54 protein-coding genes and 1 pseudogene (1 of these 55 only partly in view) are annotated in these 57,069 nt (G+C 71.6%); 14 read left to right on the forward strand and 41 right to left on the reverse strand.

Annotated features, from left to right (window positions below; translation table 11 throughout):
* From K1T34_RS00005 to K1T34_RS00015, 3 genes are all read right to left on the reverse strand, one after another.
* On the reverse strand, nt 1–408 hold a 408-nt coding region (locus tag K1T34_RS00005), incomplete at its 3' end, for a hypothetical protein (protein ID WP_220242254.1).
* A gap of 83 nt (nt 409–491) precedes the next feature.
* Nucleotides 492–767, reverse strand: a complete 276-nt coding sequence (locus tag K1T34_RS00010; RefSeq protein ID WP_220242255.1) for a hypothetical protein — start codon at nt 765–767, stop codon at nt 492–494.
* Nucleotides 764–1,093: a helix-turn-helix transcriptional regulator gene (locus K1T34_RS00015; RefSeq protein WP_220242256.1), complete on the reverse strand. Its 330-nt coding sequence runs from the start codon at nt 1,091–1,093 to the stop codon at nt 764–766. Before K1T34_RS00015 ends, K1T34_RS00010 begins: the two co-directional genes overlap by 4 nt.
* A gap of 175 nt (nt 1,094–1,268) precedes the next feature.
* On the opposite strand from K1T34_RS00015, the gene K1T34_RS00020 reads away from it, so the two are divergent.
* On the forward strand, nt 1,269–1,673 hold the full coding sequence (locus K1T34_RS00020; RefSeq protein ID WP_220242257.1) for a helix-turn-helix domain-containing protein: 405 nt from the start codon (nt 1,269–1,271) through the stop codon (nt 1,671–1,673).
* Nucleotides 1,674–2,470: 797 nt separating this feature from the next.
* On the opposite strand, the gene K1T34_RS00025 is transcribed toward K1T34_RS00020, so the two are convergent.
* Entirely contained in the window at nt 2,471–4,003 is a 1,533-nt protein-coding gene (locus K1T34_RS00025) for a recombinase family protein (RefSeq protein WP_255638868.1), read from the reverse strand.
* 39 nt (nt 4,004–4,042) lie between these two features.
* Between K1T34_RS00025 and K1T34_RS00030 the strand changes: the two are divergent.
* From K1T34_RS00030 to K1T34_RS00040, 3 genes and pseudogenes are all read left to right on the forward strand, one after another.
* A pseudogene (locus K1T34_RS00030) lies at nt 4,043–4,357 on the forward strand (DNA glycosylase); the annotation flags it as partial.
* A 551-nt stretch (nt 4,358–4,908) separates the two neighbouring features.
* Nucleotides 4,909–5,475: a GNAT family N-acetyltransferase gene (locus K1T34_RS00035; RefSeq protein WP_220242259.1), complete on the forward strand. Its 567-nt coding sequence runs from the start codon at nt 4,909–4,911 to the stop codon at nt 5,473–5,475.
* A 94-nt stretch (nt 5,476–5,569) separates the two neighbouring features.
* Nucleotides 5,570–6,601, forward strand: coding sequence for a quinone-dependent dihydroorotate dehydrogenase (locus K1T34_RS00040; protein WP_220242260.1), 1,032 nt, complete (start codon nt 5,570–5,572; stop codon nt 6,599–6,601).
* Here the strand turns inward: K1T34_RS00040 and atzF are convergent.
* From atzF to K1T34_RS00085, 9 genes are all read right to left on the reverse strand, one after another.
* Nucleotides 6,570–8,315 carry an allophanate hydrolase gene (atzF, locus tag K1T34_RS00045; protein ID WP_220242261.1) on the reverse strand — a complete coding sequence of 582 codons (1,746 nt, stop codon included), beginning with the start codon at nt 8,313–8,315 and terminating at the stop codon, nt 6,570–6,572. The genes K1T34_RS00040 and atzF overlap by 32 nt on opposite strands.
* A gap of 347 nt (nt 8,316–8,662) precedes the next feature.
* The gene (locus tag K1T34_RS00050; protein WP_220242262.1) at nt 8,663–9,646 is read right to left on the reverse strand and encodes a hypothetical protein; all 984 of its coding nucleotides are present in this window, start codon (nt 9,644–9,646) and stop codon (nt 8,663–8,665) included.
* A 35-nt stretch (nt 9,647–9,681) separates the two neighbouring features.
* A complete protein-coding gene (locus K1T34_RS00055; RefSeq protein WP_220242263.1) occupies nt 9,682–10,527 on the reverse strand; it encodes a PspA/IM30 family protein in 846 nt (281 codons plus the stop codon).
* 239 nt (nt 10,528–10,766) lie between these two features.
* A complete protein-coding gene (locus K1T34_RS00060) occupies nt 10,767–11,237 on the reverse strand; it encodes a helix-turn-helix domain-containing protein (protein ID WP_220242264.1) in 471 nt (156 codons plus the stop codon).
* Between the two features lie 99 nt (nt 11,238–11,336).
* Entirely contained in the window at nt 11,337–11,813 is a 477-nt protein-coding gene (locus tag K1T34_RS00065; RefSeq protein WP_220242265.1) for a CinA family protein, read from the reverse strand.
* The gene (gene pgsA, locus K1T34_RS00070; protein WP_370643596.1) at nt 11,813–12,523 is read right to left on the reverse strand and encodes a CDP-diacylglycerol--glycerol-3-phosphate 3-phosphatidyltransferase; all 711 of its coding nucleotides are present in this window, start codon (nt 12,521–12,523) and stop codon (nt 11,813–11,815) included. Before pgsA ends, K1T34_RS00065 begins: the two co-directional genes overlap by 1 nt.
* Nucleotides 12,520–13,968, reverse strand: coding sequence for a 30S ribosomal protein S12 methylthiotransferase RimO (gene rimO / locus K1T34_RS00075; RefSeq protein ID WP_220242266.1), 1,449 nt, complete (start codon nt 13,966–13,968; stop codon nt 12,520–12,522). The genes pgsA and rimO overlap by 4 nt, the downstream gene beginning before the upstream one ends.
* A 118-nt stretch (nt 13,969–14,086) precedes the next feature.
* Nucleotides 14,087–16,741, reverse strand: a complete 2,655-nt coding sequence (locus tag K1T34_RS00080) for an AAA family ATPase (RefSeq protein WP_220242267.1) — start codon at nt 16,739–16,741, stop codon at nt 14,087–14,089.
* A gap of 620 nt (nt 16,742–17,361) precedes the next feature.
* On the reverse strand, nt 17,362–19,410 hold the full coding sequence (locus K1T34_RS00085) for an acyltransferase family protein (RefSeq protein ID WP_220242268.1): 2,049 nt from the start codon (nt 19,408–19,410) through the stop codon (nt 17,362–17,364).
* A 167-nt stretch (nt 19,411–19,577) separates the two neighbouring features.
* Between K1T34_RS00085 and K1T34_RS00090 the strand changes: the two genes are divergently transcribed.
* A complete protein-coding gene (locus K1T34_RS00090) occupies nt 19,578–20,102 on the forward strand; it encodes an amino-acid N-acetyltransferase (protein ID WP_220242269.1) in 525 nt (174 codons plus the stop codon).
* Nucleotides 20,103–20,286: 184 nt separating this feature from the next.
* Nucleotides 20,287–20,913, forward strand: a complete 627-nt coding sequence (locus K1T34_RS00095; protein WP_220242270.1) for a nitroreductase family protein — start codon at nt 20,287–20,289, stop codon at nt 20,911–20,913.
* On the opposite strand, the gene K1T34_RS00100 is transcribed toward K1T34_RS00095, so the two are convergent.
* The 3 genes from K1T34_RS00100 to K1T34_RS00110 all read right to left on the reverse strand — a co-directional run bounded on the left by K1T34_RS00100 (nt 20,914) and on the right by K1T34_RS00110 (nt 24,379).
* Nucleotides 20,914–21,357, reverse strand: a complete 444-nt coding sequence (locus K1T34_RS00100) for a hypothetical protein (protein WP_220242271.1) — start codon at nt 21,355–21,357, stop codon at nt 20,914–20,916.
* Between the two features lie 44 nt (nt 21,358–21,401).
* Nucleotides 21,402–23,936: a DNA translocase FtsK gene (locus tag K1T34_RS00105; protein ID WP_220242272.1), complete on the reverse strand. Its 2,535-nt coding sequence runs from the start codon at nt 23,934–23,936 to the stop codon at nt 21,402–21,404.
* 101 nt (nt 23,937–24,037) lie between these two features.
* Complete coding sequence (locus tag K1T34_RS00110; protein ID WP_220242273.1) at nt 24,038–24,379, reverse strand: DUF732 domain-containing protein; 342 nt, start codon at nt 24,377–24,379, stop codon at nt 24,038–24,040.
* Between the two features lie 100 nt (nt 24,380–24,479).
* On the opposite strand from K1T34_RS00110, the gene K1T34_RS00115 reads away from it, so the two are divergent.
* From K1T34_RS00115 to K1T34_RS00125, 3 genes are read left to right on the forward strand one after another with little or no spacing between them, the layout of a single operon-like run.
* Complete coding sequence (locus tag K1T34_RS00115) at nt 24,480–25,319, forward strand: 1-acyl-sn-glycerol-3-phosphate acyltransferase (RefSeq protein ID WP_220242274.1); 840 nt, start codon at nt 24,480–24,482, stop codon at nt 25,317–25,319.
* Between the two features lie 29 nt (nt 25,320–25,348).
* Nucleotides 25,349–25,969, forward strand: coding sequence for an NAD(P)H:quinone oxidoreductase (gene wrbA, locus K1T34_RS00120; protein ID WP_220242275.1), 621 nt, complete (start codon nt 25,349–25,351; stop codon nt 25,967–25,969).
* Between the two features lie 42 nt (nt 25,970–26,011).
* A complete protein-coding gene (locus tag K1T34_RS00125) occupies nt 26,012–26,956 on the forward strand; it encodes a DMT family transporter (RefSeq protein ID WP_220242276.1) in 945 nt (314 codons plus the stop codon).
* Here the strand turns inward: K1T34_RS00125 and K1T34_RS00130 are convergent.
* Nucleotides 26,953–27,693 (reverse strand): SDR family oxidoreductase, encoded by a 741-nt coding sequence (locus tag K1T34_RS00130; protein ID WP_220242277.1) that lies wholly within the window; start codon nt 27,691–27,693, stop codon nt 26,953–26,955. The genes K1T34_RS00125 and K1T34_RS00130 overlap by 4 nt on opposite strands.
* A gap of 96 nt (nt 27,694–27,789) precedes the next feature.
* Between K1T34_RS00130 and K1T34_RS00135 the strand changes: the two genes are divergently transcribed.
* The gene (locus K1T34_RS00135) at nt 27,790–28,362 is read left to right on the forward strand and encodes a TetR/AcrR family transcriptional regulator (protein ID WP_220242278.1); all 573 of its coding nucleotides are present in this window, start codon (nt 27,790–27,792) and stop codon (nt 28,360–28,362) included.
* On the opposite strand, the gene K1T34_RS00140 is transcribed toward K1T34_RS00135, so the two are convergent.
* From K1T34_RS00140 to thyX, 7 genes are all read right to left on the reverse strand, one after another.
* The gene (locus tag K1T34_RS00140) at nt 28,359–29,933 is read right to left on the reverse strand and encodes a substrate-binding domain-containing protein (protein WP_220242279.1); all 1,575 of its coding nucleotides are present in this window, start codon (nt 29,931–29,933) and stop codon (nt 28,359–28,361) included. The genes K1T34_RS00135 and K1T34_RS00140 overlap by 4 nt on opposite strands.
* Before the next feature lie 360 nt (nt 29,934–30,293).
* Nucleotides 30,294–31,991: a ribonuclease J gene (locus tag K1T34_RS00145; RefSeq protein ID WP_220242280.1), complete on the reverse strand. Its 1,698-nt coding sequence runs from the start codon at nt 31,989–31,991 to the stop codon at nt 30,294–30,296.
* Nucleotides 31,988–33,001 (reverse strand): 4-hydroxy-tetrahydrodipicolinate synthase, encoded by a 1,014-nt coding sequence (gene dapA / locus K1T34_RS00150; RefSeq protein WP_220242281.1) that lies wholly within the window; start codon nt 32,999–33,001, stop codon nt 31,988–31,990. The genes K1T34_RS00145 and dapA overlap by 4 nt, the downstream gene beginning before the upstream one ends.
* Nucleotides 33,002–33,104: 103 nt before the next feature.
* Nucleotides 33,105–34,592 carry a serine/threonine-protein kinase gene (locus tag K1T34_RS00155; protein WP_220242282.1) on the reverse strand — a complete coding sequence of 496 codons (1,488 nt, stop codon included), beginning with the start codon at nt 34,590–34,592 and terminating at the stop codon, nt 33,105–33,107.
* An 87-nt stretch (nt 34,593–34,679) separates the two neighbouring features.
* Complete coding sequence (locus tag K1T34_RS00160) at nt 34,680–35,921, reverse strand: Nramp family divalent metal transporter (RefSeq protein WP_220242283.1); 1,242 nt, start codon at nt 35,919–35,921, stop codon at nt 34,680–34,682.
* 153 nt (nt 35,922–36,074) lie between these two features.
* On the reverse strand, nt 36,075–36,473 hold the full coding sequence (locus tag K1T34_RS00165; RefSeq protein ID WP_220242284.1) for an ACT domain-containing protein: 399 nt from the start codon (nt 36,471–36,473) through the stop codon (nt 36,075–36,077).
* Nucleotides 36,473–37,225: an FAD-dependent thymidylate synthase gene (gene thyX, locus K1T34_RS00170; protein WP_220242285.1), complete on the reverse strand. Its 753-nt coding sequence runs from the start codon at nt 37,223–37,225 to the stop codon at nt 36,473–36,475. Before thyX ends, K1T34_RS00165 begins: the two co-directional genes overlap by 1 nt.
* A gap of 130 nt (nt 37,226–37,355) precedes the next feature.
* Between thyX and K1T34_RS00175 the strand changes: the two genes are divergently transcribed.
* Nucleotides 37,356–37,862 carry a toxin-antitoxin system HicB family antitoxin gene (locus tag K1T34_RS00175; protein ID WP_220242286.1) on the forward strand — a complete coding sequence of 169 codons (507 nt, stop codon included), beginning with the start codon at nt 37,356–37,358 and terminating at the stop codon, nt 37,860–37,862.
* A 15-nt stretch (nt 37,863–37,877) separates the two neighbouring features.
* Nucleotides 37,878–38,867 carry a DUF4097 family beta strand repeat-containing protein gene (locus K1T34_RS00180; RefSeq protein WP_220242287.1) on the forward strand — a complete coding sequence of 330 codons (990 nt, stop codon included), beginning with the start codon at nt 37,878–37,880 and terminating at the stop codon, nt 38,865–38,867.
* Between the two features lie 563 nt (nt 38,868–39,430).
* On the opposite strand, the gene K1T34_RS00185 is transcribed toward K1T34_RS00180, so the two are convergent.
* Nucleotides 39,431–40,645 carry a winged helix-turn-helix domain-containing protein gene (locus K1T34_RS00185; protein WP_220242288.1) on the reverse strand — a complete coding sequence of 405 codons (1,215 nt, stop codon included), beginning with the start codon at nt 40,643–40,645 and terminating at the stop codon, nt 39,431–39,433.
* A 64-nt stretch (nt 40,646–40,709) separates the two neighbouring features.
* Here K1T34_RS00185 and K1T34_RS00190 point away from each other — a divergent pair, with 64 nt between their 5' ends.
* Entirely contained in the window at nt 40,710–41,270 is a 561-nt protein-coding gene (locus tag K1T34_RS00190) for a GNAT family N-acetyltransferase (protein WP_220242289.1), read from the forward strand.
* On the opposite strand, the gene K1T34_RS00195 is transcribed toward K1T34_RS00190, so the two are convergent.
* Nucleotides 41,260–41,739 (reverse strand): GtrA family protein, encoded by a 480-nt coding sequence (locus K1T34_RS00195; RefSeq protein WP_220242290.1) that lies wholly within the window; start codon nt 41,737–41,739, stop codon nt 41,260–41,262. The genes K1T34_RS00190 and K1T34_RS00195 overlap by 11 nt on opposite strands.
* Nucleotides 41,740–41,906: 167 nt before the next feature.
* On the opposite strand from K1T34_RS00195, the gene K1T34_RS00200 reads away from it, so the two are divergent.
* On the forward strand, nt 41,907–42,434 hold the full coding sequence (locus tag K1T34_RS00200; RefSeq protein WP_220242291.1) for a hypothetical protein: 528 nt from the start codon (nt 41,907–41,909) through the stop codon (nt 42,432–42,434).
* Between the two features lie 88 nt (nt 42,435–42,522).
* On the opposite strand, the gene K1T34_RS00205 is transcribed toward K1T34_RS00200, so the two are convergent.
* From K1T34_RS00205 to K1T34_RS00275, 15 genes are all read right to left on the reverse strand, one after another.
* Nucleotides 42,523–42,969: a tetratricopeptide repeat protein gene (locus K1T34_RS00205; RefSeq protein ID WP_220242292.1), complete on the reverse strand. Its 447-nt coding sequence runs from the start codon at nt 42,967–42,969 to the stop codon at nt 42,523–42,525.
* Nucleotides 42,966–43,715 carry a 4-hydroxy-tetrahydrodipicolinate reductase gene (dapB, locus tag K1T34_RS00210; protein ID WP_220242293.1) on the reverse strand — a complete coding sequence of 250 codons (750 nt, stop codon included), beginning with the start codon at nt 43,713–43,715 and terminating at the stop codon, nt 42,966–42,968. Before dapB ends, K1T34_RS00205 begins: the two co-directional genes overlap by 4 nt.
* A complete protein-coding gene (locus K1T34_RS00215) occupies nt 43,712–45,076 on the reverse strand; it encodes a pitrilysin family protein (protein WP_220246902.1) in 1,365 nt (454 codons plus the stop codon). Before K1T34_RS00215 ends, dapB begins: the two co-directional genes overlap by 4 nt.
* Before the next feature lie 11 nt (nt 45,077–45,087).
* On the reverse strand, nt 45,088–45,405 hold the full coding sequence (locus K1T34_RS00220) for a hypothetical protein (RefSeq protein ID WP_220242294.1): 318 nt from the start codon (nt 45,403–45,405) through the stop codon (nt 45,088–45,090).
* Between the two features lie 74 nt (nt 45,406–45,479).
* Complete coding sequence (locus tag K1T34_RS00225) at nt 45,480–47,729, reverse strand: polyribonucleotide nucleotidyltransferase (RefSeq protein WP_220242295.1); 2,250 nt, start codon at nt 47,727–47,729, stop codon at nt 45,480–45,482.
* 238 nt (nt 47,730–47,967) lie between these two features.
* The gene (gene rpsO / locus K1T34_RS00230; protein ID WP_220242296.1) at nt 47,968–48,237 is read right to left on the reverse strand and encodes a 30S ribosomal protein S15; all 270 of its coding nucleotides are present in this window, start codon (nt 48,235–48,237) and stop codon (nt 47,968–47,970) included.
* A 141-nt stretch (nt 48,238–48,378) separates the two neighbouring features.
* Nucleotides 48,379–48,894 (reverse strand): RNA 2',3'-cyclic phosphodiesterase, encoded by a 516-nt coding sequence (gene thpR / locus K1T34_RS00235; RefSeq protein WP_220242297.1) that lies wholly within the window; start codon nt 48,892–48,894, stop codon nt 48,379–48,381.
* Nucleotides 48,895–48,898: 4 nt separating this feature from the next.
* Nucleotides 48,899–49,372, reverse strand: coding sequence for a helix-turn-helix transcriptional regulator (locus K1T34_RS00240; protein ID WP_220242298.1), 474 nt, complete (start codon nt 49,370–49,372; stop codon nt 48,899–48,901).
* 150 nt (nt 49,373–49,522) lie between these two features.
* Nucleotides 49,523–50,488 carry a bifunctional riboflavin kinase/FAD synthetase gene (locus K1T34_RS00245; protein WP_220246903.1) on the reverse strand — a complete coding sequence of 322 codons (966 nt, stop codon included), beginning with the start codon at nt 50,486–50,488 and terminating at the stop codon, nt 49,523–49,525.
* 48 nt (nt 50,489–50,536) lie between these two features.
* The gene (gene truB / locus K1T34_RS00250) at nt 50,537–51,451 is read right to left on the reverse strand and encodes a tRNA pseudouridine(55) synthase TruB (protein ID WP_220242299.1); all 915 of its coding nucleotides are present in this window, start codon (nt 51,449–51,451) and stop codon (nt 50,537–50,539) included.
* A gap of 46 nt (nt 51,452–51,497) precedes the next feature.
* On the reverse strand, nt 51,498–52,865 hold the full coding sequence (locus K1T34_RS00255; RefSeq protein WP_370643601.1) for a nitrate/nitrite transporter: 1,368 nt from the start codon (nt 52,863–52,865) through the stop codon (nt 51,498–51,500).
* 78 nt (nt 52,866–52,943) lie between these two features.
* Nucleotides 52,944–53,762 carry a PhzF family phenazine biosynthesis protein gene (locus tag K1T34_RS00260; protein WP_220242300.1) on the reverse strand — a complete coding sequence of 273 codons (819 nt, stop codon included), beginning with the start codon at nt 53,760–53,762 and terminating at the stop codon, nt 52,944–52,946.
* Nucleotides 53,763–53,783: 21 nt separating this feature from the next.
* Nucleotides 53,784–55,127, reverse strand: a complete 1,344-nt coding sequence (locus K1T34_RS00265; protein ID WP_255638199.1) for an MATE family efflux transporter — start codon at nt 55,125–55,127, stop codon at nt 53,784–53,786.
* Between the two features lie 37 nt (nt 55,128–55,164).
* Nucleotides 55,165–56,304 carry a cytochrome P450 gene (locus K1T34_RS00270; protein WP_220242301.1) on the reverse strand — a complete coding sequence of 380 codons (1,140 nt, stop codon included), beginning with the start codon at nt 56,302–56,304 and terminating at the stop codon, nt 55,165–55,167.
* Nucleotides 56,297–57,069, reverse strand: partial view of a bifunctional oligoribonuclease/PAP phosphatase NrnA gene (locus tag K1T34_RS00275; RefSeq protein ID WP_220242302.1) — the 3' portion only. 253 nt of this gene lie beyond the right edge of the window; 773 of the gene's 1,026 nt are visible here — the last part of the coding sequence; its start codon lies beyond the right edge, outside the window; it ends in the stop codon at nt 56,297–56,299. Before K1T34_RS00275 ends, K1T34_RS00270 begins: the two co-directional genes overlap by 8 nt.

Here is a 57,069-nt window from a genome sequence, read left to right on the forward strand (position 1 = left end):
CTCGTCGTCGCGCTCGACGGTGGGCGCCTGGACGGTCGCCTCTCCGGCGTCGTCGGCCGGGAGGATTGGTGTCTCAGCCTCTACCGCGGGCAGCACCACTTGCACGACGTAGGAGTGGCGGGCGCACGACACGTCCACGCGCGTGCCGCCGACCACTCCCTTCGGCCACGCGATCCCGAAGAGGTCCACACCGTCGCGGTCTGCGGCGACGGTGCCGAGGTGGTCGTACCCGCGGGCCGCCCGGCGCAGCACGGTCACGCGCACCTTGTCGGTGTCCGCGAGGTTGTCCGCGATGAGCTGCGGGAGGCGCATCTCCCCGTACTGCACGTGGACTGCGGCGAGCCGCGCCACGGCGGACACGTGGGAGTCGGTGACCTCCAACGCGTCGGTATCCTTCGTTTCGATCATGAGAGCCCTTTCTCTCGTGGTTAGCCCGCTCCGGAGCCCTGCACGGCGACGGGGCGGGCGTCTTGTTGTTGCGGCTGGTCAGGTCAGGCGGCGCGGCGTTCCTCCGCCTGCGGCGCGGCCTGCGCGCAGCGGGCGTCGAGCACGGCGGCGAGCTGGCCGATTGGTGCGGCTTCGGCCCGGGTCAGGGGCGGCAGGCTCGCGGCGAGCGCAGCGGCCCACTGGTTGAGCGCCACGTCGCGGTCGTCGCGGGCCGGGTCAGCCGGCGGCACCTCGGTCGGCTCGGTGCGCGGAGGCGCCGGGCGCGCAGGTACCGGCCGGGTGCCGTCGTTCCTGCTCCGTCGTGGCGGGCGGCTGCTCATGCCGCGACCCCATCGGCGACACGCTTCGGTGCCTTCTTGGTCGGCTCGCGTGTCGGCGGCTTGGTGGGCGGCTTCGGCTGCGGATGGGGCCGGTCCGGGACCGTGCCCGCCCCCGTCGGCATGAAGTCCGCCACGGTCACGCGGGTCTTGAGCAGGCGAGAGAACTCCCGGGCGATCAGCTCGGCCAGCTCCGGTGAGGGGTTCCGGTTGCCGTTCTCGCAGTTGGTCAGGTGCGAGGGGCTGCACTGGACCAGCTCCGAGAAGGCGCCGACCTTGAGCCCGGTCGCCTGCCTCAAGCTCCTGAGGCGATCGTTCGGAATCTGCATGAATGCAGACTACGCGAGACACGCGAGCTGTCAAGGCGAGATGCGCGAGTTACGCAAGCTTGACCTCTGAATCCACTTGAATTACCTTGAATGCATGCGCGAATTGAGCGAGCTGCGGGTAAGGCGAAGACGGCAGCGGGTAGCGCCGTGTCGTACAGTGCGCCATTCTCGACCCGTGACTACGCAGGACACGCGGATTAGGCAAGGGCTCGGCGCGGAGATCGCACGCGCTCGGGTCAGCGCCGGCATGCCGACACAGCAGGCACTCGCTGAGGCGGCAAAGCTCGGATTACGAACCGTGGTCGCCGTCGAGAATGGCGAAAAAGTTTCAGCTCGCACCATGCGCAAAATCGAAGTAGCCATCGGCTTGCCCGTCGGCGCTGCCGATGATTACTTGGCGGGGAAGGTCACCGAGTTTCCGAAGGTTCGGACGCTGCGAGCGGTGTCGGCGCCGGCGGGGCCAGATCTGCGCGACGAGGTCGAACGGAAGCTGTGGGCGATCACCGACCTGTCCGAAGACGAGCGGTGGGCGTACATCTACCAGCACCGCGCGCGCCAGGAGCAGCGCTACGGGGAATAGCACACGCGTTTGAGTTTTCCAATACCGGCATTCGAGTGGTGACCGAAGACGCAAATACCGCCAAGCGGGTGAAGTTGAATTGGCAAACGGCTCACGAGGTTTACTCCGCGATTACCGAGGTGCAACTTGCATTAGTGATTTTTCTAATTGTTGCGTCCGTCGCCAGTGTCTTCGCAAGTGCAGTCTCTGTATATGCCCTATGGCGCGTGCGACGCGTGAAACGCTGGGTCAACGGACACCTGAGGGCACAAGCCATCCTCGACGAACCACACCCACCCGACGACGGAAGACGCCGGCACCTGCGGATCGTGGCCGTGTTCGGCGCGATCGCCGGCGCCCTCCCCTGGCTCATCCGCCAGGCACAGAGCCACCCCGTCGCCGCCACCGCCGTCTCGCTCACGGCAGCAACAGTGACGACCGCGTCCGTGCTCGTCCTGGCGCCCGCCACACCGCCGTCGCCGCCTGGTGCGTCTCCAGCGGGCCCTCAGCCAACGATGCCCCGCGCCCCCGCACCCACTACCTCCCCGACCGTGCCCGCGCCTGTGCCCGTGCCGAGTCCGACAACCACTGCGCCCCGCGTCACGAGAACGTCCACCGCCCCCGCCCCGCCGCCCACATCTCCCTCTCCGCTGGACGTCGGCGCGATCGCCAGCAGTGTTTCGACCCTGCCGTTGGGATCCGTGAGCCCGACCGGCCGAGTGAGCGCGACAGCGGCGGCACCGTTCACCTCGGCCTCGGCCTCGGTCACGGCTTCGGCCGCGCCGAACTGCGAGGTTCGGGTCGACGTCCGGGGCGTTCTACACGCCTGCGCTCCTGTCGACCGCTGAGTCCGGGGTGACGATGCTGATGCGGTTGGGGTCGAACACCCTCGGCGCGGACGGGTCGAGCGAGCTGACGACGAGCCACCGGCCGCGCAGCGCGCGGGCCAACAGCGCGCGACGCTCGGGCACAGTCGCGGCCTTCAACCGGGCACGCCACTCCTCGAGGGACTCGGCCGCCAGCTTCGGGGGCAGCTTCACCTCCGCGCTCTCCCCCAGCTCCACCAGCTGAGCACGCAACCGAGCGATCTTCTTGTCCAGAGGCGCCACGGCGGCGTCGTAGCGGGCCAAGCTCATTTCCTCGCGGCCGAGTCGTGCCGAGAGCTCGTTCGCCAGCTGCTCGGCGCGCGCCAGCTCGTCATGCACCAGCTGGCGCGCGTCGGCGGCCGCCTTGGTCGACGCCTCGATCGCAGCGGCGTGACGTGGGTCGGAGAGGATGACCGCGATCAGCTCAAGCACGTGGCCATCGAGCGCACGCTGATCGACGCTGATGCGGCCACAGCCCCCGGCATGGGCGCGTGGTTGGCACCAGTACTGCCGCCGCACCGTGCCGTCCGGGTATGGCGCCATGTTCTTCCGCGGACGGCCCGTGAGGGTGTGCTTGCACACTCCGCAGTGGACGATCCCCGAACACAGGTAGGCCTCCGACGTCGGCCGGCCGCGGCGGCGCGACGAGTACAGCGAATGCAGGTCTTCCCACGTCCCCACATCGAAGATCGGCTCGACGTCGACGAGCCGCTTCAACTCGCCGGGAACGTTCGGGTCCTCGCTGGGTTCGCGAAGCACTTCGTTTTGGTACACAGCGATTCCCGCGTTGCGTGGCCGCAACAGCAGTTGCCGAAGCGCTGTGCGCGTGAACGGCTTCCCGTTGACCGAGCGCAGCCCGGACCGGTTCCACTCGATCACGATGGCGTCTTGCGACTGGAACGCGAGCACACGCTTGGCGGCGTCAGCGAGCGCGTCGGCTTCGGATTTACGGAGCGTCTTGTTGTCCTCGTTCCACCCGAACGCTCTTTGGCTGTTGTTGGTCTCGCCCTTCAACGCCTTCAGCCGCTTGCCGCGCTTGGTCTTCGTCGAGGTGCGGTCGCTCTCGTAGGCAGCAGTGTTGAGCTGGTCCCGAAACGCCTTCTTCCCGCTCGGCGTGGTCAGGTCGTACTCGCCTTCCGAGTCGAGCACGAGCAGCCCGCGCTCGGCGGCGGAGATCAGCCGCTCGCCCTCGATCGGCCGGCGCGAGAACCGCGCCAGGTCGAACACGATCACGCCATCGCTGGCGCCGGTTTCCAGGCGCTGCATGAGTTCGTCCCAGTCGGGTCGCTTCACGCGTGGGTTCCACGCGCTCCGGCCGCGGTCGGCGTCGAGCACCTTGCCGACCTTCGCGCCGATGTCCACGAGACGGGCCTTGCAGTCGGCCACCTGCCCCTCAACCGAACGCTGCCGCTCGTCGCCGAGCCGACTCACCCTGGCGTAGACGTCGAGCACCAGGCCGTCACGCACCCGTTTCCTTGCCACCATGTACCCTCCCGTTCTAGGGTAACTTATAGCAGGTTTACCGGCGTCGGCAACCTGTACAAAGTCGAGATCTGCCACCTGCTCAAGGTGTCACCGTGGACGCCGGTGTCCGAAGTGGACACCAGGAAGGTCGTGGCGCTGGCCCGGAAGCTGCTGCTGGCCAACGCGTGGCGCCACGAGCAGGTGACCACCGGCGACCTCGGCCGCGGCCGGCGCAATTGGGTCTACGAGCGCACGCGCCAGGGCTGTTTCCGCTGCGGCGGCCGGGTCGAGGTCCACGACCAGGGCGAAGGCGTCCACCGGCGGCCCACGTGGTTCTGCCCGCGCTGCCAGCCCGGTCCGCGCCCGGTGGACTGAACCGACGGACCGGACAAGGCCGCGAAACCGACCGCGGCGGCCGGCGCTTGTCCACCGGCCCCTGCCCGCCGGCCGCTGTTCGCGGCTGGCGAACGGATTCGGACATCCCAGGCAGGCAACCGTGAGTTCGCCCAAATGATGTTGCCGGGCACCGGCATTCGCGGTTAGCGTGGTCTTACACGAGAGAGGAGGTGGTCCTAAGTTGTATTCTCACAGGACTCGTGAGGTGGCTGTCCGCTAGCGGATGGCACGCGTAGGGACTTTGAGCAGCGATACAACCTGAGCCACCTTCGGCTCATCGCCTGCTTCGCGTGTTTGCCTGATAGCGAATACCAGGCAGTCACCGGGCTCCCGGGGCTTTCGAGCACCGGTCCGGCTTGGACTCGGACGTTTGACGGCGTCCGAGAGGCACCCCGGGAGCACCCCTTCATATACGAGATCTCGCCGCCGGGCCCCGCTGGGCGACCGTCCGGCGATTGATCCCCGTTCTTCGCCGATCGATCGGCACGGGCGCATACCCCGAACGGCCGCATGTGGCTAGCCTGAACGGCATGCTCAGGCCCGACTACCCGATCGCGACGGAACGGTTGCTCCTGCGCCCGTTCAAGCTCGAGGACCTCGACGCGCTGAACTCCTTCCAGTCCCGGGCCGACGTCGCCCGCTACCTCTACTGGGGACCGCGCAGCCGGGCCGAATCCGCCGCCGCCCTCGCGAAGCGCGTGCACAGCTCCTCGCTGACCCAGGAGGGCCAGTTCCTCGCCGTCGCGGTCGAACTCGCCGAGACCGGCCAGCTGATCGGCGACCTGAACCTCGAGTACCTCAGCTCCGAGCACCGCCAGGGCGAGATCGGGTTCGTCTTCCACCCCGACCACCACGGCCGCGGCCTCGCGCTGGAGGCCACGAAAGAGCTGCTGCGCCTCGGGTTCGAGGACCTGGGCCTGCACCGCGTCGTGGGGCGTTGCGACGGCCGCAACAGCGCGTCGAGCGCCCTGATGGAACGCCTCGGGATGCGCAAGGAAGCGCACCTGAAGGAGAACGAGATCGTCAAGGGCGACTGGACCGACGAACTGGTCTACGCCATGCTCGAAGACGAGTGGAAGGAAGGCGCCACCGGCTGACCGGTGTCGTGGCCGGCGGGTCCGACGGCGACCGGCGCCACAGGCGGGCCGGGTTCCAGGCGCCGCTCCGGAGCCGATGAGGCAGCATGGGCGCGTGCTCTTCGAGAAGATCGGACGCCCCGGGCTGTACCGGCTGGCCTACCACGATCCCGAGCTGGTGCACGAGCGCACCGTGCGGCTGCTGAGCCGTGTGGGGCCCGCGCTCGGGCCGCTCGGGCGCGTCTACGGCACCGACGACCCGGTGACCGTGCTGGGGCTGCGGTTCCCGAACCGCGTGGGGCTGGCCGCGGGCATGGACAAGAACGGGCGCGCGCTCACGGCGTGGCCGGCGCTGGGGTTCGGGTTCGTCGAGGTCGGCACCGTCACTCGGCACGCGCAGCCGGGAAACCCGAAGCCGCGGCTGTTCAGCCTCCCCGAGAGCGACGCCGTGATCAACCGGATGGGCTTCAACAACGACGGCGCCGAAGCCCTGGCCCGCCGGCTCGCCGCGCAGGGCAAGCCCCGCGTGCCGCTGGGGATCAGCATCGGCAAGTCCAAGGTGACCCCGCTCGACGAGGCCGTGGCCGACTACCGCTTCTCGCTGCGCGTGCTGCACCCCTACGCCGACTACTTCGCGATCAACGTCAGCTCGCCCAACACCCCGGGGCTGCGCGCGTTGCAGGACAAGGCCGCGCTGGGCGAGCTGCTCGCCGAGCTGCGCAAGACGTCCGCCGAGCTGGGCGGGGACACGCCGCTGCTGGTGAAGGTCGCGCCGGACCTCACGGACGAGGCGCTCGCGGAGCTGCTCGAGGTGTGCCTCGGCCACGGCGTCGCGGGGCTCATCGCCACCAACACCACGCTCTCGCGCGACGGCGTCGCCCCGGCCGAAGCGCACCTCGCCACCGAAGCCGGCGGCCTGTCCGGCCGCCCGCTCACGGCGCGCTCGCTCGAAGTCGTCCGCTTCGTCCACGGGCGCACCGAAGGCAAGCTGCCGATCATCGGCGTCGGCGGCATCCTCGGCCCCGACGACGCGAGCCGGCTGCTCGACGCCGGCGCCAGCCTCGTGCAGCTCTACACCGGCTTCGCACTTCACGGACCGGCGCTGGTGCGCCGCGTCAGCCGGGGGATCGCAGGCCGGCCGTGCTGACGAACCGCAGGTAGCCGCGCCACGATTCGTACCGGTCGAGGTTCGGCGCGCCACCTGTGGCGGCCGGTGGGCACAGCACCGCGAGCGGCGTACTGCCGTCCTCCAGCTCCACGTGCCCGAGCACGAACGGCTCCGGCAGCGCCGCCGCGAACTGGCCGAAGCCCGCCGGCGAAAGCCGCCAGAGTTCGCCGTCGAGCGCGCCGCTGCCGGGGATCACGCCGGGCTGCGGCGGTTCGGTGTCGAGCAGCACCATGCGGTACCGCTCGGCGGTCTGGACCGGCGTCACGAACCGCGCGCCCCGCAGTTCGCCGTGCAGCGGCTGGCCGCGCAGGTGGGCGCCGAACACGACCAGGTCGACCCCTTCTGCCGGGTACGGCTCGCTCGCCTGCTCCCCGGTGAGCACCGCGGCGAGGTCGAGCGCGATCTGGTCCTCGAACGCCCGCACAGCGATCGTGACGCCGAACGGTCGCTGGTCCCCCGGCGCGACCGGCACGGTCACGGCGGCGAGGTCGAGGACGTTCACGAACGCGCTGTACGTCCCCAGCCGCGCGCTCACGCCGAGCGGATCTGCCAGTGCCTCGCGGAGGTCCGGGTGGTCGGGCACGGTGGGCAGCAGCAGCGCGTCGCACTCGCCGAGCGCATCGCGGGCCGCCGCGCGCAACCGGGCGACCTGGCCGTGGGCGTCGGCGAGCTCGTGGGCGAGGTGGGTGCCCGCCGCGGCGACGAGTCCGGCGACCGTCGGATCGACGCCTTCCGGTTTCCCGGCCAGCACGTCTCCGGCCGACGCGAAGCGCTCGGCCACCAGCGCGCTGCCGGAGAGCAGCTCTCCGGCTTCGAAGAACACGCCGAGATCGATCGGCTCGATCACCGCGCCGGACGCCTCCAGCGACGCCACGGCCACGCCGAAAGCGCGCCTCGCCGGTCCGGACAACGCGGCGAGCCCGGCGACGTCGGGGATCGCGACCCGCGGCCGCTCCCCCGCGCCGAGGCGGACGTCGGCGGGCCACTCGCGCACGGACGCGTCCTGGCCGTCCGGGCCGGTCAGCGCGGCGAGCGCGCGCTGGCCGAGCTTGAGGGTGCTCGCGAACACCGAAACGCAGTCGAACGACGGCGACGCCGGGAAAACCCCGGTCCTCGGCACGAGCCCGAGGGTCGGTTTGAGGCCGACGACGGCGTTCAGCGCCGCGGGAACCCGGCCGGAGCCGGCGGTGTCAGTACCGAGCGCGAGGTCGGCGATTCCGAGCGCGACGGCCACGGCAGAACCGCTGCTGGACCCACCCGCGACCTTCTGGGGGTCGCCGGCCGAAGCCACCGCGCCGTACGGGCTGCGCGTGCCGGCCAGCCCGGAGGCGAATTGATCGAGGTTCGTCTTGCCCAGCACCACGGCACCCGCGCCGGTGAGCCGCGTGACCGCCGTGGCGCTGGTCACGGGCACCCGAGAAAAACCCGGGCACCCCGCGGTGGTGGGCAGCCCGGCGACGTCGATGAGGTCCGTGACCGCGACGACGGTCCCGGCCAGCGGGAGGTCCTCCCCGGCGCGGACGCGCTCGTCGACGGCCTTCGCGTCGACCAGCACCTCTTCCAGCGTGCGGAGGCTGATCCACAGCTCGGGGCGGTCGACTTGCGCGAGGCGTTCGAACGCGGCCACCACCCTCTGGTGCGAGCCGGGCGGGGGGACGGGCACGGGTTCCGGTTCGGGCGGGAGCGTGGTCACGGAGGGTCCTTTCCTCGACGGAACGGATGAGTCCACTGTGTACGACCGGCGCCGCGGAACCTCAGGCCACGGCGCTGATCCTGGCGGGTGCCACCACTGACTTCATGAGAAAAACGTTAAACCGCACGCGTTTCCGTAACCAGCTGTTTCGGATTACGCCATTGTTTCGGTATTCGGGGACACTCACCCACCGTCGGCGCGGGGTGACGAGGACTAGGCCGACCGGAAACCCAAACTGCGCCATCCGGCTCGTTCCGGTGCCGCACACAGCACTCGGTCACCGCACAGGAATCCGTACACGCGGGAAAAATCACCCGCGGAAAATCCGCCGAACCGCGTGGCGGCCCCTAGGACAGGTCCCGCAACGCCAACGCGAGCCCCGCGAGGTGGTCGGTCGCGTCGGTCAACGCCTGCTTGGACGTGCCCATGCCGTCGCTGCTGGCCGCGACCGCGCGTCCCGCCGCCGCGACCAGGCTGCCGAAGCCTTCGATGCCGTCGTCCAGCTGCTCGCGCAGCTTCGCCACGGCCGCATCCAGCGCGCCGCGCTCACGTTCGGGGGCGGAGTTGCGGCCGCGTTCGATGGCCTGGATGCGGGCGGCCAGACCACGCAGGGCGCGGGCCGCTTCCTGGGCCGTGGCACGGGCGTCGGCCACGGAGACCTCGGGGACGGCCGTGGTGCCCAGCGAGGTGGGCACGGACAGCTGCCGCAGCAGCTCGCCGAGGGAGGCTTCGGACTCCGCCAGCCGTTCCATCGGTTCGCGGGCGGCCGAGGCGGCCGGGGGCAGCGGCGGCGGGGCCGCGCTGCTCGCCGCGGGGAGTTCGAGTTTCTTCAGCTGGCGGAGCTTCAGGCCGGTCCGCACGCTGAACGTGCCGAACACGACCGTGCCGAAGCCCGCGAGCACGGTCTGGGCCACGTCGGTGCCGCCGGCGCCCATCAGGCCGGTGCCGGCGAGCACGGTCAGGACGCCGAGCAGGATCGTGATGAGCAGCCACAACGTGAGCACCCTGGAGGTGCGGGTGATGCGCCGCTGGTGCTTGGCCGCGGGTTCGTTCCACCGCTGCCACTTCGCGCGCGCCTCGGCGACGGCCGGGACCTGGCCGGCCACCTGCGCGAACGCGGTGGGCACGGCGGTCCGGCGCACCACGGGCGGCGCGGGACGTTTCGGCGAGGACGGCCTCGCGGCGGGCTTCCCGCCGGCCTCATCGGCCGGCGGGAAGTACCGCTGCAGCTTCTCCTGGGCACGCTGGGCGTACTCCGGCAGCTTCTCGATGTGCTTCTCGAGCTTGGCGTTGAACTCGTTGAAGTCCCGCCGTCTGCCGCTGCCGGCCATGCCCCACCCCCGGGAGTCGTCCTCGAGCCCGGCGATCAGGCCGGGTTCTTGCCCTGCTCGGCCTGCACGCGGGCCTGGACCTCACGCTGGATGTCCGCGCTGGCGGCTGTGCCGGCCGACTTCGCGGCGCCGCCACCGTCGGTGACCTGCGCGACCGAGTCACCACGCATCGACGCGCGGATCTGCTCCAGGCGCGAGTGGCCCGCCATCTGCGTGGCGGACTCCTGCACCTCGAGCATGCGGCCCTGCACCGAGTTCTGCGCCAGCTCAGCCGAGCCCAGCGCGGTGGTGTAGCGCTTCTCGATCTTGTCGCGAACCTCTTCCAGCGACGGCGTGTTGCCCGGCGCGGCCAGCTGGCTCATCTGGTTCAGCGACGCGGAGACCTGCTCCTGCATCTTCGCCTGCTCCAGCTGCGAGAGCAGCTTGGTGCGCTCGGCCAGCTTCTGCTGCAGCATCGTGGCGTTGCGCTCCACGGCCTTCTTGGCCTGGCCCGCGGCCTGCAGCGACTGGTCGTGCAGCGTCTTGAGGTCCTCGATGCTCTGCTCGGCCGTGACGAGCTGCGCGGCGAAGCTCTCCGCCGCCGTCTCGAAATCGGTCGCCTTCTGCTCGTCGCCCTTGCCGCGGGCCTCGTCGGCGAGCACCAGGGCCTGCCGGGTCGACGCCTGCAGCTTCTCGACCTCGCCGAGCTGCCGGTTGAGCTTCATCTCCAGCTGACGCTGGTTGCCGATCACGGAGGCGGCCTGCTGCGTCAGCGCCTGGTGGTTGCGCTGTGCCTCCTCGATGGCCTGCTGGATCTGCACCTTCGGGTCGGCGTGCTCGTCGATTTTCGACGAGAACGACGCCATGAGGTACTTCCAGAACTTCACGAACGGGTTGGCCATCTCCTCCGCCTGCCTTCTTGCGTCCCACGGGCCCTGTGTGTCTCGAGGTGGGGCGTCGCTCCCCTAGTTCACAACGTCCCGACCCCGGCGTTGGGTTCCATCGTGTCAGGTCAGCCCCTGCCGTTCCAGGCGACCCCGGGGGAATTCAGGGACGACCCTGATCGATTCTGTGGATACGCGTACGGCCCCGGGGTCACAACCCGGGGCCGTACGCGTACGAAGCGTTTCTCTGCGCGTTCCTAAGCGGCGATCGTGGACGCGAGCTTCGGCGCGCCGATCGTGGTCCGCAGCTGGGTGTTCATCCGCGGCGCGGGCGAAAGCCGCAGGTCGGAGAGGTCGTCGCCGACCAGCTCGGAGACCAGGCGGCCGCCTTCGAACCCGCTCGCGGACGCGGTGGCTTCCCGCTCCGCCGGCACGGTCTCCCTCGCGGCACCGTCGACCACGCGCTCGTCGACCGGGGCCACCTCCACCGACTCGAGGGCCGTCACGTCTGCCGCGACCTTGTGGAGCAACTCGCCGAGCGGAAGGTCCAGGGCGTCGCAGATGGAAGCCAGCAGCTCGCTGGAGGCCTCCTTCTGACCACGCTCGACCTCGGACAGGTAGCCGAGGCTCACCCTGGCGGCGCGGGAGATGTCACGCAGCGTCCGACGCTGGTTGGTGCGGGCATGACGGAGCCGATCACCGATCGCCTCACGCAACAGCACGGTCATCACGCGCCTCCTTCCCGAACTGGTGCCTCCTACGTTACCCAGAGCGGTGCCCCGAGCGCAGGACTTGACACGTGCGTCCGCCAAGGGCGAACGCCCCATTCAGTGTAGATGTTCCCCGAGCAGGGAAAACGCCGAACGCACCGACGCGGTCCTGATCATGTCCCGGTCACCGGTCTCCACCAGGGTACGGACGATCCGGGTCGACGGCCCGCTGAGACCGATGTGCACGGTGCCCGGAGGCACCCCGTCCTGGGCGGTCGGGCCCGCGACGCCGGTCAGCCCCAGGCCCCACGTGGCGCCGCACCGCTCGCGAGCGCCGTCGGCCAGCTGCGCCGCCACCTCGGGGTGCACTGCGCCGTGCTCGGCCAGCAACTTCTCGTCGACGCCCGCCAGCGCGACTTTCAGCTCCGTGGCGTAGACGACGAGCCCGCCGCGCAGCACCACGCTCGCGCCCGGGATGCGGGCGACAGTGGCGCACACCAGCCCGGCGGTCAGCGACTCGGCCGTGGCCACGGTCTCCCCGCGCCGGGTCAGGGCGGCCACCAGCTGCGCGGCCGCCTCGTCGAGCTCCGCCATCAAGCGCCCGTCGCCCGGCGGCCCGCCGCGCGCAGGCGGATCGCGCGGATCAGGTAGTCGACGCCGGTGACCACGGTCAGCAGAACAGCGAGCCCCATCAGCACCCAGCGCACCGGGTCCGCGCCGGCCGGCAGCGGCAGCAGGTAGACGACGATCGCCAGGATCTGCGTCATCGTCTTGGCCTTGCCGCCGCGGCTCGCCGGAATCACACCGTGACGAATCACCCAGAAGCGCAGAAGTGTGACGCCTATCTCCCTGACCGCGATCACGATCGTGACCCACCACGGCAGCTCGCCGAGCACGCTGAGCCCGACGAGGGCGGCGCCGATGAGCGCCTTGTCCGCGATGGGGTCGGCGATCTTGCCGAAGTCGGTGATCAGGCCGTACTTGCGGGCGACCCACCCGTCGACCTGGTCGGTGGCCGAGGCGATGACGAACAAGCCCGTGGCGATCGCGCGCCACGTGGTGTCCACGCCGTCGCCGGCGAAGAGCGCGAGGACGAACAGCGGCACCAGCATCAGCCGCGAGAGCGTGAGCAGGTTCGCGACGTTCAGCGTCGGGACGGGCGTCGGTTCGGGTACGGCAGGCTCGGGCATGCGGGCGGCCCCCGTTTCAGCAGGCACCTCGTGGGTCTGGGGGGCCGCTCCCTGGGACGACGCCTGCGCGGCGCGGGTCATGCCCTCGCCGGCGTCGCTGGGTGCGGCACTCACCGGTCCGCGTCCGGCACCGGGCGGACGATCAGGTCGACCCCGGCGGAGTCGACGACCTCGCAGCGCACCAGATCGCCCACCTCGACGGCGGCACGGTCCGGGTCTTCGAGGATCACGCACTCACCGTCGACCTCGGGCGCCTGGTGGGCGGCACGGCCGACGGCGTCTTCGCCGTCCTCGGCCTCCTGCTCCACCAGCACGTCCACGAACGTGCCGATGCGATCCTCGGCCCGCTGGGCGGTGAGCTCTTCGACCAGCGCCGAGATCCGGGTGACGCGCTCGGTGACCACGGCGGGGTCGAGCTTGCCGTCGAAGGTCTCGGCCTCCGTGCCGTCCTCGTCGGAGTAGCCGAACACACCGACGGCGTCGAGGCGCGCGCCGGTGAGGAAGCGTTCGAGTTCCGCGAGGTCGTCCTCGGTCTCGCCGGGGAAGCCGACGATCACGTTGGTGCGGATCCCGGCCTCCGGCGCGTACTCGCGAATCTGCTCGGTGAGCGCGAGGAACGAGTCGGTGGACCCGAACCGGCGCATCCGGCGCAGCACCTGCTCGCTCGAGTGCTGGAAGGACAGGTCGAAGTAGTCGGCGACGCCCGGCGTGGTCGCGATGGCCTTCACCAGCTGCGGGCGCGTCTCGGCCGGCTGCAGGTAGGACACGCGCACGCGGTCGATGCCCTCGACCTCGGCCAGGCGCGGCAGCAGCAGCTCGAGGGCGCGCGTGCCGTCCCGGCCGAAGTCCTTGCCGTAGGAGGTGGAGTTCTCGCTGACGAGGAACAGCTCCTTCACGCCGTTCTCGGCGAGCCACTGCGCCTCGGCGACGATCTCCTCCGGCTGGCGCGAGACGAACGAGCCGCGGAACGACGGGATGGCGCAGAACGAGCAGCGCCGGTCGCAGCCCGACGCGATCTTCAGCGCGGCCACGGGCGAATCGTCGAGCCGGGTGCGCAGCACGCGCGGGCCCCAGCCGTGCTGGGCGTGCCCGGGGACCTCCACGGCCTCCGCGGCCGCGGGCCGCTGCACCGGGCTGATCGGCAGCAGCTTGCGCCGGTCCGACGGCGTGTGCGACGCGACCGTGCGGCCGGCCACGACGTCGTCGAGGCGGTCGGACAGCTCGGCGTAGTGGTCGAACCCGAGCACGGCGTCGGCCTCGGGCAGGCTTTCGGCCAGCTCCGTGCCGTAGCGCTCCGCCATGCACCCGACGGCCACGACCTTGCGGCCGGTGTCGGACGCGGCGAGCAGCGTGTCGACCGAGTCCTTCTTCGCCGACTCCACGAAGCCGCACGTGTTCACCACGACCACGTCGGAGTCCTCGGGGTCCGCCGCCAGCTCCCAGCCCCCGGCCGCGAGCCGTCCGGCCAGCTCCTCGGAGTCGACCTCGTTGCGGGCGCAGCCCAGGGTCACGAGGGAGACACGACGACTGCGGGCTGGCTCAGTGGTGGGAGAAGGCACGACGTTGAGGGTAGCCGCCGCACCCACGCCGGTCGGCGACGGCGTCACCCAGTGCGGTGGCCCGGCCCCGCCGGTGGGCGGGCTTTCCCGCTCCCCCACCGGCGGGGCGCGCCGAAGGTCACCCTTGCGGGGGCAGATCCGCCGGTGTCAGGAGCGTCAGTTCGGCGTCGTCGACGGACTCGAGGTCGACGTCCGGGCCGGCGAGGCGCAGCGCCTGCGCGGCGATCGCCTGCTCCAGCAAGCCGCGGGCCGAGCGGCCGTTGGCGAAGCCGCTGCCGCGGTCGATCCCGGCCATGACCGCGGGCAGCGCCGCGGTGAGGTCGGGGGCGAGCCGGTAGCCGCGCTGGGTGGTCATCGCCGTGAAGATCGCGGCCAGCTGCTCGTCGGAGTAGTCCGCGAAGTCGACGGTGCCGCCGAAGCGCGAGCGCAGGCCGGCGTTGGCGTCGAGGAAGCGGTCCATGTCGGCGGGGTAGCCGGCGGCGATGACGATCAGGTCGTCGCGGTGGTTCTCCATCTGGACCAGCAGCTCGGCGATGGCTTCCTGGCCGTAGTCGGCGTGGCCGCCGCCGTAGGTCTGCACGAGGGCGTAGGCCTCGTCGATGAACAGCACGCCGCCGAGCGCGCGTTCGCACACCTCGCGGGTCTTGGGCGCGGTCTGGCCGAGGTACTCCCCGACCAGGTCCGGCCGCGCGACCTCGACCAGGTGCCCGGACGTCAGCAGCCCCAACTCCCGGTACAGCCGCCCCATGAGCCGGGCGACGGTCGTCTTCGCCGTGCCCGGGTTGCCGGTGAAGACGAGGTGGCGGCTGCTCGCCCCGACGGGCAGGCCGGCCTTGCGCCGCCGCGCGTCCAGCCGCGCGCCGGCGACGAGCGCGCGCACGCGTTGCTTGACCGCGTCGAGGCCGATCATGCCGTCGAGCTCGGCGAGCAGGTCGTCGAGACCACGGCGTGGTCCGGCGTCGTCCGTGACCGCGACGCCGGACTCCCCGGCGCCCGGCAGATCGGCGGCGACCAAAGTGGACAGTGCCGACGCCGGGGTGTCCGGCTGCGCCGCGAGCCGGGCCGACTGCTTGCCGATCGTCGACTCCAGCACGCCGCGCGCGGAGCGGCCGTTGGCGAAGCCGCGCCCACGCGGGATGCGGCGCATGGCCTCGGGCAGTTCCGCGAGGAGGTCGTCGGAGAGCTCGTAACCCTGGCCTCGCGCGAGGACGCGGTAGATCCCGGCGAGCTCGTCGGCGGTGTAGTCGGGGAACTCGATCCGGGTGGCGAACCGCGAGCGCAGACCCGGGTTCGTCTCCAGAAAGCCGTCCATCTCCTTCGGGTAACCGGCGGCGAAGACGACGAGGTCGTCGCGGTGGTTCTCCATCTGGAGCAGGATCTCGGTGACGGCTTCGCGGCCGTAGTCGTCGTCCTTGTCCAGCGCGAGGCTGTAGGCCTCGTCGATGAAGAGCACACCGCCCGACGCGCGTTCGCACACGGCGCGAGTCTTCTTCGACGTCTCGCCGACGTACTCGCCGACCAGGTCCGGCCGCGCGACCTCGACGACGTGGCCCTTCGGCAGCGTCCCCAGCGCCTGGTAGATCTTGCCGAGCAGCCGCGCGACGGTCGTCTTGGCCGTGCCGGGGTTTCCGGTGAGCACCAGGTGTCGGCTGCGGCTGGCCACGGGCAGGCCCGCGTCACGGCGCCGGGCGTCGATCTGGGCCTCGGCGACCAGCGCGCGCACGCGCTGCTTCACCGAGTCGAGGCCGATCATCGTGTCCAGCTCGGCCAGCAGCTCCTCGATCGGCTGCCCGCTCCGCTGCTCGGCCGCGGCGACGAGCGGCGCGAGGTGCTGCTGCGTCAGGTGGATCCGGCCGTCCGCCGACGGACCGCTCGCGACGGCTTCCCGCCCGGCGGCGTCCAGCAACGCCTCGACACCGCGGGCGCCGGCGGAGAGGTTCGCCAGCTGCGCCAGCCGGTCGCGGACGTCCGGGGGCAGCACAAAGGAGCGCTCGACCGCGACGACGTCCAGCAGCGCGGCCGCGTGCGCGTGCCGGGTGAACTTCGGCAACCGGTACTGCAGCACGGCGGAAACCAGGTCCGGTGCCTCGGTGCGCAGCCGCTCGGCCACGCGCTCGGTGCCCGCGAGCACGAGCAGGCGGCAGCTGCCTTGGTCGTGCGCGTAGTCCCGCAACGCGCGCAACACACCGGCCGGATCCTTGTCCAGGAGCGTGTCGAGGTCTTCGACGAGGACCAGCGCCGGGTCGGTGCGCCGCGAGACAAACCCGCGCAGCGCGTCGCCGGCCGAGTCTTCGTCGCCCAGCACCTCGGCCGCGCCGACCGTGACGAAGTCCTCGAACCCGACGTCGGCCGCGCCGAGCTCGTCGCGCACCGACCGCCACAGCCGGCTCTGCCCCGTGTGCGGCTGGCCGACGAGCAGCACCAGCGGGTTCGGCTGCCGGTTGCCGGAAGCGTTGCGCCGTTCCCATTCCTGGTACGCGACGGTCCACTCGGCGTACGCCTGCTCGTACCGCTCCTGCTCTTTCCGGCCCCGCGCGCGGTTGCCGGCGGCGAGCAGGTCGAAGGTCATCGAGCGGGTGTTGCGGGCGAGGTCGTCGAGGAGCCCGCCCTGCTTGCCCTGGGGTCGCTCGGGTTCCGGCGGCGGCGGTTCACCCGAGCCACCCTGGCCGTGTCGCGTGCGGTCGGCCCACGAGACGACCTGCACCACGCGGCGCACGAACTCGGCCGCCGGCTCGTCGCCGGAGACGAACCCGCCGCCGCTCAGGTTTTCCACCCGGACGGGGGTTTCCGCCGGACGCGCCGGCGTCGGCGGCGCGACGGGACCGGCCGGACCGCTTTGCGGCGGCGCGGGTTGAGCGGGCACCGGCGCGGACGGGAGCGGCGGTGCCTGTGCCGGCATCGGCGGTGGCGCGGACCGACCCGGCCACGACTGTGCGGGCATCGGCCCGGACTGGGGCGGTGGCGCGGGCGGGAAACCGGTCTGGACCGGCTGAGCGGGTGGCGGTCCGGGCGGCATCGGCCGTGCGTTTTGCCCGCCCGGAGCACCAGGTCCGGCCGGCGCCGCGAACGGTCCCCGCGGACCACCTCGGCCGCCAGGTCCCGGGCCCGGCTGCCCGCCGTTCGGCGGCACCATCCGAGTCCCGGCCCGATACGCCGGATCCGGCGGCACCACCCCGAACTGCCACGCACCACCCGGTCGTGACCACTGCCACGGCTGTCCCGGCACCAGCAGCCACGAAGTGCCGTCCGGTCCGGCCAGCGTCGTCGTCCGGCCCGCCGCAGCCTCGGCCTGGGCGGCCTGGAATGCGTCCCACCCCGCGCGCGTCATCTCCCCCGCTTCCCCCTGTCGATCTCCCGGTGCCGCAGCATACGGGGATCAGGGAACCGGAGCGATCACCACTTCAGGGCGGCCTTCATCTGCTTGTCGGCGATGGGGGCCAGCGTGGTCAGGAAAGTGGCGGTGAGGTGGTTGTCGTCCATGTACACCAGCACGTTGCCGACCACCGGCGGGCAGGTGTCCTTGTCGCAGAAGTAATCCGTGAAGTCGAGGAACGACACGTTGCCCGGCACGCCGCGCGTACTCGTGTACGACGGCGCGGCCGGCTGCACGGCGTCGCGGTCGAGCACGCACACCGGGTTGGTCGGACCCTGCTGCGCGACGCAGGCGGCCATGTTGAACGCGAACCGCGGATTGTCGCGCAAGGCCACCACGGGGATGCCGGCCTTGTCCATCGCCGACCACTGGGTCACGAAGCCCGCCGGGGTCGTCTCGGTGATGCCCGCGTGGGTGTTCACGCTCGCCAGGGTGACCACGGCGTCGGGGTGCATCGCGACGATCTCGTCGGCCGCGGCCTTGTTCCAGTCCATGCAGGCCTGGTCGCCGGGCATCAGGTCGGCGTTGCTGGAGAACGGGCAGGCGCCCTTCAGCATCGACGTCACGGCCCAGCCCTCGGTCTGCACCATCGGCAGGAACGCGGCGAGGTACTGCTGCATGTGCGAGTCGCCCACGAGGACCACGCGCTTCTTCGGCGGGCCTTCGGGGTTCTGCGTGCAGACCTTGAGTTCCTCGTTGCGCGGCGACATCGTGCATTTGTCGTCGGTGATGCCCGCCCAGTCTTCGGGCAGTTTCAGCGTCGGCGGCACGATCGAGGGCTCCGCAGAACCGCGGTAGGCGAACCCGGGTGCGTGCGCGGCGGCTCCGGGGTGGTCGGCGTCCGCGAGCGAGATCGTGTAGTTGGCCTGTGCCGAGGTGTACGTGCCCCACACACCGGCCGCGATCAGCACCGGCGCCAGCGCCAGAATGCCGAACCGGTAGGCGCCCCAGCGCTTCACCGTGCCGATCTTCGACAACCGGATCGGGTTCTCGATGAAGTGGTAGGTGAGGATCGAGAGCACGAACGACGCGCCGATCACCACCGCGCCGCCGAGCAGGCCGACGGCCGCGCGGTCACGCACGACCAGGTAGAACACCAGCACCGGCCAGTGCCACAGGTACAGCGAGAAGCTCAGGTTGCCGAGGTAGCCCAGAGGCTTCGAGCTGAGCCAGCGGTCGGCGCCGAAGACGGTGTTCGTCTGGCCGGCCACGAGCACGAGCCCGGCCGAGAGCGTCGGCCACAGCGCGATCCAGCCGGGGAACACCGAGTCGACGCGCAGCACGATGCCGCACAGCACCAACCCGGCCACGCCGATCCAGCCGAGCACCACGCGCAGGCCCCGCGGCAGCGTGAAAGAGTCGAGGAACATCACCATCAGGCCGCCGAGCGCGAACTCCCACACGCGGGTGAGGCCGTGGAAGTAGGCCAGCGGCTGGTCGACGGCGGTGAGGTACACCGAGTACGCCAGCGAAGCCACGAACAGCGTGATGAGCAGAGTGTTCACGGTGTGGCGCAGCGACAGCCCGAGGCGGCGCACGAGGAAGCCGAGCGCGACGAAGACCAGCGGCCACAGCAGGTAGAACTGGCCCTGGATCGACAGCGACCAGAAGTGCTGGACCAGGCTCGCGCTGTTGTGCTGGGCGAAGTAGTCGACGGAGTCGGCGGCCAGCTGCCAGTTCTCGTAGAACAGCGCGGAGGCGAAGACCTCGCGAATGGTCTGGAACCAGCGGTCCTCGGGCAGCAGCAGCGTGGAGACGACAACCACCGCGAGCAGCACGGTCATCGCCGCCGGGAAGAGCCGCTTGATCATCCGGCCCCACATCGGCCGCAGCTCGATCTTCCCGCGCAGCAGCGCGCGGTAGAGCTGGCCGGTGATCAGGAAGCCCGACACCAGGAAGAACACGTCGACGCCGCCGGAGATCCGGTCGAGCCACACGTGGTAGACCACGACCAGCAGCGAGGCGAGGGCTCGCACGCCCTGCAGCTCGGGCCGGAAACGGCTCTGTGCCGCACTGGGCGCCGGAGGCTTACCGGGTCGTTCAGGCGCGACCACGGTGGTCCCGGACATGCACTTCCTCCCCCAGAGGCCACCTGGGGCGGCCTGATGTTCTGAGCGGCTACTGATCGATCAGGGCGTGCAATAGCTATACGTGAAGGCCGTTCCGCTCACGCATCCGGGGTACCTCGATCGAGCCGTCCGGGGCGCCGGGCGCCGCGATCGATATCTTGGACCGTGTGCCCCTTGACTCCGTCCGACCCACTGTCCGCCGCGCGCGCATAGCCGACGTCCGCAAGATCAAAGCACTGGTCGACGCCGACGCCGGCCGCGTGCTGCTCGAGAAAGACCTGGTCACGCTGTACGAGGCGATCCAGGAGTTCTGGGTGGCGGTGGACGAGGACGGCACCGGCGACGAGGACGTGCTCGGCGCCGCCGCGCTGCACGTGCTGTGGGAGGACATCGCCGAGCTGCGCACGGTCGTGGTCGACAAGGCCGCGCGCGGCCGGGGCATCGGTCACGCGTTGGTGGGCCGGCTCGTGGACGAGGCGCGCGACCTGGGCCTCAAGCGCCTGTTCGTGCTGACGTTCGAGACCGGCTTCTTCCTGCGCCACGGCTTCGTCGAGATCGACGGCACGCCCGTGTCGCACGAGGTCTACGAGGAGATGCGCCACTCGCTCGACCCGGGTGTCGCGGAGTTCCTCGACCTGCCCTACGTCAAGCCGAACACCCTGGGCAACTCGCGCATGCTGCTGGAGTTCTAGACCGGCCCCCAGCCAGGGACGAGGTGCGCCGGCGCGCGGCCTCGTCCGTCCGGAAAGCCGAAAACCTCGGGCCCTTCGCTCACGCTCGGCCGATTGCGGGCGCGCGCCGGCCTCCCCGCGGCCAAGATCGAGTGCGGCCGCCGCGGCGGCCGAGACGATCTTCGCCTCGCGACAGGGAGCCCTGATGGAGTTCGACCACGTCCTGACCACCACGCCGTCGGTGCGGCGCAAGCTGGACCTGCGGCGTCCGGTGGAGAACGAGGTGCTCGCCGAGTGCCTCGAGCTGGCCCTGCACGCGCCCACGCCCGGCAACCAGCAGTCGTGGCGCTGGCTAGTCGTGCGCGACCAGGACGTGAAGAACCGGCTGGGCGAGCTGTTCCGCCGCGTCGGACTGGCGTACCTGGAGCAGTACGCGGACGTCGCCGCCGCCGACCCGGCCATGGCCCGCTCGGTCGCCTCCGGCCGGCACCTGATCGACGTGATCGAGCAGGTCCCGGCGTTCGTGGTGCCGTGCGTCGAAGGCCGCACGACCGGCGCGAACGTGGCCGACGCGGTGCTCTACGGCGGCATCTTCCCCGCCGTGTGGAGCTTCCAGCTGGCCCTGCGCTCACGGGGCCTCGGCTCGACGCTCACCACCTACCACCTGCAGACCGAGGCCGAGGCGGCCGAGATCCTGGGCATTCCCGAGGGCTACACGCAGGCCTGCCTGCTGCCCGTGGCCTACACGACCACGACCGACTTCAAGCCCACCCCGCGCCGCCCACTGTCGGAGGTCGCCTACCTCGACCACTGGGGAAAGTCGCTCGGCTGATCAGCTCACCCGCAACGTGATCCGCTCGCCCGCGCGGCTCACGTCGACGAGCTCGACGTGAGCCGCCGCGTACGTCAGGTCGTGCGGCCCGCGCCGGCCAGTGTGCAGCTGCGCCGCGGTCTGCTCCCCGCGCCCCGGCTGGCTCAACGACACGGCCACGACCGCGTCACCGGCCCACACGCACGTGACGTTCGCCGGACACCGCGAGTCCTCGACCAGGCGCGTGTACCGCACGGTCAGGTCCTTGGTGCTCAGCTGCGCCTCCTGGCCGACCTTGAGCGTCACGTCCCGGCCGGGCTCCGCCGGCACGGTCCCCACCGCCGCGGCCGGCGGCGGCGCGCCGCCCGCACCGTCGAGCGTGTGCGCGAGCGCCACCGAACTCCCCGCGCCCACCGCGAGTACGGCGACGGTCCCGATGGCCAGAGCGAGCTTGTGCGCGTCCATGTGATCAGGACGGAAGGATCACCGGTCCTGGTTGCACCACCGCGTCAGAAGTCCTCGTCGTCCGAGTCGCCCGGCGAGGCGTCGCCGCCGCGGATCATGAACAGGACGCCCTCCAGCTCTTCCGGCTTGATGAGCACGTCGCGGGCCTTCGAGCCCTCCGAGGGGCCCACGACGCCGCGGCTTTCGAGCAGGTCCATGAGGCGGCCGGCCTTGGCGAAGCCGACGCGGAGCTTGCGCTGGAGCATGGACGTGGAGCCGAACTGCGACGTGACGATGAGCTCGGCGGCCTGGAGCAGCACGTCGAGGTCGTCGCCGATGTCGGGGTCGATCTCCTTCTTCTCGCCGGCCTTCTGAGCCGTGACGCCGACGGTGTAGTCGGGCTGGGCCTGGTCCTTGGCGAACGAGACGACGGCCGCGATCTCCTCGTCGCCCACGAACGCGCCCTGGATGCGGACCGGTTTGCCGGCGCCCATCGGCAAATACAACGCGTCGCCCATGCCGATGAGCTTCTCGGCGCCCGGCTGGTCGAGGATGACCCGCGAGTCGGTGAGCGACGACGTGGCGAACGCCAGCCGCGAGGGCACGTTGGTCTTGATCAGGCCGGTGACGACGTCGACCGACGGCCGCTGTGTGGCCAGCACCAGGTGGATGCCGGCGGCGCGCGCCTTCTGCGTGATGCGCACGATCGCGTCTTCCACGTCGCGGGGCGCGGTCATCATGAGGTCGGCCAGCTCGTCGACGATCGCCATGATGTACGGGTACGGCCGGTACTCGCGCTCGCTGCCCGGGGGCGCCGTGATCTCGCCGGAGCGGACCTTGCGGTTGTAGTCGTCGATGTGGCGGACCTTGTTGACCTGCATGTCCTGATAGCGCTGCTCCATCTCCTCCACCAGCCAGGCCAGCGCGGCGGCGGCCTTCTTCGGCTGGGTGATGATGGGCGTGATCAGGTGCGGGATGCCCTCGTACGGCGTGAGCTCGACCATCTTCGGGTCGATGAGGATCATGCGGCACTCGTCCGGCGTCGCGCGGGCGAGCAGCGACACCAGCATCGAGTTGACGAAGCTCGACTTACCGGAACCGGTCGAGCCCGCCACTAGCAGGTGGGGCATTTTCGTGAGGTTCGCGGTGACGAAGTGGCCCTCGATGTCCTTGCCGAGCCCGATCACCATCGGGTGGTTGTCCTTGACCGTGGACGGCGCGCGCAGCACGTCGCCCAGGCGCACCATCTCGCGGTCGGAGTTCGGCACCTCGATGCCGACGGCCGACTTGCCGGGGATCGGCGCGAGCAGCCGGACGTTGTCCGTGGCCACGGCGTACGCGATGTTCTTCGTGAGCGCCGTGATCTTCTCGACCTTCACGCCCGGGCCGAGCTCGACCTCGTAGCGCGTGACCGTGGGGCCGCGGGTGAAGCCGGTGACCTGCGCGTCGATGCTGAACTGGTCGAGCACGCCGGTGATCGCCTCGATCATGGCGTCGTTGGCCTTGCTGCGGGATTTCGGCACGTCGCCGAGCTTCAGCAGGTCGGGTGACGGCAGCTGGTAATCGCCCTCGACGGTCCGCGTCATCGCCAGCGGCGGCTCCGGCGCCTTCTTCGGCTTCTTCTCCGGCACCTCTTCGGCGGGCTTCGGCTTGGGCGGGCGCACCGGCATCGGCGGCTCGGCCAGCATCGCGTCGAGGTCGAGCTGCTCGCCCTCGGTGTCGGCGCTGCTCTGGCGGCGACGCGACGGCTTGCGCAGCCGCACGGCCTTCGGGTCGGCCTCGATGAGCTCGTCGGCCTCGGGTTCCGCGTTGTCGCCCTCGAGGTCGGCCAGCTCGTCTTCGTCGAGACCCCACGTGCGAAGGCGGTGCGGGATCTCGCGCACGGGCGTGCCGGTGAACACCAGCACGCCGAACAGCAGCGCCAGGATCAGCAACGGCACTGCGACCCACGTGGTGACGCCCTTGGTCAGCAGCCCGCCGGACAACAGCCCGATGATGCCGCCGGCGTACATGCGGCCGTCGTTGGTTTCGGGCAGCGCCGTGAAGATGTGCAGCATCCCCAGCACGGACAGCACGACCAGCCCCGTGCCGATCACCATCCGCGGCCGGGTCTCGGGGTTCGGCTCCGACCGCATCAACGCGACCGCGACCACCACCAGCACCAGCGGCAACGTCACCGCGCCGGCGCCCAGCACCGTGCGCGTCGCGACCTCCACGGCCGCCCCGATCGGCCCCGCGGCCCGCCACCACACGCCCACGGCCGCGACGATCGCCAGCGCGATCAGCCCCAGCGCCAGCCCGTCACGGCGGTGTTCCGCCTCCAGCTCCCGCGTGCGCCCGACCGTGCGGGCCAGCGAGCCGACGCCCTTGGCCACCAGGTTCCACGTGCCGCGCACCCCGCGCCCGAACGCGCCGGACTTCGCCTTTCCCCGCCGCGGCGGGGGTTTGCGCGCCGCACTCCTCGGCCGTGACCCAGAACTTGAAGAACGCGACCCGGAAGCCCCGGACGAGCGCGGCTTCGCCGGCGTGCGCGAACCACGCGCCGGTGCCTTCCCGCCGCTTCCCGCCGTGCTCCGCTTCCTCGTCGCCGACCCAGACATGCCTCCACGGTAACGGCCCGGGACCGATAGTCACATGCGCCACTCTCAGAGCAGGAGAAACAATCGTCGCGAACGTCCCGGCCGACCTGGTGGATCTCCGCTCAGCAGAGCGATTCGGCCGCCGCGAGGATCTTCTCGGCCTTCGCCTGGTCGACCGACACATCGGCGCTGATGAAATACCAGGTCACGCTCGCGAGCACGGCCGCGTGGTCCTTGCCCTGCGCGACGTCGTCGCACAGGTCGTGCGCGTGCGCGATCGCGGCGCCCATGTTGGTGACGAGGGCCGGGTCGATCGAACCGAGGGCCGCGAGGTAGGCCCGCTCGCGTGGTCCGATCGCGACGGCCCGCGGCGAAGGCTTTGGCGTCGGCACCGGGGCGGGGTCCGGGCCGCCACATGCGGTGAGGAGGACCAGCGCGGTGGGGATCGGGACAAGTTTGCGCACGGCCGCTACAGCGTGGGTGCACGCTGGTTCGTTACGAAGCCGAGGTCACGTGGTGAACCACCCCACCGGGCCGAGATCGGCTTCATGACATGCTCTGCCCATGTTCGCGCTGCAACAGGACGACTTCCCGGCCCCGCGTCGTGCCCCGGCGATCTGGCGGACGATGCTCAACATCGACCGCGGGCTGGTCAACATGGTGGGCCGGCTGACGGTGTCGGGGGCGGTGCCGCGGGAGCTGCGGGGGCGGCCGTTGCTGATGGCGGCGAACCACATCGGCGTGTTCGACGCGTTCGTGCTGATGGCGGCGTGCAAGAGGATCGGCATCAACCCGCGGTTCATGCTGGCCGGGGGCATCCTGGACGCGCCGGTGATCGGGCCGGCGCTGCGCGTGAGCGGGCATCTGCGGGTGGACCGCAAGCACGCGGCGACGGCCATCGGGCAGTTCGCCGAGGCCGTGGAGGAGCTGAAGACCACGCGGGAGCCGATCGTCGTCTACCCGGAGGGGCGGATCAGCCACGACCCCGGGCTGTGGCCGGAACGCGGCAAGACGGGGGCGGCGCGCCTGGCGCTGGCCGCGGATGTCCCGGTGATCCCGATCAGCCAGTGGGGCGCGCACGAGGCCGTGTACTGGGGCACCGAGACCGTGAACGGCCCGGCCGACCTGGTGCCGCTCGCGCGTTCGGGCCTGAGTGCGCCCCTGCGGCGGCCCAGGTTCAAGGTGCACTTCGGGGCGCCGGTGGACCTGGCGGACGTCGAGCCGCAGCGGCCGGGCGCCGGGGTGCGCGCGCACGCGAAGATCATGCAGGCGATCACCGACGGTCTCGTGCCGCTGCGCCGCGACGAGCCCGTGCGGCCGCGGTTCAACGACCCGACGCGGCCGACGGACACCGTGAGCCCCTGGAAGCCGGGACCGCCCACCCCTCGGACAGCACAGTCCTGAACCCGCGCTTTCGCCTAGAGTCGCGGGGCGTGAGCACACGCATCCTCGTCGTCTACTACAGCGCCACCGGCAACACCGCCGCCCTCGCCTCCGCGCTGGCCGAGGGCGCCCGGGAGACCGGTGCCGAAGTCCGGGTCCGGACCGTGCGCGAGACCGCGCCGCCCGAGGCCGTCGCGAGCAACCCGCGCTGGCAGGCGTGGGTGGACTCCGGTCCGCACCACGAGTACGCCACCCTCGCCGACCTCGAGTGGGCCGACGGCATCGCCGTGGGCAGCCCCACCCGCTTCGGCGGTCCCGCGGCCCAGCTGAAGTCCTTTTTGGACAGCACGGGTGGCTTGTGGGCACAGGGAAAGCTGGCCGACAAGGTCGCGACGTCGTTCACCACGGCGTCGACCGCGCACGGCGGCCTCGAGGCGACCGTGCTGGCCACGAACAACATCTTCTACCACTGGGGCGCCATCGTCCTGCCGCTCGGCTACGGCGACCCGCACCTGAAGGAGTCGGGCAACCCCTACGGTGGCTCGTTCGTCTCGCGCAAGTCCGCTGCGCCCGACGACCTGGCGCTCGGCGCGCTGACCCGGCAGGGCAAGCGCCTCGCGACGATCACCACCCACGTCGCCACCGGACTGAAAGCGGACGATAACCGCTAAAACGGTTTCGGTGGTGACGCGAAAGTCGTACTGTCGACGAGCGTGACCACCGAACTGCCCGTCCTCGCGCCACCCCGCGTCGCGCACCGCGGCCGCGGGGTGGCGTTCGTGCTGCTCGCCGCGCTGTTCTTCAGCACGTCGGGCACGCTCGGCAAGCCCGCGATGGCCGCCGGGATGACGCCGGAGCAGGTCGCGACGTTCCGCATCGGCTTCGCTGGCCTCCTTCTTCTCGCCGGCACGGCCGCCATCGCGCCGCGCACGCTCAAGGTCCGCCGCGGCGAGTGGCCGATGCTGCTCGCGTACGGGCTGCTCGGCGTCGCCGGCACGCAGCTCGCGTACTTCATCGCCGCCGACCGCGTGCCCGTGGGCATCGCGATCCTGCTCGAGTTCCTCTCCCCCGTGCTGATCGCGCTGTGGGTGCGCGTGGTCCGCCGCACGCACCTGCCGCGCGCCATGTGGGCGGGCATCGGGCTCGCCATCGCCGGCCTCGCGCTCGTCGGCCAGGTCTGGCAGGGCCTCACCCTCGACGCGATCGGCGTCCTCGCCGGCCTGGGCGCCGCGGTGTGCTCCGCCGGCTACTTCCTCATCGGCGAACGCGCCGTCGCCGACCGCGATCCCCTCGGCTTGGTGACGTGGGGCATGGTCATCGGCGCCGTGATCGTGTCCGTGGTCAGTCCACCGTGGACGATCCCGTGGTCACTGCTGGACCACGCTGTGGAGTTCGGCCCGTGGACGCCCCCGATCTGGCTGCTGCTGACGTTGCTGGTGCTGCTCTCGACCGTGCTGTCCTACCTGCTCGGCATCACGGCGCTGCGCCACCTGCCCGCCTCGGTCGCCAGCGTGCTCGGCCTCCTCGAACCCGTCACGGCGACGGCCTTCGCGTGGGCGCTGCTCGGCGAGGCGCTGGCGTGGCCCCAGGCCCTCGGCGCGGCGATCCTGCTCGGCGGAGCGTATGTGGTGCAACGGTTTTCGAAAGGCGTGACCTAACCCTGCCGGGCGGGCCGGATGGTCAGGTCGCCGATCTCGACGTCGTCCGGCTGCTCGATCGCGAACGCGATGGCCCGCGCCACGGCCTCGGGCGCGATGCCCAGCGCCGCCATGGCTTCCTGGGCCTGCGCCCGCTGCCCGGGATCCTCGACGTAGTCGACGAGCTCCGTGCGGACGTACCCCGGCGAGATGGAGGTCGTCCGCAGCACGCCGTCGGTGGACTCCTGGCGCAGCGCCTCGAGCAGCGTACGCACGGCATTCTTGGTCCCCGCGTACACGGCCTGCGCCGGCACGATCTTGAGGCCCGACGTCGACACGGTGGTCACGAGGTGCCCGCTGCCCTGCTCGCGGAACACCGGCAGCGCGGCAGCGATGCCGTGCAGGACCCCGCGCAGGTTGACGTCGATCATCGCGTCCCAGCTGTCCACGTCGAGATCGCCCACCGGGGCGATCCGCGCGACGCCGGCGTTGGCCACCAGCACGTCGAGCCGGCCGAACCGGTCCACGGCCAGTGCCACCAGCCGCTCGAGATCGGCCCGCTTTGTCACGTCGACGTCCAGCATCTCCGCGCGCCCGCCCGTGGCCCGGATCCGCGCCACGAGCACCGCCAGCCGGTCGGTGCGCCGCGCGCCCAGCACCACGGCCGCACCGCGGGTCGCCAGTTCCAGCGCCGTCGCCTCCCCGATCCCGCTGCTCGCGCCGGTGATGGCGACGACCTTGCCCTCCACTGTGCTCATCTCGACCTCTCCGCCCTAAACTGACAACTGTCCGCTTACGGCTCCCACCGTACCGGACACTTGTCCACTTAGTCGAACGGAAGCGAGGTGACGCCGATGGCGAGCCGTGAGCTGCGGTCCGACGCGGTGGCCAACCGGGACCGCATCGTCGAGGCGGCGCGGGCCGAGCTGAGCAGGTCCAACGGAGCGATCGACGACCTCAAGCTCCACGGGGTCGCGAAGGCCGCGGGCGTGGGCCAGGGCACGCTCTACCGGCACTTCCCCACCCGCGAGCACCTGCTGGCGGAGGTGTACCGCCACGAGCTGACCCAGCTCGTCGAGGCCGTGCCGCCGTTGCTGGCCGAGCACCCGCCGCTGATGGCCCTGACCCACTGGCTGCACCGGCTGGTCGAGTACGCGCGCGTCAAACGCGGGGTCATGGCGGCGATCGAGGCCTCGGCGTGGCACGACCTGTACTCCGGCCAGCACCACCGGCTCGACGAAGCGCTCGGCACGCTGCTCGATCGCGGGAAAGCCGCTGGTCAGGTTCGTGGCGGGGTCGATGCCGCCGACGTCATCCTGCTCTTGGGCGCGTTGTCGCGGATCCCCGAGGCGGAGTGGGAGCCGCGGGCCGGCACCGTCGTCACGGTCATCGTCGACGGTCTCCGTCCGCCGAGAGACCCGGCCTAGCGCGCCACGAGCTGGGCCAGCGCCGCGTAGAACACCTCGCCGATCTTCGCCGGGTCGCGCGTCACGTACGCGCCGCCGCCGGTGATCGCGGTGATGGCGGACAGCTCGGTCCCGTCGGCGTCCTCGCCGATGCCGATCGCGATCACCGGCAGCGGGTGCGCCGGGTCGGCGAGGCGGGTGAGGCCGGCCAGGAACGCGTCGCGGGTGATGCCGGACGTGTCCTCGTTGCGGCCGTCGGTCATCACGATCACGACGTTGAGCACGCCGGGCTGCCAGTCACGGCGGGCGAGGGCGTAGACGTCGAGCACGGAGTCGTAGAGGCCGGTGCCCGCTTTCGGGATGGCGCGCACCGCGGTGAGCCGCGCGACGTCACCTGGCGTGAGGTGCTGCGCGACAGGCGCGAGGGGAAGCACCTCGCGGTAGTCCTTGGTCCCGTCGAGCCTCGTGGCGAACTCCCAGATCCGCACCTGCGTCGAGGGCCGGAACAGGTGCAGCGCCTGCTCGGCGGCGGCCACGGTCACCTGCATCCGGTTCAGGTTCGTGCCCCGCACACGTGCCTCCATCGAGCCCGAGACGTCCAGCAGCACCTCCGCGCGCGCGTCGAGGTTCACGCCCGCCCACTGGGTGAGCAGCACCTTGAGATCGGCGCCCGACGGCACGGGCGCGCTGCGCTGCGCGGCCGCCTGCACGTGCGGGTCGTCCTCGTGCCCGGCCAGGGCCTGCCCGGGCACGCGCAGGCCGGCCCGCCCGAGGGCCGCCGTTGCCGCGCCGCCCAGCATCGCCTGCTGCAACGCGTCGACGGCAGCGCTCTGCGCGCCACCGCCGCCGGTGCCGGTCAGCCGCGCGAACGGGTAGTCCAGCGCGGGCGCACCGGCCGAATACACCGCCACCAGCGGCGAAGCCCCGGAAGCAGCGTTGTGCTGCACCACGGAGCTCTCCGAAGCCGGATACGCCGTCGCTCCCCCGCCGTCGCCGACGGTGAACCGCCGCAGCACCGCCGCGAGGGCCCCCGCCGGGTCCGGTGCCGAGCCCACCTCGGCACGCAACCCGACCAGCGCCGAGGTGCCCACCGCGTCGCGAGCCGGGTCCGGGATGGTGAGCACGGCGTCCGGCGCGCCGACGACGTCGGTCCAGGTCAGCGTGCGCCCCGGCCAGCCGAGGCCGCGCGCGGCGCCTTCCGCCACGGCCAGCACCACCGGGGAGCTTGCGACCGACGGTCCCGACTCCGGCACGTCCGTCGCGCCGAGCTGCCGCGCCCGCTGCAACGCGATCGTCGAGTCCGGCACCCAGACCTGCGCCCGCTCCCCGCCGGGCGCAGAAAGCTCCGCCACGGCCTGCGCGGCATCGCGCGGACGGATCTCGTACGATTGGCACCTCGCTGAAAGTCCTTGCGCCACCTGGGAAAGCACCGGGGCGATGTCGGGCGAAGCCGACACCAGGACGTGCCCCCGCGCGCACCGGGTCTCCAGCGCGGCCGCGACCCACACCGCTCCGCCGAGCACGAGCAGCACGCAGACGGCCAGCGGCACCAGCAGCCGGCTTCGTCCCCGTACGCTCGAATGACGCCCCATCGGCGCAACCCTCCTGCTCAAAGCAGATTAACGCCGCCACGGCCCGAAGCTGTAGGACGAACGGTTCAAAGCCGGACTCGTACCTGAGGGGGAGCCAGGACCCGCCTCACGCGGGATGTGCCGGGCCGCCGCACGAGCGACCATGGGACCGACCACGAGAAACGGGGGCAGCCGTGACCACACCGAACAAGTCCGAGCAGCGCCGGGCCCGCAACGCACTCGCCCGCCAGGGCGCCGTCGTCGCCTTCGCACTGCTGATCGCCGCCATCACCCGCTGAAAAACCCGGCCGGCAGCGCTGACAAAACAACCGCCGCCGCTCCCCTGACGAGGAGAGCGGCGGCGGCCGTTGACGCGAGAACTCAGACCGGGATGACCGTCGGGACGATCATCGGCCGGCGCCGGTAGGTGTCGGCGACCCAGCGCCCGACGACCCGGCGCACCGCCTGCGCGATGCGGTGGGTGTCGGTGATGCCCTCGGCCTCCGTGCGCGCCAGCTCCATTTCCACGAGCGGCACCACGGCGTCGAGCGCCTTCGGGTCGTCGGAGAAGCCGCGCCCCGACACCGTCGGGCTGCTGACCGCGCGGCCCGTGCTGGAGTCGACGGCGACGCTGATCGAGATGAACCCGCCCTCGCCGAGCACCAGCCGGTCGGACAGCGTCGACTCGCCGACGTCGCCCACCGAAAGGCCGTCCACGTACACGTGGCCAACCTCGACGCGGCCAGTCCGCGAAGCCTTGCCGTCGACGAGGTCCACGACCACGCCGTCCTCGGCGATCACCACGTTGTCGGGCGACACACCCGTGCGGATGGCCAGCTCGCCGTTGGCGCGCAGGTGCTTCCACTCGCCGTGCACCGGCATCACGTTGCTCGGGCGCACCGCGTTGTACAGGTAGAGCAGCTCGCCGGCCGACGCGTGCCCGGACACGTGGACCTTGGCGTTGCCCTGGTGCACCACGTTGGCGCCGAGCCGGGTCAGGCCGTTGACCACGCCGAACACGGCGGTCTCGTTGCCCGGGATCATCGAGCTGGCGAGCACCACGGTGTCGCCCGCGCGGATCGAGATCTGCCGGTGCTCGCCACGCGCCATGCGCGAGAGCGCCGAGAGCGGCTCGCCCTGCGAACCGGTCGAGACGAACAGGACCTTGCTCTCGGGCAGCGTGCTCGCCTGGTCGAGGTCCACGAGCAGGCCATCCGGCACCTCGAGCAGCTTCAGCTCGGCCGCGATGCCCATGTTGCGGACCATCGAGCGGCCCACGAACGCGACCCGGCGACCGTGCCGCACCGCGGCGTCCAGCACCTGCTGCACGCGGTGCACGTGGCTCGCGAAGCACGCGACGATCACGCGCTGGTCGACCCGCCGGATCACGTCGTCGAGCACCGGGCCGATGTCGCGTTCGGGCATGACGAACCCGGGCACCTCGGCGTTGGTGGAGTCGACGCAGAACAGGTCCACGCCCTCGTCGCCCAGGCGAGAGAACCCCGCGAGGTCGGTGAGGCGCCCGTCGAGCGGCAGCTGGTCGAGCTTGATGTCACCGGTGTGCAGCACGACCCCGGCGGGCGTGCGGATGGCGACCGCGAGCGCGTCGGGGATCGAGTGGTTCACGGCGAAGAACTCGAGGTCGAACGCGCCGACCTTGCGCCGCTCGCCTTCGCGCACCTCGATGAGGTTCGGCCGCTGACGGTGCTCCTTGGCCTTGGCCGCGAGCAGCGCGTTGGTGAAGCGCGAGCCGTAGATCGGCAGGTCGGGCCGCAGCCGCAGCAGGAACGGGACGGCGCCGATGTGGTCCTCGTGCCCGTGGGTGAGCACGAGGCCGTCGATGTCGTCGAGCCGCTCCTCGATCGCCCGGAAGTCGGGCAGGATCAAGTCGACACCGGGCTGGTCGTCCTCGGGGAAGAGCACGCCGCAGTCGACGATCAGGAACCTGCCGTCGTACTCGAAGACGGTCATGTTTCGTCCGACCTCGCCGATGCCGCCCAGCGCGACGACGCGCAAGGCGCCTTCGGGAAGGGCGGGCGGGAGGTTCGTGGGTCCGGGTCCGGGGGGAAGTGAGCTCACCGGGGCAAGGTCCCAACGCTGGTGTGTGAGGTGGGGGCGACGTAGGCCGCCTGGGAATCCGCTTGTGCCACCCGTGCACCATGCCAGTCCTGGGCCGCGCTGTCGCCCAGCGGCACGCCGCCCTGGGCGAGATCGGCCGCGATCAGGGCACTTTGCTCCTCCGTGGCGGGCACGACGGGCAGCCGCGGGTCGCCGATGTCGAAGCCGCGCAGCCGCAGCGACGCCTTGGCGAACGCGACGCCGCCGACGCGCGACATCGCCCGCATCACCGGCAGCATGGCGCGGTGGTTGGTGCGCGCGGTGGAGGTGTCGCCGCTCTCGTAGGCCTCGATCATCGCGCGGATGCGCCCGGCCACCACGTGGCCGATCACGCTGACCACACCGACGCCGCCGACGGCGATCCACGGCAGGTTCAGGCCGTCGTCGCCCGAGTAGTAGGCCAGGTGCGTATTGGCGATCACCTCGGAGCCGGCGATGAGATCGCCCTTGGCGTCCTTCACCGCGGCGATCCGCGGGTGCTCGGCCAGCCGCAGCAGCGTGTCGACCTCGATGGGCACGATCGAGCGCGGCGGGATGTCGTAGAGCATCACCGGCAGGTCGGTGGCGTCGGCGACCGTGGTGAAGTGCGCGAACAGGCCGGCCTGGCTGGGTCGCGAGTAGTACGGCGTGACCACGAGCAGGCCGTGGGCGCCCGCCTCGGCGGCGGCACGGGCCTGCTCGACGCTGTGCGCGGTGTTGTTGGTGCCGGCGCCCGCCACCACGGTGGCCCGGTCGCCGACGGCCTCGACGACGGCGCGGATCAGCGCCGTCTTCTCCTCGTCGCTCGTGGTCGGGCTCTCGCCGGTGGTGCCGTTCAGGACCAGCCCGTCGTTGCCCAGCTCCACGAGGTGCTCGGCGAGCTCCTGGGCCCGCTTCAGGTCCAGCGCGCCGTCGCTGTCGAAGGGCGTGGCCATCGCGGTGAGCACGCGGCCGAACGGGCGTCCGGGCGCGGCGGTAGGTGGAGTGGACATGGTGTTGACGGTACCTCGTCGAACGGGTGAACCCGGGCCCGACCTGGTGAAGATCGGAGATTTTCCCGGCCGGGCGGGCGCCGGGCGGAACATCTCGCCCCGGTCACTTGATCTTAGTGGTGATCTGCGCCGGGATCTGGGCGTTGCCGGGCTTCGCGAGCACGCAGTAGAACTCTCGGCTGGGCTGGCTGTAGTCGTTGGGCGGCGCGAGCTCCCACTGGCGCTGGGTGGGCACGATCGCCTGGTAGGTCAGGCCTGCCCGCTGGTTTTCCGGCACCACCGACGAGTGGAACGACGCCGCGCAGCGCGCCTCGGCGAGCCGGGTCACGGACTCGAGACCGGGGTAGGCGGCGACCTGCGCGCCGTCGCTGCTGTAGTTCTCGGTCGGCAGGATGTCACCGACGTCGTAGACCTCGAGGGTGTGGCTTTTCTCGCACGTCGCGCTGTTGTCGTCGCCGATGACGACACCCTGCTGCACTGCCGCGTTGAAGCAGCGGTAGGACAGGCCGATCTGCGTCTTGAGAAAGCCGTCGGGGCCGTAGGTGACGGTGGGCTGCAGCTGCGGGTCGACCTTCGGCGTCCACACGGGTTTGCCGAGGAAGAAGCCGCCGACCAGCGCGGCGACGACGAGCACGGCGGCGCCGGCGAGCCACCGGCCGCGGCGCGAGCCCTTCGGCGGCGCGGCGACCCGCGTCGGGGCGGTGCCGAGTGCCGGAGCGGTGCTGCCCGACGGCGGCGTGGGCGGCTGACCGGCCGCGGTGGCGAGCAGGTTCCGGGTCTGCGGGGCCGTGAGCCGCGCCTCCGGCTTGGTCACCAGCAGCCCGAGGATCGCCGCGGCGAGCGGGCCCTGGCCGCGGGTGAGGTACGGGACCTCGGTCATGATCGCGTGCAGCGTCGCGGCCGTGGTCGGCCGTTCGAACGCGACGATGCCCTCCACGGCGAAGAACAGCGTCGCGCCGAGTGACCACAGGTCCGACTCGGGCATGGCCTCGCGGCCCTCGACGCGTTCAGGCGCCATGAACGCCGGCGAGCCCACGATCACGCCGCTCGTGGTGAGGCGTGGGTCGTCGATGGCGTGCGCGATGCCGAAGTCGGTGAGCTTCACGCGGCCGTCGGGCGCGACCATGATGTTGGCGGGCTTCACGTCGCGGTGCACGATCCCGGCGGCGTGCGCGGCCTGCAGCGCGGCGAGCACGCGGTCGCCGATCACCGCGACGTGCGCGGCAGGCATCGGGCCCTGGCGGCGCACGAGGTCGGCCAGCGTCGGGGCCTCGACGAGCTCCATCACGATGAACGTGGTGCCGTTGTCGGTGATGATGTCGTAGACCGTGACCACGGCCGGGTCGTTGAGCCGCCCGCCGGTGCGAACCTCACGCAGCACGCGTTCGGAGAACACGGCTTGGCCCTCCGTGTCCGGCAGCCGCAGTTCCTTGATGGCCACCTGGCGGCCGATCACCTGGTCCTGCGCGCGCCACACCACGCCCATGCCGCCGCGGCCGAGCTCACCCAGCAGCAGGTAGCGGCCGGCGACGAGCCGCGGCCCGGGCGCCGGGCGAGTCGGGTCGTACGGACGCGTCTGTTCGTCGGTCACGGGGCCGGGCTCCTCGTTCGGGGTCGCGCAGATGCTAGTCGGACCGCGCGAGGCCCAAGCCGGTTCCTTCGGGTTTCAGCCCCGGTTTCAGCCCGCGACGGTGAGGTAGATGAGCGCGATGTTGAGCGTGATGATCACGGCCGCGACGCACCACGCCAGCACGGTGGTGATCCGGCGGTTCACGTCGGTGCCCATGAGCTGCGCGTCCGACGTGAGACGGATCAGCGGCACGAGCGCGAACGGGATGCCGAACGACAGCACCACCTGCGACACCACCAGCGCCGCACTCGGGTCGGCGCCCAGCGCGAGCACCAGGATCGCCGGCGTGAGCGTGACGAGCCGGCGCACGAGGATCGGGAACTTCTTGCGCAGCAAGCCTTGCATGATCATCGCGCCCGCGTAGGCGCCGACCGACGTGGACGCGAGGCCCGAGGCCAGCAACCCGATCGCGAACAGCAGCGCCACCGTCGGGCCGAGCGCTGTGGCGACGGCTCCGTGCGCGCCCTCGATCGAGTCGACGCCGGGCAGGCCTTGCAGGTTCGTGGCGGCGAGCAGCAGCATGCCGAGGTTGACCGCGCCGGCGAGGAGCATCGCGAGGCCGACGTCGTAGCGGGTCGCACGAAGCAGGCGTCGCCGCTTCTCGGGCGCAGGCGTGCCGTGGCGGTCGCGGACGAGCCCGGAGTGCAGGTAGACCGCGTGCGGCATCACGGTGGCGCCGAGCATCGCGGCGGCGATCAGCACGCTGTCGGCGCCATCGAAGCGCGGCACGAGCCCGCTCGCGATCCCCGACGCCGAGGGCGGCTCCACGAACAGGCTCGCCAGGAAGCCTATGGCGATCACGGCGAGCAGACCCGTCACGACACGTTCGAACGGGCGCTGGCCGCCGCGGTCCTGCACCGCGAGCAACGTCAGCGACACGAAGCCGGTGATCAGGCCGCCGACCACGAGCGGCAGGTCGAACAGCAGGTTCAGCGCGATGGCGCCCCCGACGACCTCGGCCAGGTCCGTCGCCACGGCGACCACCTCGGCCTGCGCCCAGTACGCCAGCCGCGCCGAGCGCGGCAGCCGCTCGCGCAGCGCCTCGGGCAGCGAACGGCCCGTGACCAGGCCGAGCTTCGCCGACAGGTACTGCACCAGCACGGCCATCAGGTTCGCCGCGACGATCACCCACACCAGCAGGTACCCGAACCGCGCGCCCGCGCTGATGTTGGACGCGACGTTGCCCGGATCCACGTACGCCACGGCGGCGACGAACGCCGGACCGAGCAGAGCCGAGCCCGCACGCAGGCGGGCGAGCCGCCTGGGTCGGACCGCTTCCGCCACTGCCATCTCGTCGCCCTCCATCTATCGGGTGTCCCAACTCGAAGTTTAGGCACGCCGAACTTTCCAGGGCAAGGGTGTGCTCGGCCACCAGCCGGTTGGCCGTATCGGACAACGACGGCCCTCCGCCTTGCGGGCGGAGGGCCGTCGTCGTGAGTCTGCTCAGGCGGGCAGGCCGACCTCGTGGCCGGCGTCGCGGAACGCCTTCACCGCGCGGTCGAGCTCCGCGGCGCGCACGAGGATGTGGTCGGTGTCGAAAGTGGACAGTGAGAACAGCGCGACGCCGGCGGCAGCAAGTTCCGAGGCCAGCGCCGAGATCACGCCGGTGAGCGTGAACTCCAGCGGGCCGCGCACGCTCATCAGGCGCCAGCCGTGCTCGACGACGCCACCCGAGGGCTCGCGGCCCGTCGGGCAGATCACCGAAAGCTCCTCCGGCGTGCGGGTGACGGACACGAGCGCGGGCTCGGCGGGGTCGAGCAGGTCTGCGGGCACCGGTGCGTCGGCGGGCAGGCGCACCACCGAGTAATCGCCCGGGCGGACGTCGATCGCGAGTCGTTTCATCAGCCTTCGAGCACCTTCGGGCTCGAGGCGACCTCGGTGCCGTCGGGCAGGGTGGAGATGGTGAAGTCGGCGAACACGTTGCCCGCGGCCTTCTGCAGCTCCCGCAGGCACTCGATGGCCAGCGCGCGGATCTCGACGTCGGCGTGCTCGGTGGCGCGCATGGCCACGAAGTGGCGCCAGGCGCGGTAGTTGCCGGTGACGACGATGCGCGTCTCGGTGGCGTTCGGGAGCACGGAGCGAGCGGCCTGGCGAGCCTGCTTGCGGCGCAGCGTGGCGCTCGGCGCGTCGGCGAACTTCTCCTCGAGCCCGGCGAGCAGCTCGGTGTAGGCGTCGGCGCTCGCCTGCGCGGCCTTGAGGAACTTCTCGTGCAGTTCGGGGTCGTTCGCGATCACGTCGGGCTCGACGAAGGCCGCGTCACGCTCGGGAACGTAGCGCTGTGAGAGCTGCGAGTAGGAGAAGTGGCGGTGGCGGATGAGCTCGTGGGTGAGCGAGCGCGAGATGCCGGTGATGTAGAAGCTCACGGATCCGTGCTCCAGCACGGAAAGGTGGCCGACCTCGATGATGTGGTCGATGTACCCGGCGTTGGTGGCCGTCTTCGGATTCGGCTTCTTCCACGACTGGTAGCAGGCGCGCCCGGCGAACTCGGCCAGGGCCTGTCCCCCGTCGGCGTCCGTCGTCCACGGCACGTCCTCCGGCGGGAAGAACTCCGTTTTCGCGACCAGTTGCACTCTGGGCGACACGGTCTCGACCACGTCAGCACTCCCTCTCCGGCTTGCGGCTCCCGGCCCGCACTCTAACCGCTTGTGTGTTCGACACCGGCGTGACACCACTTGATGTCACGACGTCCTTGACTGACGTCACATGTGACGTCATAGTGGTGTCATGGACCTGACGCCGTACATCGCGAACCTTCGCGAAGACCTCGCGAACACGGCCTCCGCCGGGGACGAGCAGACCCGGCGCACGGCCGCTCTCCTTTCGTCCGCACTCGAACCCTCGGCCCGGCTCACGTTGATGAACGCGCTGGCCGACCTCGCCGCCGAGGTGACCGCCGCCCTGCCGGGCCAGGTCGTGGACGTCCGGCTCGACGGCCGCGACGTGCGCGTGGTCGTGACCGGCGCACCCGAGCCCGGCGAACCGGCCCGGACGGACCAGGCGCGCACGCCGCCCCCGCCCATCGACGGCGGAGACATCTCGCGCATCACGCTGCGGCTCGTGGAACAGATCAAGAGCCAGGCCGAGCAGGCGGCGGCCGCGCAGGGGGTCTCGCTCAACACGTTCGTCGCCCAGGCCGTGCAGGGGGCGCTCGGCCAGGCGCAGCACCACCAGCAGCGGCACCACCAGGGCGGCCGCTCGGAGACCAAGCTGCACGGCTGGGTCCAGAGCTAGAAGGCGGAAGCGACGATGAGTGAAGAAAATTCCAATCGGGACGAAGCCGCCGAGGAAGCCGTCGCTGGTGCGGCGGAGGAGGCTGTCGCCGCGGCTGACTTTGGTTCGTCCACTTCGGACGATCCGCTGGCGCGTTCACAGGAGTTCGAGGCCGACGGCCCGCTGGAGCTCGACGTCGGCGTGACGATCGGCCGCGTGGAGCTGGTGCTGGACCGCGAGTCCGGCGCGCGGGTCGACCTGCGGCACGACGTCGGCGAGCAGCCACCGTGGGTCAGTGGTGTGAACAACCTGCTGTCGTGGGTCGGCGAGCGCTTCGGCGACCAGCTGGGCGTGACCGCGGACGCCTCGCCGGCCGACGCGGTGCGCCAGGCGCGCATCGAGAAGACCGGCAACCGGCTCATGGTGCGGGCGGCGAAGGAGTGGCAGCTGCGGAACGTGCCGGTGGCCGTCACCGTGCACGCGCCGAAGGGCTCCCACGTGGAGGTCCGCGCCGGCGCCGCCGACGTCACGGTCACCGGCACCGCCGGGCGCGCCGACATCCTCACCGGCTCCGGCGAGGTCACCCTGGAACAGGCCGACGGCGCCGCCACCGTGCGCACCGGCACGGGCCGCGTGAAGCTCGGCCCGACGCCCGCCGGCCTCCAGCTGCGCACCGGCAGCGGCTCGGTGGAGGCGGCGTCCGTCTCGGGCTCCGCGACTCTCGCCACGGGCACCGGCAACGTCTGGCTCGGCTCCGTCGCGGGCGAAGTCATGGCCCGCACCGGCAGCGGCGACCTCTCCGTCGCCGAAGCGGCCTCCGGCTCGGTCGATCTGATCACCGGCTCCGGCGAAGTCCGCGTGGGCATCCGCCGCGGCGTCGCGGCCGAAGTCGAGCTCGCCTCGTCCGCGGGCCGCGTCCACAGCGAGCTGGACGTGTCCGACGTGCCGCCCGAAGCGGGCACCACCCTGCGCGTCCGCGCCCGCACCGGCACCGGCAACGCGGTGGTGACCCGCGCGGCCGGCTAAGGGGGAGGCGGCGGGCCGGACCGAGGCATCCGGTCCGGCCCGCCGCTTCGTATCCACAGCCTGTCCGGCACGAAACCCTTGTGCAGCAAGGAATTCTGGCTCGGTGAACGCGCTTTCGGCACACCAGGCACTCCGCCGCCGAACATCGACTTTCCCGCCAGGTGCCCAGCTCCCCTGCGGCAGGAATCCGCTCCGGCCCGCCACATCTCGCCGGACGGCAACTCCCGCGCGAGACCCTTGCCCGGCAACGCATTCAGGCCAGCTCGGCGCACCACCCGCGCCAAGAGCACCGCCATGCCCATGAAACCGGCTCTTCCGCCAGGGTGCACACCCGTGGTCAGGCGTGAGGCTTCGTGCGACACGCAGGCTCCGCCGCGCGAAGCACCCGCCCGGCAAGGCGTTCGAGTCTGACCCCCCGCAATACGCGTGACAACCGCACCACCAGGTCGCCAGGTCGCCGGAACCGGCCGTGCCGCCCGGTGAGCAGCGTCCGGCCCACCGCTTCTCGTCCGCCCACCTGTTCCGGCGCGAACTCCCTGCGCCGCAACGCGTTCAAGCGTCGCTCAGCGCACCGCGCGCGACAACGGCCCCGCCAGGTCACCGCGCGGGCCCACCGCCACGCCGTCCAACCCGAGCCACTGCGCCATGTGCGCCAGCTCCCCCGCCAGCTCGTCGGCGACCCGCGGCACGTCGGCGCCCTCCTCGGCGAAGGAGCCCTGCACGCGCAGCACGCCGGCGGCGCGGTCGGACTTGAGGTCCACGCGGGCGGCCAGCGAACCGTCGAGCAGGAACGGGAAGACGTAGTAGCCGTAGAGCCGCTTGGGTTCCGGCACGTAGATCTCGATGCGGTAGCGGAAGCCGAAGAGCCGCTCGGTGCGGGCGCGTTCCCAGATGAGCGGGTCGAACGGGCACAGCAGGGCCCGCCCGGTCACCGCGCGCGGGGTGCGGGCGGCCGTGTGCCGGTAGGCGATGCCGCGCCAGTCGCGGACCTGGACGGGTTCCAGGGTGCCCGCTTCGACCAGTTCGGCGACGGCCTGGCGCGCGACGTCCGGGCCGAGCCGGTAGTAGTCGCGCAGGTCGGTCTCCGTGGCCACGCCGAGAGCACGCGCGGAGCGGTCGATCAGGCCACGGGCACCCTCCTCGGCCGACACCTGCCGGGAAAGGATCTCCGGCGGCACCACGCGTTCGGTCAGGTCGTAGAGCCGCTCGAACGACCGGCGCGTGCCCGTGGACAGGCGGCCGAGGCCGAACAGGTACTCGCACGCCTTCTTCACCACCGAGCGTTCCCACCACGCGCCGGGCCCACGGCCGGCGACCTCCGCTTCGAGCACCTTCTCGATGGCGCCCGCGCCGATGGGGCCGTGTTCCTTGACGATGGCGAGCACGTCGTCGATCAGGCCCGGCACGGTGTCGACGACGCGGGTGTAGTTGCGCCACCAGCCGTCGCGTTTGGCGCCGGAGCGCAGGAGCGGCCAGTCTTCGACGGGCAGCAGGCTCGCTTCGTGAGCCCACGACTCGACGAGCATCCGCGGTTTGCGCGCGGTGCCGGTCCAGGCGGCGTCGTCGACGAGGGCCTGGTCGTAGGCGCCCAGGCGCGAGAACACGGGCATGTAGTGCGCGCGGACGGCGACGTTGACTGAGTCCAGCTGCAGCAGCTGGACACGCGAAAGCACCTTGGCCAGGTGCCGGCGGGTGGGCGGCGCGGCGGGGCGCGCGTCGGCGAACCCCTGCGCGGCCAGCGCCGTGCGGCGGGCCGCTTGAAGGCTGATCGTCTGCATGGTCGGTCCATCGTGCCAGCCGCCCCCGACAGTTTCCGCGACGGCGGGCGGTAGATTCCCCCGCGTGAGTGCCGCCGAAGTCCGTCCCGCGAGCCTGTCCGACGCCGCGGAGATCGCCCGCATCCAGCGCCTCACCTGGCGGGCGGCCTACACCGACCTGCTGGGCGCCGAGGCCATCGACGCGCTCGACGCCGCCGACCTCGAAGGCACGTGGGCCGAGACCATCGAGTTCCCCGCCACGCGGGTCTACCTCGCGGTGGAAGGCGAGTTCACCGTCGGCTACTGCGTGGCCGGCCCCGCGCCCGCCGACGAGATCGCCACCGCTGACGGCACCGCCCCGCCCGACGCCGCCACCACCGCGCTGATCGCGACGCTCGTCGTCGAGCCGCGCTGGGGCCGCCGCGGGCACGCCGGTCGGCTGCTCGGCACGGCCGCCGCCGACCTGCGCTCAGACGGGCTCGACCGCGGCGTCACGTGGGTCGCGCAGTCGGACCACCCGACGCTCGGGTTCTACCGGCGCGCGGGCTGGGCGCCCGACGGGACCGTGCGCACCCTCGACACGGGCCGCGGCACGTTGCGCGAAGTGCGCCTCACCGGCACGTTGCAGCTGGACCTCACGCACTGACGGCGGGCTCTTCGCGCTTCGCGAAGACGACCCAGCGCATCACCGAGTACATGAACACGCCCTCGCACGCCCCCGCGATCAGCCGCGACAGGTGATACTCCATGCCCAGTGCGGCGAGCCCGGCGCCGACGCCCAGCAGGAACGCCGCGTAGTTCACCCCGATCGCCACCACGTACAGCACCGCCTGGCGCCCGACGGGCGCGTGCGAGCGGAAGTTCAGCGCGCGGTTGAGCACGAAGCTGAGCGCGAACGCGAGTACGTAGGACGCGCTGATCGCCAACCACACCGGCCAGCCGAGGCTGCTGTGGAACACCGTCAGCAGCCCGAGGTCGACGCCGAACGTGAACCCGTTGATGATCACGAACCCGAGGAAGCTCGGCGCGACGAGACGCGAAAGCCCGAAGGGCAGGACTCGGACGACGGCCGCGCAGAGCCCGGCGAAGCGATCGGCGAAGGGCACGTCGGTCACGCCCGAATGGTGGCAGGTGGAGGTGTCCTGAACCGAACGTCCAGGTGATCTTCTGGGGTCAGCACCCGCCGGAATAGGGGGGTTAGCCCCCGTGACCTTTTCGTGACGACTGCTAGCCTCGAATGACGAGGATCACTTCGGGCGGTTCACTTCAGGGGGGAGGCACGATGGGCTGGTTGCTCGTGACGCTCGGCGTCGCGTTCGGCTCGGCGATCGTGCCGGTCGTGAACGCGGAGCTGTTCGTGGTCGGCCTCTGCGCCAGCCAGCACGACGTGCACTGGCTGTGGCTCGGCGCGGCCGTCGCCGTCGGCCAGATCGCCGGCAAGCTGCTGTACTACCTCGCCGCGCGCGGCTCCATCCGACTCCCGCCGTTTTTGCACGACCGCCTCCACAACCGCCTCCACCGCGAACGCCTGCCCAGCGCCCGCCGCGACCGCTGGCACCGGCGCACCAAGGTGCTGCGCGCCAAGATCGAAGCCCTGCGCGAACGCTGCCAGCGCCACCCGCACTGGATGGCGGGCACCTACGGCGTCAGCTCGCTCATCGGCCTCCCGCCCTTCATGGCGACGAGCGTGCTCGCCGGCATGGTGCGGATGCGGCTGGTCACGTTCCTGGCCGCGGGGCTCGCGGGCCGCTGGGTGCGGTTCAGCCTGCTGGCGGCGTCGCCGGCGCTGCTCGCGGGCTGGATGCACTGAGCCACTCGGCGGCCGGGTCATCGCTGCATCGTCGACCCGCACGGACGCCGCGGAACGGCAACCCCTGTTCCGCGGCGACCCCTGCTTTTCAGCGGTCGGCGGCTTCCAGTTCCACTGCCTTGCGCATCGTCGCCCGGGCGCGGCGGCGGTCGCCCGCGATGTCGTAGGCGTAGGCGAGGCGGTACCACGCGCGCCAGTCCTCGGAGTTGGCCTGGACTTCCTCGCGGCGGGCGTCGAACCAGGTGTCGGCGGCGGTGCGGTCGACGCGGCCGGACGGGCGGCGCGGGAGGTCGGACACGTCGGGCAGCGCGCCCTCCGCGTCGAGGCGACGGGAGAGGCGCTGGATCTGCAGGCCGGAACGCCAGGTGGCCACCACGATCCACACGCCCAGCAGCGGCAGCACGAACACGCCCACGCCGAGCGCGATGCCCGCGGGCGAACCGGTGGCGAACAGCGCCACGGCCCGGTCCGCCAGCAGGACCAGGTACACGACCAGCGCGGCGGTCAGCAGCAGCGCGATGTTGCGGGCCCTCACAGGTCGAGCACGTTCTCCAGGCCGACCGTGAGGCCGGGGCGCGACACCACCGAACGCACACCCAGCAGCACCCCGGGCATGAACGACGTGCGGTCCAGCGAGTCGTGCCGGATGGTCAGGGTCTCCCCCTCGCCGCCGAACAGGATCTCCTCGTGCGCCACCAATCCCGGCAGGCGCACGGAGTGCACCGGAACCTCCGAAACCCGCGCCCCGCGGGCACCGTCCAGTTCGGACGTCGTGGCGTCCGGACCCGGTTCCAGGCCGGCGGCCCGGCGCGCCTCGCCGATCATGCGCGCGGTGTGCGAAGCGGTGCCCGACGGTGCGTCGGCCTTGCGGTTGTGGTGCAGCTCGATGATCTCGGCCGACGCGTAGAACCGCGCCGCCTGAGCCGCGAAGCGCATCGCCAGCACCGCGCCCAGCGCGAAGTTCGGCGCGACCAGTACGCCCAGCGAAGGCTTCCCGGCGAGCAGCGAACGCACCTCCGCCAGCCGCTCCTCGCTGAACCCGGTCGTGCCGACCACGGCGTGCAGGTCGTGCTCGATCAAGTACCGCAGGTTGTCCATCACGGCGTCGGGGTGGGTGAAGTCCACCACCACCTGGGCCTCGCCCAGCGGCGCGAAGTCGTCTCCGGCGTCGAGCGCGGCCACCAGCTTCAGGTCGGCGGCGCCTTCGACGGCGTTCACCACCGTCGCACCCATGCGGCCGCGCGCGCCCAGCACGCCGACGCGGATCAGGGAGTCGGTCATGACGCGATCACCTCGTGCAGATCGTCCGGCAGGTCGTCGGCGTGAGCGTACGGCCCCACGACCGCCGCCGACGACACCCCACCGGGGCGGCGCAGCAGAGTGCGAGCCAGCGCACACACCTCTTCGGTCGTCACCTCGTCCACCCGGGCCACGGTGTCGTCGACACCCAGGTAACGGCCGTAGTTCAGCTCGTTCTTGCCGATGCGCGACATGCGCGACGACGTGTCCTCCAGGCCCAGCACCAATCCGCCGCGCAGCTGCCCCTTGGCTCGCGCCACCTCGGCGTCGGTCAGCCCGTCGGCGGCGACGCCGTCGAGCACCTCGCGGATCACGCCCGCGACCTGCCCGAGCCGCTCCGGCTGGCAGCCCGCGTACACGGCCATGTGCCCGGTGTCGGCGTAGCTCGCCACCGACGAGTACACCTGGTAGGCGAGCCCGCGCCGCTCCCGGATCTCCTGGAACAGCCGCGAGCTCATGCCGCCGCCCAGCGCCGCGTTGAGCACCGACAGCGCGAAGCGGCGCTCGTCGTGGCGCGGCAGCGAGCGCATCCCGAGCATCACGTGGGCCTGCTCGGTGTCGTCGGTGTGCAGCGCCAGCTTCGGCACGGTCTGGATGCGCGCGCGGCCCGCCCGCGGCGGCACCGGGACGCCCGCGCCGTTGAGCCGATCACCCAAAGCCTTGCGCACCAGGCGAAGCACCTGGTTGTGCTCGATGTTCCCGGCGACCGCGAGCACCATCCGCGGCATCGTGTAGCGGCGCTTGTAGAAGCCGCGCAACGCCATGGGCGACATCTCCGTGATGGACTTCTCGGTGCCCAGCACCGGCCGGCCGAGCGGGTGCTCGCCGAGGATCGCGCCCACGAACGTCTCGTGCAGCAGGTCCTCGGGGTCGTCGTCGCGCATCGCGATCTCTTCGAGCACCACGCTGCGCTCGGTGTCCATGTCGCGGTCGGTGCACAGCGCCTCGAACACCACGTCGGTCACGAGGTCCATGGCCAGCGGCAGGTCGGCGTCGAGCACCTGCGCGTAGTAGCAGGTGTGTTCCTTGGCCGTGAACGCGTTGAACTCACCGCCGACGGCGTCGATCTCCTCGGCGATCTGCGTAGCGTCCCGGTTGGCGGTTCCCTTGAACAGCAGGTGTTCCAGGTAGTGCGCGGCCCCCGCGACGGCGAGCGGCTCGTCGCGCGAACCGACGCCGACCCACAACCCCACCGTGGCCGAGCGCGACGCCGGGACGTACTCGGTGATCACCCGCAGGCCGCCGGGGAGCACGCTCCGCCTGACGATCGCACCGTCCGGAGTGGACTCGAGCGTGCGGGTGCTGCCGACGGGCTGCTCGTGCCCGGAAACCTGCCGTGCCATGGGTTCCTTACTCACGATGCCGTGAAGGCCTCCTCGCGCCGTTTCCGCGAGGAGGCCTTCGACGGGAGAGCTGTGCTGATGAGCACCGATCCGGCCACAGCCACGGCGGGAACGGTCACCAGACAGGGCAACGTCCAGTTGGGTACCCGCCTACTTTTGGCCGGATCGGTGATCACTGTGCTGATGAGCACCGGTCCGGCCACAGCCACGGCGGGAACGGTCACCAGACAGGGCAACGTCCAGTTGGGTACCCGCCTACTTTTGGCCGGATCGGTGATCACTGTGCTGATGAGCACCGATCCGGCCACAGCCACGGCGGGAACGGTCACCAGACAGGGCAACGTCCAGTTCGGTACCCGCCTACTTTTGGCCGGATCGGTGCTGCTTTCCTCCAGACCGTGCCTTACTTGGCTTCGGCGTTCTCCGCGTCAGCGTTGTCGGCGCCCTCGGCCGGGGCCGCGTCCTCTTCCTTGACCACGATCAGGCTGATCTTGCCGCGGTTGTCGATGTCGGCGATCTCGACGCGGAGCTTGTCGCCCACGTTGACCACGTCCTCGACCTTGGCGATCCGCTTGCCGTTGCCCAGCTTCGAGATGTGGACGAGCCCATCCTTGCCCGGCAGCAGCGAGACGAACGCGCCGAACGCGGCCGTCTTCACCACGGTGCCGAGGAAGCGCTCGCCGACCTTCGGCAGCTGCGGGTTGGCGATGGCGTTGATCATGTCGATCGCCGACTCGGCCGACGGGCCATCGGCCGCGCCCACGTAGATCGTGCCGTCGTCCTCGATGGAGATGTCGGCACCGGTCTGCTCGGTGATCGAGTTGATCATCTTGCCCTTCGGGCCGATGACCTCGCCGATCTTGTCCACCGGGATCTTCACGCTGGTGACGCGCGGGGCGAACGGGCTCATCTCGTCCGGGCCGTCGATCGCCTCGGCGATGACCTCCAGGATGGTGAGACGAGCGTCCTTCGCCTGCTTCAGCGCGGCCGCGAGGACCTCCGACGGGATGCCGTCGAGCTTCGTGTCGAGCTGCAGCGCGGTGATGATGTCCTTGGTGCCGGCGACCTTGAAGTCCATGTCGCCCATGGCGTCCTCGGCACCGAGGATGTCGGTCAGCGCGACGTAGCGCGTCTCGCCGTCGACCTCGTCCGAGATCAGGCCCATCGCGATGCCCGCGACCGGCGCCTTCAGCGGCACGCCGGCGTTGTACAGACCCATGGTGGACGCGCAGACCGAGCCCATCGAGGTCGAGCCGTTGGAGCCCAGCGCCTCGGAGACCTGGCGGATCGCGTACGGGAACTCGTCCCGCTTCGGCAGCACCGGCACGAGGGCGCGCTCGGCGAGCATGCCGTGGCCGATCTCGCGCCGCTTCGGCGAACCGACGCGGCCGGTCTCACCGGTGGAGAACGGCGGGAAGTTGTAGTGGTGCATGTAGCGCTTGTGCGTCTCCGGGGACAGCGAGTCGATCTGCTGCTCCAGGCGAAGCATGTTCAGCGTGGTGACGCCCAGGATCTGCGTTTCTCCACGCTCAAAGAGTGCCGAACCGTGCGCCCGCGGGATCACGGCGACCTCGGCCGCGAGCGACCGGATGTCGGTGAGGCCACGGCCGTCCATGCGGATCTTGTCCGTGAGGACGCGCTTGCGCATGACCTTCTTGGACAGCGCCTTGAACGCGGCGCCGATCTCCTTCTCGCGGCCCTCGAAGGCTTCGCCCTCGCCGATGCCGACCTTCTCCAGCACCGCGGCCTTGACCTGGTCGGTCGCGGCGTCGCGGTCCTGCTTGCCGGCGATCTGGAGCGCGTTCGCCAGATCGTCGGTCGCGATCGCGGCGACGGCGTCGAAGGCGTCCTGCTCGTAGGCCAGGAAGACCGGGAACTCGCCGGTCGGCTTGGCGGCGACGTCGGCCAGCTTCTGCTGGGCCTCGCACAGCACCTTGATGAACGGCTTGGCGGCCTCGAGGCCCTCGGCGACCGAGACCTCGTCCGGCGCCTTGCCGCCGTCGGCGATCAGGTCGAGCGTGTTCTCGGTGCCCTCGGCCTCGACCATCATGATCGCGACGTCGTCACCGACGATGCGACCGGCGACGACCATGTTGAAGGTCGCCTTCGCGAGCTGCGACCAGGTCGGGAACGCGACCCACTGGTCCTCGATCAGGGCGACGCGGACGCCGCCGACCGGGCCCGAGAACGGCAGGCCGGCGATCTGGGTCGACGCCGATGCGGCATTGATGGCCAGCACGTCGTAGGGGTCGTCCGGGTTGAGGCTCTGGACGGTGATGACGACCTGGATCTCATTGCGGAGACCGTCGGTGAACGACGGGCGCAGCGGCCGGTCGATCAGGCGGCAGGTCAGGATCGCGTCGGTCGAGGGACGGCCCTCGCGGCGGAAGAACGCGCCGGGGATGCGGCCGGCCGCGTACATGCGCTCCTCGACGTCCACCGTCAGCGGGAAGAAGTCGAAGTGGTCCTTCGGGTGCTTCGACGCCGTGGTGGCCGAGAGCAGCATGGTCTCTTCGTCGAGGTACGCGACGACGGAGCCGGCGGCCTGCTTGGCCAGGCGGCCCGTCTCGAAACGCACGGTGCGGGTGCCGAACCGGCCGTTGTCGATCACGGCTTCGGTCTCGTGCACGGTGACTCCGGTGGAGTCGGTCATAGGGTGTATCTCCTCTTTTGTGCTACGTCCGGCGCGAGTCTCCCACCCTGGGACCCGGTTCGCCCGCGGACGCTCGAGGAATGAGGCCGGTCTTCGATCGAAGTCCCCGGGTCTTCTCACCCGGAAACCACTACCGAGGACCGGCGGACGGATCCTCCAGCGCGCTCGCGCCGCTTCTTTTCTTCTGTTCTGGCACCGAGGGGGAGCGACCGGACCGGTCACTCCCCCTCGGGTCACACTATCGGCGCAGGCCGAGCCGCTGGATCAGCGACCGGTAGCGCTCGATGTCCACCTTCATCACGTAGTTCAGCAGCCGGCGGCGACGGCCGACCAGCAGCAGGAGCCCGCGACGCGAGTGGTGGTCGTGCTTGTGAGCCTTGAGGTGCTCGGTGAGGCCGACGATGCGCTTGGTCAGCAGCGCGACCTGGGCCTCGGGGGATCCGGTGTCCGAGTCGTGCACGCCGTACTCGGTCAGGATCGACTTCTTCTCATCGGTGGACAGCGCCACTGGTGTTGCTCCTCATGAAATCGGTGCCGTGGGGCCCGTACCGCGCTGCGCGGCCGGGTAGTCGGTCTCGGCCGCCACGGACTGCAGCCGGACCCGGTTGTCAAGGTTACCAGCCGTGTGATCAGTGCCTTCAGTCGCGGTTCACGTTCCGGCGGCGCTCAGCGGGAACGTCCGCAGCTCCCGGTAGCGCGGGCCGACCGTGCCGGCACTGGCCATGAGCACCACCTCGCCGGCGGTCCACTTACGACTGGAGAACCCGACGAGCCGCCGCGTCCAAGGTTCGGCCGCGCCCCGCCGTTCACGCGGGTACCGCGCCAGCGTGAGGTGCGCCTGGTAGGAACGCTCCTCCTGGTCCGCGCCGGCCGCTTCCGCGAGCCGCGTCAGCCCATCCCCCACAACGCCCAACCACAGCACGCCGGGAAATGTTCCCGGGCCGGTCAGCCGGACGTCGACGGCCGGGCGGCCGGCCAGTGCGGGGACGAGTTCGGCCGTCCGTTCGTCCGGGTCTGCTTCGCCGTAGTACGCGAGCGTGACGTGCCAGTCCTCCGGCGCCGACCAGCGCAGGCCGGGGCCGGGTTCGCCGAGGGACTCGCCCAGAGACAGCGCCACGGCGGCCACGACGTCGACCGGCGGGCGCAGCGCGGTGAACAGTCGCACGGGTCTAGTGGCTGGCCCCGGCGCGGCGCAGGAGCTCGGCGAGGATCGGGAAGTCGTCGTCGAGGCGCTTCGCGGCCTCGGTGAGGTCCTCCTCCTCGGCGACCTCGCGCAGCGCGGCGAGCACGAGCCGCTCGTCGGAACCCACCGGGATGTTGTCGCGCCCGACCGTGGGCCGCGAATCGCGCACGTCCTCCAGCGCCGCCTGCATCGCGTCGCGGTTGCCCGCCGCGACCTCGGGCACGAGGATCTTGCGCTCCAGCATGATCATGCGGGCCAGCACCACGGGGTTGCCGATCTTGGCGCGCCGGCCGCTCATCACCTGGCTGAGCATGGGGGCGCTGATGCCGAGGACCTCCGCGAGGAACGCCTGCGAGATGTCGAAAGCGACGACCAGTCTGCGCACCCGATCACCCAGTGGTTCGCCGTACCACTCCCGCTGCAGCGCGACGTTCCGCTGGACGATCTTGTGGTCCTCCACCAGTTCCGCTCCCCTTGGTCCCCTCGTCCGGCCGGACCGGCGTGTCCGGACCGTTTCACCCGCCCGTGAGCATCTTGCCACCGGACCCGTACCCGGGCGGCCGGAACCGCCCATTCCGCCCCCTGCCGGACCCCGTCCGGGGGAACGACCTCAGTCTTCGGCGCTCAGCGCCTCGCGGGTGCGCGCCACGTCGTCGTCGATCCGCACCACGAGCTCCTCGGACCGGCTGAACCGCTCCTGGTCGCGCAGCCGCGTGACGAAGTCCAGGGCCACGTGCTGGCCGTAGAAGTCCTCGTCGACGTCGAGCACGAACGCCTCGACCGTGCGCTCACGGCCCGAGAACGTCGGGTTCGTGCCCACCGACACCGCGGCGCGCAGCCGCCGGCCCGGGTCCGACGGGCGGGTGAACCACGCCGTGTAGACGCCGTCGGCGGGCACCGCGGCGAACCGCGGCGTCGACAGGTTCGCGGTCGGGTAGCCGAGGTCGTGGCCCCGGCCGTCGCCGCGCACGACGATGCCCTCGAGCCGGTGCGGGCGCCCGAGCGCGTCGGCCGCGGCGACCACGTCGCCGGCGTCGATGCACGAGCGCACGTAGGTGGAGGAGAAGGTGATGTCGTTGGCGATGCGGTCGTCGGCGAGCGAACGACCCTGCAGCTCCGCGCCGTAGGCCACGAAGCCGAAGCGGCTGCCGAGCTTGCGCAGCAGCGTCACGTCGCCCGCGGCCTTGGCGCCGAACGTGAAGTTGTCGCCCACCAGCACGGCGGCGGCGTGCAGCCGGTCCACCAGCACCTCGTGCACGAACTCGTGCGGCGACAGGCGCGAGAGCTCGAGAGTGAAAGGCAGCACGGCGAACACGTCGACGCCCAGCTCCTCCACGAGCTCGGCCTTGCGCCGCAAGGTGGTCAGCTGCGCCGGGTGGCTGCCCGGGCGCAGGACCTCCGACGGGTGCGGGTCGAACGTGAGCACCACGCTCGGCACGCCGCGTTCGGCCGCCGCCCGCACCGTGCGCGAGATGAGCACCTGGTGCCCGCGGTGCACGCCGTCGAACACGCCGATGGTGACCACGCACCGTCCCCAGCCACTCGGGAGGTCCCCGAGGCCACGCCACCGCTGCACTGTCGTCAACTCTCCCCGCGCCGGTCTCTCGCCCAACCGCGACCCACCCTATGCGGGCAGCAGGACCACCACCGACCGGGCCACACCCTCCGTGTCGGCGGCCAGGGCGAGCACGCGGCCGTCGGGTGCGAAGAGGCCGTAGGTCCCGTCGATGCCGGCCGCCGGGATGGCCCGGCCGTGGCGCACGGCCTGCGCTTCGGTGGCGTCGACGTCGCGGCGCGGGAAGGCCGCGGCTACGGCGGCGTCGAGGTCCAGCGACAGCTCGGGCGTCTCCTCGAGCTGGTCGAGCGTGCGCGCGCGGGCGAGGGTGAAGGGCCCGACCGTGGTGCGCCGCAACGCGAGCAGGTGCCCGCCGACGCCGAGCCCCGCGCCGAGGTCGCGGGCCAGCGCGCGCACGTAGGTGCCTGAGGAGCACTCGACCACGGCGTCGAGCTCGATCCGGTCGTCCTCGCGGCGCGTGGCCAGCACGTCGAAGCGGTAGACGGTGACGGGCCGCGGCGGGAGCACCACGTCCTCCCCCGCGCGCACCCGAGCGTAGGCCCGCTTGCCGTCGATCTTCACGGCGCTGACGGCGCTGGGCACCTGCTGGATGTCGCCGGTGAGCTCGGCGACGCCGGCCGCGAGCTGCTCGTCGGTGATCTTCGCGAGCACCGCCGGGTCGCCCTCGGTGAGCACCTCGCCCTCGGCGTCGTCGGTGGTGGTGGAGCTGCCCAGCGACAGCGTCGCGAGGTAGGTCTTGCGATCGAGCGCCAGGTGGCCCAGCAGCTTGGTGGCGCGCTCGATGCCGAGCACGAGCACGCCGGTGGCCATCGGGTCGAGCGTGCCGGCGTGGCCGACCTTGCGGGTGCCCATGATCCGGCGCGCCCTGGCGACGACGTCGTGCGAGGTCATTCCGGCCGGTTTGTCGACGATGAGCAGACCGGGCGGCGGAGCGGGGCGGCGCGGTTCTTTCGGGCGAGACACGGGCCGAACCCTATCGAGACGGGCGGTTCGGACCGGCGAGCACCTCTCAGGCGGCGACGGCCGCGGGTTCGGCCGGCACCTCGCCGTCCCAGCGCCGGCGCGTGAGCCGCACCGGCACGTCCTCGCCACGGGCTTCGGCGGCGAACACGTGGGCCCTGGCGCGGCGCCACCACACGAGCATCCGCCACGTGCCCAGCGCGAGCACGACCACGATGCTCAGCAGGGACACGCGGAAGTTCCCGCCCGTCCACTGCAGCAGAATGCCGACCACGAGCGAGGTGACCGTGGTCGCGACGAACCCGGCGACGTTCACCAGGCCGGTCGCCGTGCCGACGCGCTCGATCGGGTTGTAGTCCCGCGCCAGCGCGAAGCCGATCATCGACACCGGGCCGCCGAGCGACAGCAGCGCGAACGCGGGCCCGAGCACGCCGAGCGGGAGGTGCCCGTTCCAGCCGAGCAGCACGGCCCACGTGACGGCGGCGGTGCCGAGGTACCCGCCGACGATCGGCATCCGCAGCTCCGGGTGACGGCTGATGACCGTGCCCAGCACCGGGCCGCCGGCCAGCGAGCCGAACACGAACACGGTCAGCATCGCGCTCGCCGTGGCGGCCGGGATTCCTTGGCCCTCCACGAGAAACGGGACGCCCCACAACAGCGTGAGCACGTTGGGCGCGAACATCGTGCTGAAGTGCGTCCAGAACCCGAGCCGGGTGCCGGGCACGCGCCACGCGGCGCGGATCTGGCGCGCGAGCAGCGCCGGGTGCACCGGCTTGCGCTCGGGCTCGGGGACGCCGAGCGGGGTGTCGCGCACGCGCAGCACCACCGGCACCGCGACCAGGAGTGTGAGCGCGCCGACCGAGACGAACGTGACCGTCCACCCGGGACCGGCGAGCAGCAGCGTGAGCGGCACCGTGGCGGCGAGGTTGCCGATGTAGCCGACTGCGGAAGTGAAGGACGTGATCAACGCGTACTGCCGCGCCGGGAAGTGGGCGGCGATCAGGCGCAGCACGCTGACGAACGTCAGCGCGTCGCCCAGGCCGAGCACGCCGCGGGCGAGCAGGCCGACGCCGTAGCTTTCGGCGAGGCCGAGCAGCAGCTGCCCGGTGCCCAGGATGAGCACGGCGGCGGTGAGCACACGGCGCGGGCCGTAGCGGTCGACGAGCACGCCGGTGGGGATCTGCATGGCGGCGTAGACCCCCACCTGCAGCACGGTGAACGTGCCGAGCGCCGCGGCGCCGACGCCGAACCGGTCCGCCGCTTCCAGGCCCGCGACTCCGAACGAGGTGCGGTGGAACACGGCGAGCAGATACACGAAGACGGCGGTGAGCCAGATGAGCCAGGACCGGACGGTGGCGCGGCCGGGCGACAAGGTTTCCTCCTGCGGGTAGCGGTCGTCGGGGAAGGACGACGACACTGCCGCCTCGATTGTTGTATCGCCTCAGCAAGCTCGAAACATAGCCGTTATCTCGGTGGGATACACCACATCACCCGATCACCGCAGCGCCACTTGACCTGCGACTCCCACCACTGTGTCGCCGCCCACCCACACTTCGCCGCCCGCGCGCTCGACGTGCACGCGCCCGCGCCGGCCGAGCCGGGTGCCCTGCGCGGCCACGTAGGACTCCGGCGCGCGGCCCGAACCGATGAGCCATTGGCCGATCGCGGCGTTGAGGCTGCCGGTTACCGGGTCCTCGACCAGGCCCGTGAAGGCCCGGACCTCGAACGCCGTGGGCGATCCGGCCGGGTGCGGTCCGACGACGCCGACCTTGTACTTCCCGAGCGCCGCGACGTCGCGTTCGACCGCGAGGACCGCCTCGGCGTCGGTGAGGAGCACGGCGAGCCAGCCGGGGCCGTTGTCGGCCCACCGCGCGTCGACGACGTCGCTCTCGGCCAGGTGCAGGGCCTTCCGGACGGCGGCGAGGTCCTCGGGCGCGACGGGGCCGCCGCGCGTGAGCGGCGGCGCGGCGAAGGCGAGCCGCTCGCCGGTGCGCCGCACGCGGACCAGGCCGGCGCCGCACTCCTGCACGAGGTCCTCGCCCTTCGGCGTGCCGCCGGCTTCGAGCCACGCGCGGGCCGAGCCGAGCGTGGGATGCCCGGCGAAGGGCAGCTCGCGCTCGACGGTGAAGATCCGCACGTGGTAGTCGGCCTCGGCGCGCGTCGGCGGGAGCAGGAACGTGGTCTCGCTGAGGTTGGTCCACCGTGCGAAGGCGGCCATCCTGTCGTCGGAGAGGCCTTCGGCGTCGTGCACCACGGCGAGTGCGTTGCCGAGGGTGAGCTCATCGGTGAAGACGTCGACCTGGCTGAAGCGCATGGCTCCACCTTGGCACGGCGTTCAGGCGCCGCGGATGGCCCCGACCACCGCCCAGCGGCCGGAGCGCCAGCGGATCAGCACGGCGGCCAGGCGGAACACCATGAACAGCGACAGACCCGTCCAGATGCCCGTGAGCCCCCAGCCGAACGCGAGCGACAGCCAGATCAGCGGCAGGAAGCCCAGCCCCGCGCTGACGAGCGTGGCGGTACGCAGGAACGCGGCGTCGCCGGCGCCCAGCAGCACGCCGTCGAGCGCGAACACCACACCCGCGATCGGTTGCAGCGCCACGAAGAACCACCACGCGTGCGGGATCTCCGCGAGCACCCCCGGGTCCGAGGTGAACGCGTGCGGCAGCGTGCTCCACAACGCGCCGAAGAGCACACACAGGACGCAGCCGAGCACCAACCCGTACGCGACGATCTGGTTCGCGACCCCGCGCGCCTGCCGCGCGGCTCCCCCGCCCAGGGCCGCGCCGACGAGCGACTGCGCGGCGATCGCGACGGAGTCGAGCACGAGCGAGAGGAACGTCCACAGCTGCAGCACGACCTGGTGCGCGCCGACCGCCTCGGTCGACGTCCGCGCCGCCACGGCCGCCGCCGAGACGAAGCACGCCTGGAACGCGAGGCTGCGCAGCACGAGGTCGCGGCCCAGGCTCAGCTGCGCGCGCATCACGCCGAAGTCCGGCCGCAGCGGCACGCGCTCGCGCACCAGCGCCGCGAAGAACAGCGACGCCGAGACCACCTGGGCCACCACGTTGGCGATCGCCGAGCCCTCCAGGCCGAGCCCCGCGGCGTAGACGAGCACCGGGCACAGCACGGCCGAGATGCCGTTGCCCGCCAGCACGTACCGCAGCGGGCGCGCCGCGTCCTGCACGCCGCGCATCCAGCCGTTGCCGGCCATGGTGACCAGAATCAGCGGCGCCCCGAACAGCGCGATCCGCAACCACGACACGGCCGCCGCCGCGATCTCGTCACTGCCCGACAGCGCGCGGGCGATCGGACCGGCCAGCAGCTGACCCGCCACCAGCAGCACCAGCCCCACCAGCACCGCGAGCCACGTGGCCTGGACGCCTTCGCTCACCGCGTCGCGCCGCCGCCCGGCGCCGTGCAGCCGCGCGGTGCGCGAGGTCGTGCCGTAGGAGAGGAACGTGAGCTGCGTGGAGATCTGCGACAGCACCACCCCGCCCAGCGCCAGCCCCGCCAGCGGCAACGCGCCCAGGTGCCCGACCACCGCGGTGTCCACCAGCACGTACAACGGCTCCGCCGCCAGCACCCCCAGCGCGGGCACGGCAAGCCCCAGCACGCGGCGCGCGGGGATCCGGTCTTCGGAGGTCACGGGCGGGGCAGGCGGGGCTTCGTCAGGCACCCGGGGAGCGTAACGACCGCCGCCGACATTCCGGACGTCAAGCGCGCAGGATCACCGGCAGGGAGGCCAACCCGCGGCTGCGGAACGACGAGCGCCACTCTGGGTCGCCCGCCAGGGCCATCGCAGGGAAGCGGCGCAGCAGGGTGTCGAAGCCGATCTCCAGCTCGAGGCGGGCCAGGGGTGCGCCGAGGCAGTAGTGGGGGCCGTGGCCGAAGGCGAGGTGGGAGTTGTCCGGGCGGTCGGCGTCGAAGGTGTCCGGGTCTTCGAACACCGTGTCGTCGCGGTGGGCGGAGGCGAGGGCGAGCAGGACGGTGTCGCCGGCGGGGATCTTGGTGTCACCGATTTCGAGGTCCTGCAGGGGAAATCGGCGGATGGCGAGCTGGACCGGGGACGCGTGGCGCAGGATTTCGTCCACAATGGACACCGAGGACCCGGCCGGCGCCGACCGCGGTGCCGGGCGGGTGAGCAGCTCGTGCAGGCCGTTGCCCAGCACGTGGACCACGTTCTCGTACCCCGCGAGCAGCAGGAGGAACGCGGCGCTGAGCAGTTCGTCGTCGGTGAGGTCCGGGGCGACGACGCTGAGCAGGTCCTCCCCCGGATCCGCGCGCTTGGCCGAGATGAGCTCGGTGAGGAACCCGAACAGCGACCTCATGGCGTCCCGCGCGACCGCGGCGTCCGTCGGCATCAGGACGGCGTCGGTCCACGTGCGGAAGACGGCGACGTCCGCGGGGGCGACACCGAGCAGCACGCAGATCACCGTGATCGGCAGCGGCACGGCGTAGCCGGCCATCAGGTCGGCCTCGGCCGGGAGCGCGTCGGCGAGCTCCTCGGCGATGCGCGTGACCTCCGGCCGCAGCGCCTCGACGCGCCGTGGCGTGAAGGCGCGCCCCAGGAGCCGGCGCAGGCGGGTGTGCTCCGGCGCGTCGAGGTTGAGCAGGTTCTTGTCGAGCGCGGGCGGCAGCGCGAGGCCCCGGTAGCCGCCCGACGAGTGGGCCTTGTCCAGCGACAGCCGCGGATCGCCGAGGCCGGCTTTGACCTCGGCGTAGCGCGTGACCAGCCAGATCGGCGCGCCGTCGGGTGACTCCGCTCGGTGCACGGGGCCGGCGGCGCGCAGCCGGGCGTACGCGCACACCGGGTCGGCCAGGAACTCGTCGTCGAACCGGACGGGTTCAGGCACTCCGGTCCCCCAGCAGCGGCGCCCGGCCGAGCGCGGCCCGCAGCCGCGCCAGCACGTCGTCCGACGTGCCCTCCATCGTGCAGCCCGCGGCCATCCGGTGCCCGCCGCCGCCGAACTCCGAGGCCACCGCCGACACGTCGACCCTGCCCGCGGACCGCAGCGAGACCGTCCACACGGAACCCCGCGAGTCGGGCGCGAACTCCTTCAGTACCCCCGCGACGCCGGCTTCACGCGTCGCGCGCACCACGTCGATCACCGACTCGACCTCTTCCGGCCGCACGCTCGCCGCCACGGCCGAACGCACCACGGCGTGCACGAACCCGAAGCCCTGCGCGGCTTCCGGCTCCAGCTCCGCTTCGGACAGCACGGCCGAGAGCATCGGCAGCCACGCGAACGGGTGGTCGTCCACGATCCGCCGCGCCACCTCCGTCGGGTCGACGCCGGCCTCCAGCAGGCGCGCGGCGATCCGGTGCGTTTCGGGGCGGGCGCGGCGGAAACCGCTGGTGTCCGTGACGATCCCCGCGTACAGGCAGCGCGCGGCCGGCTCGTCCAGCTCGACGCCCATCGCCTCGACGATCTGCGCGACGAGCACCGCGGTCGCCTCGGTGGCCTCGTCGACCACGTGGTGCGTGCCGTAGAACGCGTTGGTGGCGTGGTGGTCCACCACCAGCACGGCGCCGCCGGCGGAGCGGACGGCGTCGACGCGCGAGGCGAGCCGACCCAGCCGCGCCGGCACCGGCGTGTCGAGAGCGACCAGCAGCTGCT

The sequence above is a fragment of the Amycolatopsis sp. DSM 110486 genome, assembly GCF_019468465.1.
In the GTDB taxonomy this organism is placed as follows: domain Bacteria; phylum Actinomycetota; class Actinomycetes; order Mycobacteriales; family Pseudonocardiaceae; genus Amycolatopsis.

Coding starts and splice junctions, on each gene's coding strand:
- K1T34_RS00175 (WP_220242286.1), top strand. CDS start 37,356: ATGGACCTGACGCCGTACATCGCGAACCTTCGCGAAGACCTCGCGAAC.
- K1T34_RS00215 (WP_220246902.1), bottom strand. CDS start 45,076: ATGGCACGGCAGGTTTCCGGGCACGAGCAGCCCGTCGGCAGCACCCGC.
- K1T34_RS00260 (WP_220242300.1), bottom strand. CDS start 53,762: ATGCGCTTCAGCCAGGTCGACGTCTTCACCGATGAGCTCACCCTCGGC.
- K1T34_RS00065 (WP_220242265.1), bottom strand. CDS start 11,813: ATGGCGGAGCTCGACGAGGCGGCCGCGCAGCTGGTGGCCGCCCTGACC.
- K1T34_RS00130 (WP_220242277.1), bottom strand. CDS start 27,693: ATGAGCACAGTGGAGGGCAAGGTCGTCGCCATCACCGGCGCGAGCAGC.
- dapA (WP_220242281.1), bottom strand. CDS start 33,001: ATGTCCACTCCACCTACCGCCGCGCCCGGACGCCCGTTCGGCCGCGTG.
- K1T34_RS00225 (WP_220242295.1), bottom strand. CDS start 47,729: ATGACCGACTCCACCGGAGTCACCGTGCACGAGACCGAAGCCGTGATC.
- K1T34_RS00115 (WP_220242274.1), top strand. CDS start 24,480: ATGTTCGCGCTGCAACAGGACGACTTCCCGGCCCCGCGTCGTGCCCCG.
- K1T34_RS00060 (WP_220242264.1), bottom strand. CDS start 11,237: ATGACCGTGCTGTTGCGTGAGGCGATCGGTGATCGGCTCCGTCATGCC.
- K1T34_RS00055 (WP_220242263.1), bottom strand. CDS start 10,527: ATGGCCAACCCGTTCGTGAAGTTCTGGAAGTACCTCATGGCGTCGTTC.
- K1T34_RS00160 (WP_220242283.1), bottom strand. CDS start 35,921: ATGGCAGTGGCGGAAGCGGTCCGACCCAGGCGGCTCGCCCGCCTGCGT.
- K1T34_RS00200 (WP_220242291.1), top strand. CDS start 41,907: ATGGGCTGGTTGCTCGTGACGCTCGGCGTCGCGTTCGGCTCGGCGATC.
- K1T34_RS00085 (WP_220242268.1), bottom strand. CDS start 19,410: ATGTCCGGGACCACCGTGGTCGCGCCTGAACGACCCGGTAAGCCTCCG.
- K1T34_RS00015 (WP_220242256.1), bottom strand. CDS start 1,093: ATGCAGATTCCGAACGATCGCCTCAGGAGCTTGAGGCAGGCGACCGGG.
- K1T34_RS00185 (WP_220242288.1), bottom strand. CDS start 40,645: ATGCAGACGATCAGCCTTCAAGCGGCCCGCCGCACGGCGCTGGCCGCG.
- K1T34_RS00035 (WP_220242259.1), top strand. CDS start 4,909: ATGCTCAGGCCCGACTACCCGATCGCGACGGAACGGTTGCTCCTGCGC.
- dapB (WP_220242293.1), bottom strand. CDS start 43,715: ATGACCGACTCCCTGATCCGCGTCGGCGTGCTGGGCGCGCGCGGCCGC.
- K1T34_RS00165 (WP_220242284.1), bottom strand. CDS start 36,473: ATGAAACGACTCGCGATCGACGTCCGCCCGGGCGATTACTCGGTGGTG.
- K1T34_RS00100 (WP_220242271.1), bottom strand. CDS start 21,357: ATGGACGCGCACAAGCTCGCTCTGGCCATCGGGACCGTCGCCGTACTC.
- K1T34_RS00140 (WP_220242279.1), bottom strand. CDS start 29,933: ATGGGGCGTCATTCGAGCGTACGGGGACGAAGCCGGCTGCTGGTGCCG.
- K1T34_RS00050 (WP_220242262.1), bottom strand. CDS start 9,646: ATGGCCGGCAGCGGCAGACGGCGGGACTTCAACGAGTTCAACGCCAAG.
- K1T34_RS00025 (WP_255638868.1), bottom strand. CDS start 4,003: ATGGTGGCAAGGAAACGGGTGCGTGACGGCCTGGTGCTCGACGTCTAC.
- K1T34_RS00010 (WP_220242255.1), bottom strand. CDS start 767: ATGAGCAGCCGCCCGCCACGACGGAGCAGGAACGACGGCACCCGGCCG.
- K1T34_RS00105 (WP_220242272.1), bottom strand. CDS start 23,936: ATGTCTGGGTCGGCGACGAGGAAGCGGAGCACGGCGGGAAGCGGCGGG.
- K1T34_RS00095 (WP_220242270.1), top strand. CDS start 20,287: ATGGAGTTCGACCACGTCCTGACCACCACGCCGTCGGTGCGGCGCAAG.
- K1T34_RS00135 (WP_220242278.1), top strand. CDS start 27,790: ATGGCGAGCCGTGAGCTGCGGTCCGACGCGGTGGCCAACCGGGACCGC.
- K1T34_RS00180 (WP_220242287.1), top strand. CDS start 37,878: ATGAGTGAAGAAAATTCCAATCGGGACGAAGCCGCCGAGGAAGCCGTC.